This is a genomic window from Modicisalibacter xianhensis (genome assembly GCF_900113605.1).
Classification (GTDB): domain Bacteria; phylum Pseudomonadota; class Gammaproteobacteria; order Pseudomonadales; family Halomonadaceae; genus Modicisalibacter; species Modicisalibacter xianhensis.
The window spans coordinates 114,942-172,612 of record NZ_FOPY01000005.1 but is presented as its reverse complement, the minus strand read 5'-3'; the positions used below and the strand labels follow the sequence as shown (position 1 = coordinate 172,612).

47 protein-coding genes and 3 tRNA genes (2 of these 50 cut by a window edge) are annotated in these 57,671 nt (G+C 63.7%); 39 read left to right on the top strand and 11 right to left on the bottom strand.

Features of this window, described 5'->3' with window-relative positions; translation table 11 throughout:
• Positions 1-927, bottom strand: the 5' portion of a protein-coding gene (locus tag BM194_RS07325) for an MATE family efflux transporter (protein ID WP_092845266.1). The gene continues 408 nt to the left of window position 1, outside the view; only the first 927 of its 1,335 coding nucleotides appear in the window; it begins with the start codon at positions 925-927; its stop codon lies beyond the left edge, outside the window.
• Positions 928-1,104: 177 nt separating this feature from the next.
• Between BM194_RS07325 and BM194_RS07320 the strand changes: the two genes are divergently transcribed.
• Positions 1,105-2,502, top strand: coding sequence for an alginate export family protein (locus BM194_RS07320; protein ID WP_092845264.1), 1,398 nt, complete (start codon positions 1,105-1,107; stop codon positions 2,500-2,502).
• A gap of 233 nt (positions 2,503-2,735) precedes the next feature.
• Here BM194_RS07320 and BM194_RS07315 read toward each other — a convergent pair whose 3' ends face one another.
• From BM194_RS07315 to BM194_RS07305, 3 genes are all read right to left on the bottom strand, one after another.
• Positions 2,736-2,984, bottom strand: a complete 249-nt coding sequence (locus tag BM194_RS07315) for a YfhL family 4Fe-4S dicluster ferredoxin (RefSeq protein ID WP_092845262.1) — start codon at positions 2,982-2,984, stop codon at positions 2,736-2,738.
• Positions 2,985-3,015: 31 nt separating this feature from the next.
• Positions 3,016-3,513 carry a pantetheine-phosphate adenylyltransferase gene (gene coaD, locus BM194_RS07310; protein WP_092845260.1) on the bottom strand — a complete coding sequence of 166 codons (498 nt, stop codon included), beginning with the start codon at positions 3,511-3,513 and terminating at the stop codon, positions 3,016-3,018.
• Positions 3,514-3,606: 93 nt separating this feature from the next.
• Complete coding sequence (locus tag BM194_RS07305) at positions 3,607-5,490, bottom strand: beta-ketoacyl synthase (RefSeq protein ID WP_092845258.1); 1,884 nt, start codon at positions 5,488-5,490, stop codon at positions 3,607-3,609.
• A 307-nt stretch (positions 5,491-5,797) separates the two neighbouring features.
• On the opposite strand from BM194_RS07305, the gene trmB reads away from it, so the two are divergent.
• From trmB to dacB, 3 genes are all read left to right on the top strand, one after another.
• Positions 5,798-6,496, top strand: coding sequence for a tRNA (guanine(46)-N(7))-methyltransferase TrmB (trmB, locus tag BM194_RS07300; protein ID WP_092845256.1), 699 nt, complete (start codon positions 5,798-5,800; stop codon positions 6,494-6,496).
• 87 nt (positions 6,497-6,583) lie between these two features.
• Complete coding sequence (locus tag BM194_RS07295) at positions 6,584-6,913, top strand: DMT family transporter (protein WP_092845254.1); 330 nt, start codon at positions 6,584-6,586, stop codon at positions 6,911-6,913.
• A gap of 48 nt (positions 6,914-6,961) precedes the next feature.
• Entirely contained in the window at positions 6,962-8,404 is a 1,443-nt protein-coding gene (gene dacB, locus BM194_RS07290; protein WP_092845252.1) for a D-alanyl-D-alanine carboxypeptidase/D-alanyl-D-alanine endopeptidase, read from the top strand.
• Positions 8,405-8,419: 15 nt separating this feature from the next.
• Here the strand turns inward: dacB and BM194_RS07285 are convergent, their stop codons facing one another.
• Both BM194_RS07285 and BM194_RS07280 read right to left on the bottom strand, forming a co-directional pair.
• A complete protein-coding gene (locus BM194_RS07285; protein ID WP_092845250.1) occupies positions 8,420-9,169 on the bottom strand; it encodes a DUF481 domain-containing protein in 750 nt (249 codons plus the stop codon).
• Positions 9,170-9,263: 94 nt separating this feature from the next.
• The gene (locus BM194_RS07280; RefSeq protein ID WP_092845248.1) at positions 9,264-11,789 is read right to left on the bottom strand and encodes a penicillin-binding protein 1A; all 2,526 of its coding nucleotides are present in this window, start codon (positions 11,787-11,789) and stop codon (positions 9,264-9,266) included.
• 242 nt (positions 11,790-12,031) lie between these two features.
• Between BM194_RS07280 and pilM the strand changes: the two genes are divergently transcribed.
• The 13 genes from pilM (at position 12,032) to eno (ending at position 29,581) form a co-directional block, all read left to right on the top strand.
• Positions 12,032-13,093 (top strand): type IV pilus assembly protein PilM, encoded by a 1,062-nt coding sequence (gene pilM, locus BM194_RS07275; protein WP_092845246.1) that lies wholly within the window; start codon positions 12,032-12,034, stop codon positions 13,091-13,093.
• The gene (locus BM194_RS07270) at positions 13,090-13,659 is read left to right on the top strand and encodes a PilN domain-containing protein (protein WP_092845244.1); all 570 of its coding nucleotides are present in this window, start codon (positions 13,090-13,092) and stop codon (positions 13,657-13,659) included. Before pilM ends, BM194_RS07270 begins: the two co-directional genes overlap by 4 nt.
• Entirely contained in the window at positions 13,656-14,270 is a 615-nt protein-coding gene (locus BM194_RS07265) for a type IV pilus inner membrane component PilO (RefSeq protein ID WP_092845242.1), read from the top strand. Before BM194_RS07270 ends, BM194_RS07265 begins: the two co-directional genes overlap by 4 nt.
• Positions 14,267-14,806 (top strand): pilus assembly protein PilP, encoded by a 540-nt coding sequence (locus BM194_RS07260; RefSeq protein WP_092845240.1) that lies wholly within the window; start codon positions 14,267-14,269, stop codon positions 14,804-14,806. The genes BM194_RS07265 and BM194_RS07260 overlap by 4 nt, the downstream gene beginning before the upstream one ends.
• A gap of 64 nt (positions 14,807-14,870) precedes the next feature.
• Positions 14,871-16,946, top strand: coding sequence for a type IV pilus secretin PilQ (locus tag BM194_RS07255; RefSeq protein WP_092845238.1), 2,076 nt, complete (start codon positions 14,871-14,873; stop codon positions 16,944-16,946).
• Entirely contained in the window at positions 16,946-17,488 is a 543-nt protein-coding gene (gene aroK, locus BM194_RS20885; protein WP_092845236.1) for a shikimate kinase AroK, read from the top strand. The genes BM194_RS07255 and aroK overlap by 1 nt, the downstream gene beginning before the upstream one ends.
• Before the next feature lie 3 nt (positions 17,489-17,491).
• The gene (gene aroB / locus BM194_RS07245; RefSeq protein WP_092845234.1) at positions 17,492-18,598 is read left to right on the top strand and encodes a 3-dehydroquinate synthase; all 1,107 of its coding nucleotides are present in this window, start codon (positions 17,492-17,494) and stop codon (positions 18,596-18,598) included.
• Between the two features lie 420 nt (positions 18,599-19,018).
• A complete protein-coding gene (gene gltB, locus BM194_RS07240; protein WP_092845232.1) occupies positions 19,019-23,476 on the top strand; it encodes a glutamate synthase large subunit in 4,458 nt (1,485 codons plus the stop codon).
• Positions 23,477-23,491: 15 nt separating this feature from the next.
• A complete protein-coding gene (locus BM194_RS07235) occupies positions 23,492-24,925 on the top strand; it encodes an FAD-dependent oxidoreductase (RefSeq protein WP_092845230.1) in 1,434 nt (477 codons plus the stop codon).
• A 106-nt stretch (positions 24,926-25,031) separates the two neighbouring features.
• A complete protein-coding gene (locus BM194_RS07230; protein WP_092845228.1) occupies positions 25,032-25,586 on the top strand; it encodes a cupin domain-containing protein in 555 nt (184 codons plus the stop codon).
• Between the two features lie 124 nt (positions 25,587-25,710).
• On the top strand, positions 25,711-27,360 hold the full coding sequence (locus tag BM194_RS07225) for a CTP synthase (RefSeq protein WP_092845226.1): 1,650 nt from the start codon (positions 25,711-25,713) through the stop codon (positions 27,358-27,360).
• 31 nt (positions 27,361-27,391) lie between these two features.
• On the top strand, positions 27,392-28,243 hold the full coding sequence (kdsA, locus tag BM194_RS07220) for a 3-deoxy-8-phosphooctulonate synthase (protein ID WP_092845224.1): 852 nt from the start codon (positions 27,392-27,394) through the stop codon (positions 28,241-28,243).
• 42 nt (positions 28,244-28,285) lie between these two features.
• Positions 28,286-29,581, top strand: a complete 1,296-nt coding sequence (gene eno, locus BM194_RS07215; protein WP_092845222.1) for a phosphopyruvate hydratase — start codon at positions 28,286-28,288, stop codon at positions 29,579-29,581.
• Between the two features lie 562 nt (positions 29,582-30,143).
• Here the strand turns inward: eno and fdxA are convergent.
• Both fdxA and mutS read right to left on the bottom strand, forming a co-directional pair.
• Entirely contained in the window at positions 30,144-30,467 is a 324-nt protein-coding gene (fdxA, locus tag BM194_RS07210) for a ferredoxin FdxA (protein ID WP_092845220.1), read from the bottom strand.
• Positions 30,468-30,665: 198 nt separating this feature from the next.
• Entirely contained in the window at positions 30,666-33,260 is a 2,595-nt protein-coding gene (mutS, locus tag BM194_RS07205) for a DNA mismatch repair protein MutS (protein ID WP_092845218.1), read from the bottom strand.
• Between the two features lie 209 nt (positions 33,261-33,469).
• On the opposite strand from mutS, the gene BM194_RS07200 reads away from it, so the two are divergent.
• The 10 genes from BM194_RS07200 to BM194_RS07155 all read left to right on the top strand — a co-directional run bounded on the left by BM194_RS07200 (position 33,470) and on the right by BM194_RS07155 (position 44,771).
• Complete coding sequence (locus BM194_RS07200) at positions 33,470-37,366, top strand: AsmA family protein (RefSeq protein ID WP_143097578.1); 3,897 nt, start codon at positions 33,470-33,472, stop codon at positions 37,364-37,366.
• Positions 37,367-37,421: 55 nt separating this feature from the next.
• Positions 37,422-37,928, top strand: coding sequence for a CinA family protein (locus BM194_RS07195; RefSeq protein ID WP_177223364.1), 507 nt, complete (start codon positions 37,422-37,424; stop codon positions 37,926-37,928).
• Positions 37,929-38,094: 166 nt separating this feature from the next.
• Positions 38,095-39,171 (top strand): recombinase RecA, encoded by a 1,077-nt coding sequence (recA, locus tag BM194_RS07190; protein WP_092845214.1) that lies wholly within the window; start codon positions 38,095-38,097, stop codon positions 39,169-39,171.
• Between the two features lie 8 nt (positions 39,172-39,179).
• Positions 39,180-39,659 (top strand): regulatory protein RecX, encoded by a 480-nt coding sequence (locus tag BM194_RS07185; protein ID WP_092845212.1) that lies wholly within the window; start codon positions 39,180-39,182, stop codon positions 39,657-39,659.
• A gap of 174 nt (positions 39,660-39,833) precedes the next feature.
• Positions 39,834-42,437, top strand: a complete 2,604-nt coding sequence (alaS, locus tag BM194_RS07180) for an alanine--tRNA ligase (protein ID WP_092845210.1) — start codon at positions 39,834-39,836, stop codon at positions 42,435-42,437.
• A gap of 119 nt (positions 42,438-42,556) precedes the next feature.
• Positions 42,557-43,807, top strand: coding sequence for an aspartate kinase (locus BM194_RS07175; RefSeq protein ID WP_092845208.1), 1,251 nt, complete (start codon positions 42,557-42,559; stop codon positions 43,805-43,807).
• A gap of 203 nt (positions 43,808-44,010) precedes the next feature.
• Positions 44,011-44,208 (top strand): carbon storage regulator CsrA, encoded by a 198-nt coding sequence (gene csrA, locus BM194_RS07170; protein ID WP_092845206.1) that lies wholly within the window; start codon positions 44,011-44,013, stop codon positions 44,206-44,208.
• Positions 44,209-44,387: 179 nt separating this feature from the next.
• A tRNA-Ser gene (locus BM194_RS07165) sits at positions 44,388-44,480 on the top strand.
• 61 nt (positions 44,481-44,541) lie between these two features.
• Positions 44,542-44,618 (top strand) — tRNA-Arg (locus BM194_RS07160).
• A gap of 76 nt (positions 44,619-44,694) precedes the next feature.
• Positions 44,695-44,771: transfer RNA gene (locus BM194_RS07155), tRNA-Arg, on the top strand.
• A 148-nt stretch (positions 44,772-44,919) separates the two neighbouring features.
• Here BM194_RS07155 and BM194_RS07150 read toward each other — a convergent pair.
• Positions 44,920-45,912, bottom strand: a complete 993-nt coding sequence (locus tag BM194_RS07150) for a tRNA-dihydrouridine synthase (RefSeq protein ID WP_244890912.1) — start codon at positions 45,910-45,912, stop codon at positions 44,920-44,922.
• 161 nt (positions 45,913-46,073) lie between these two features.
• Here BM194_RS07150 and BM194_RS07145 point away from each other — a divergent pair, with 161 nt between their 5' ends.
• The 3 genes from BM194_RS07145 to BM194_RS07135 all read left to right on the top strand — a co-directional run bounded on the left by BM194_RS07145 (position 46,074) and on the right by BM194_RS07135 (position 49,564).
• Positions 46,074-46,322, top strand: coding sequence for an OadG family protein (locus BM194_RS07145; RefSeq protein WP_092845204.1), 249 nt, complete (start codon positions 46,074-46,076; stop codon positions 46,320-46,322).
• An 80-nt stretch (positions 46,323-46,402) separates the two neighbouring features.
• On the top strand, positions 46,403-48,229 hold the full coding sequence (oadA, locus tag BM194_RS07140; RefSeq protein ID WP_092845202.1) for a sodium-extruding oxaloacetate decarboxylase subunit alpha: 1,827 nt from the start codon (positions 46,403-46,405) through the stop codon (positions 48,227-48,229).
• 12 nt (positions 48,230-48,241) lie between these two features.
• Positions 48,242-49,564 (top strand): sodium ion-translocating decarboxylase subunit beta, encoded by a 1,323-nt coding sequence (locus BM194_RS07135; RefSeq protein WP_092845200.1) that lies wholly within the window; start codon positions 48,242-48,244, stop codon positions 49,562-49,564.
• 37 nt (positions 49,565-49,601) lie between these two features.
• On the opposite strand, the gene BM194_RS07130 is transcribed toward BM194_RS07135, so the two are convergent.
• Positions 49,602-50,216 (bottom strand): IMPACT family protein, encoded by a 615-nt coding sequence (locus BM194_RS07130; protein ID WP_092845198.1) that lies wholly within the window; start codon positions 50,214-50,216, stop codon positions 49,602-49,604.
• Positions 50,216-50,689 (bottom strand): LexA family protein, encoded by a 474-nt coding sequence (locus BM194_RS07125; protein WP_092845196.1) that lies wholly within the window; start codon positions 50,687-50,689, stop codon positions 50,216-50,218. The genes BM194_RS07130 and BM194_RS07125 overlap by 1 nt, the downstream gene beginning before the upstream one ends.
• Before the next feature lie 270 nt (positions 50,690-50,959).
• On the opposite strand from BM194_RS07125, the gene ccmA reads away from it, so the two are divergent.
• The 9 genes in view from ccmA to ccmI are tightly spaced (at most 24 nt apart) and all read left to right on the top strand, a layout consistent with a single transcriptional unit that may run on beyond the window.
• Complete coding sequence (gene ccmA / locus BM194_RS07120; RefSeq protein WP_092845194.1) at positions 50,960-51,586, top strand: cytochrome c biogenesis heme-transporting ATPase CcmA; 627 nt, start codon at positions 50,960-50,962, stop codon at positions 51,584-51,586.
• Positions 51,587-51,610: 24 nt separating this feature from the next.
• Positions 51,611-52,309 carry a heme exporter protein CcmB gene (gene ccmB, locus BM194_RS07115; RefSeq protein WP_243836133.1) on the top strand — a complete coding sequence of 233 codons (699 nt, stop codon included), beginning with the start codon at positions 51,611-51,613 and terminating at the stop codon, positions 52,307-52,309.
• Positions 52,310-52,318: 9 nt separating this feature from the next.
• A complete protein-coding gene (locus BM194_RS07110) occupies positions 52,319-53,071 on the top strand; it encodes a heme ABC transporter permease (protein WP_092845190.1) in 753 nt (250 codons plus the stop codon).
• On the top strand, positions 53,071-53,271 hold the full coding sequence (gene ccmD / locus BM194_RS07105) for a heme exporter protein CcmD (protein ID WP_092845188.1): 201 nt from the start codon (positions 53,071-53,073) through the stop codon (positions 53,269-53,271). The genes BM194_RS07110 and ccmD overlap by 1 nt, the downstream gene beginning before the upstream one ends.
• Positions 53,261-53,707, top strand: a complete 447-nt coding sequence (ccmE, locus tag BM194_RS07100; RefSeq protein ID WP_092845186.1) for a cytochrome c maturation protein CcmE — start codon at positions 53,261-53,263, stop codon at positions 53,705-53,707. Before ccmD ends, ccmE begins: the two co-directional genes overlap by 11 nt.
• Positions 53,708-53,721: 14 nt before the next feature.
• Entirely contained in the window at positions 53,722-55,707 is a 1,986-nt protein-coding gene (locus tag BM194_RS07095) for a heme lyase CcmF/NrfE family subunit (protein ID WP_092845184.1), read from the top strand.
• Positions 55,704-56,237, top strand: coding sequence for a DsbE family thiol:disulfide interchange protein (locus BM194_RS07090; RefSeq protein ID WP_092845182.1), 534 nt, complete (start codon positions 55,704-55,706; stop codon positions 56,235-56,237). The genes BM194_RS07095 and BM194_RS07090 overlap by 4 nt, the downstream gene beginning before the upstream one ends.
• Positions 56,222-56,710: a cytochrome c-type biogenesis protein gene (locus BM194_RS07085; protein ID WP_244890900.1), complete on the top strand. Its 489-nt coding sequence runs from the start codon at positions 56,222-56,224 to the stop codon at positions 56,708-56,710. The genes BM194_RS07090 and BM194_RS07085 overlap by 16 nt, the downstream gene beginning before the upstream one ends.
• Positions 56,707-57,671: the 5' portion of a c-type cytochrome biogenesis protein CcmI gene (gene ccmI, locus BM194_RS07080; protein WP_092845180.1), read on the top strand. It continues 274 nt past the right edge of the window; 965 of the gene's 1,239 nt are visible here — the first part of the coding sequence; it begins with the start codon at positions 56,707-56,709; the stop codon falls past the right edge of the window. Before BM194_RS07085 ends, ccmI begins: the two co-directional genes overlap by 4 nt.

Below are 57,671 nucleotides of genomic sequence, written 5' to 3'. Positions count from 1 at the left end.
CACGAAGGCGGTGAAGGCAGGCCAATCGCGACCGCCAATGGCGCGTCCACTCAGCGCCTCGGCGGCATGGGCGAAGCCGTCCAGACCATAGGACGTCAGCATCACGAACTGCAGCAGCACCGCATTGGCGGCCAGGATGACGTCGCCCTGGCTGGCGCCCTGCGACGTGAAGAACGCCATGGCGAACAACAACCCTAGTGTGCGTACGAACAGGTGTCCGTTGACCTGCAACAGTTCGCGATAGGCGGCCAGTCTCAGCAGTCGCGCTCGCAGGAAATGGCCCTGCAGCGAGGCGATCTGGCGCCTGACCAGCCACAGGCCGAGTGCCAGCGCCGTATAGTCGGCGATCGCCGTGGCCCAGGCCACGCCATCGCTGGTCATGCCCAGACCGATCACGAACCACAGATCCAGTACAATGTTGACGCTGTTGGTGGTGATCATGAGGATCAGCGTCACGCGACTGTTCTGCTGGCCCAGGAACCAGCCGAGGATGGCGTAGTTGGCGAGTACCGCCGGGGCCGACAGGATGCGGATATGGGCATACTCTTCTGCCAGACGCGTCGCCTCGGGACTTCCGTCGAGCAGCCACAGGCCGAAGGCGACCAGTGGCTCGGCGAGGACAATCAGCAGGGTACCGATGACCCCGGCCATCAGCAGCGACTGTCCGAGCAGGTTGCGGACTGCCGTATCGTCCTCGCGGCCGGCCGCCTGCGCGGTCAGGCCGGTGGTACCCATGCGCAGGAAGCCGAACCCCCAGTAAAGAAAGCTGAACAGCATGGCGCCCAGCGTGACGCCGGCCAGGTAGCGGGACTCGGGCAGGTGGCCGACCACGGCGGTATCCACCAAGCCCAGCAACGGTACGGTGATGTTGGAAAGGATGATGGGCCATGCCAGCATCCATACGCGCCGGCCGGCCGACGTGGACATGCTCACTCCGCGTCCTTGTTGGCTTGTTTCGCACGCAGCATACCATTGTCGGGGCTCGCGAGGCGGCATGGCATTGGCTCGATCCGCGGGTCGTCTTCTAAGGTTAAGGGTACGTGGCGTCCGGCTCGGCTTTCGTTCAGGGCGCGATCCAGCCCGGCGACCAGAGGAGTTCCCGCCATGAATCGCCATGTGCCGATTCGCCAGCGCATGCCGTCCTGCCTGCTGCTTGGCGCTGCCATGCTGCCACTGCCGGCATTGGCTGCCGTCACCGATATCGGCTATGTCGATGCGGGAATCAAGCCTCCCTCGGCACCGCATACCCTGTACGAAAGCATCGACGGGCATCGCTTCGTCAAGGCAGGGCTGACGCTCTATGGGTTCGGCGCCGTGACCGACGATGTCAACTTCGGCTCGTCATACGGCATCGACGGGGCGGTGCCGACCCAGCAAGACCCGGCATGGTGGGAGGCCGTGGTCCAGCCTGCCCTGACGGCGGGCTGGCATACTCGGGCAGGGACGTTCTTCACCGGTGTGCAGGGCAGCTATAACCTCACTCGTGGCAGCCGTTACGGCGATGCCGCCGGCGCGACGCCGGGCCATCCCGAACAGGCCCGCCTCGATCGTGCCTACGTGGGATGGCGCAGCGGCGACCTGTGGGCTGATACCCTGGGCAAGGATGCCGTGACGCTTTCCTTCGGCGACCAGAAGTTCATCTTCGGCGACGGTTTCCTGGTCGGCGACGGTTATACCGACACGGGACGCTACGCGGCGTATTACATCGGGCCGAGCGAAGGCTTTGCGGATACCGCGATCGTGTCGCTGGACAGCCACGGCTGGCACGGCGACCTGTTTCATCTCGAAACGCATCAGGACATCGGCGAGGACGAGATCAGCAAGACCCGCGCCAATGGTGCCAACGTGGATTACACCTGGAGCGACCGGGCCAAGTTCGGCGCCGCCTACCTGCATACCTACAACAGTGATATCGCGACCCGCGAGGGCATGGACATCTACAACCTGCGCGCCAAGGGACAGCCGTTGGCCAGCGTGCCCGGCCTGGCGCTCGGCGGCCAGTGGGTCCATGAGACCAACCAGGAGCAGGACATCGACGAGACTGGCTGGTATCTCCAGGCCACCTACACCTTTCACGACACGCCCTGGCGGCCCCAGGTGCTATATCGGCGTGCGGAGTTCAGCGAGCGCTATGACACGCTGTTCTACGACTTTGCGGGTGGCTGGGGTAACTGGTTCATGGGCGAGATTGTCGGCGAGTACATGCTGTTCAACAGCAACCTCGACATCGATATGCTCAAGGCCTCGATCAAGCCGCGCGAGGACCTGGAAACCGGCCTGATCGGCTACCGGTTTCGCTATCACGACCGCGATGCCGCGGGCGCCGACGACAAGGACTTCGCGCAGGAGTTGAATCTCTATGCCGACTGGATGGTGACCGAGCGCTTCTTCGTTTCGGCCATCTACGCCGTTGCCTTTCCCGGCGAAGGGGCCGACGAGCGTTTCATGGGCAATGACCACACGGCCCAGCTTTTCGAGGTGTTTGCATCCTATAGCTTCTGACCGCTCGAGTCCCGAGCGGAGCCATCCTTGGCCATGCTTCGCTGCATCCTGCCCGAGGTAAATTAGTGTTAATTTGCGTAAAGTAAAAGATGGAATCCGTCATCGGCGGGCATGAATGTGCCTCATCGAGTCCGAGCCGGGACGATCCAGTGGGAAAATTCAGTGGCCGCCGCCAAGAGCCGTGAGTTGCAGGGGAGGCGACCGGCAGGCGGAAAACAGCGACGAGACGGCGCTCAGGCGGCGGTAATGATGTGATACTTTTCCATGAGTTGATCGCGGCTTTCCCGGCGCTCGGGGTCGAGCGGGATGCAATCGACCGGGCAGACCTGCTGGCATTGCGGCTCGTCGTAATGCCCTACGCATTCCGTGCACCGATTGGGATCGATCACGTAGATCTCCTCCCCGGGCGAAATGGCGTCGTTGGGGCATTCCGGTTCACAAACGTCGCAGTTGATGCATTCGTCAGTGATCATCAGGGCCATGGTTCATTCCTCGCTGCGTGGTGAGCGACCATCACTGGCCAGGACGCTGATCGGAAGCATAGTGCGCGCGCAGCGCGTCAGCGACCCTGGGATGGACCAGCCGGCTGACGTCGCCGCCCAGGCGCGCAATCTCACGCACGATGGTGGCAGAAATATAGGAGTTCTCGACGGCGGGCGTCAGGAACAGGCTTTCGACATGCGGTGCCTGGGCCCGGTTCATGTTGGCCAACTGCAATTCGTACTCGAAGTCGGACACCGCGCGCAGGCCGCGCAGGATGATACGGGCCCCCTGCTGGTCGAGCAACTCGGTGAGCAGCGAGGAGAAGCCGATGACCTCGACATTGCCGAGCTCGCCGGTGACGTCGCGTGCCAGTTCCACGCGCGTGTCCAGGTCCAGCGTCGGTTTCTTGCCGGGGCTAGCCGCCACGGCGACCACCACCTTGTCGAAGATGCGCGCGGCACGCTCGATCAGGTCGAAATGGCCATTGGTGATGGGGTCGAAGGTGCCGGGATAGACCACGATGTTCATGGGCGCATCCTGTGCCGGGTCGAGACGTCCCGGCAATGAAGCCGGGGCCATAGGGTACTCGAAGCACCAGTGAGCGACAATTGCCGCCCCTGGTTAGTCGTCGTCGAGGCGGCCGTAGGGGTTGTCTACCGCCAGCGAGACCGGCTGGACATACCCGGGGATCTGGATAGCCTGGGCGTCGATCGTCAGTTCGGGACCTTCCAGCACGCCTTCGCCGAAGCGATAAATGACACTGAACTCCGCTGCGTCGGCGTGCTGCAGGTAGGTATCGCTGGCGGCCTGCGTCGCTTCACGGCGATGCCTCCAGGCTGTCACGGTCTCTTGGCCGTGACGCTGGACCAGCAGGCGCTCGGTGACGTCGGGAGACAGCACCACGCCGGTGGCATTGTTGCCGCCGAAACCCTTGGCATTGATGAAGGCCACATCGGCCTTGAAGGCCAGCGGCTGCCGGAACAGTGCCAGACGCTCGGCATGGACATCGTCGGCCACTGCGTCGAGGTAAGGCAGACCCGGTATCAATCCATGGGCGAAGGTGCCCAGCGCACTGGCCAACTGGTCGCCGGCGGCGCTGCCCTGGGAGTGGCCGACGAAAGTCTTGATGCCGGCGACAGGCCACGAAGAAATCTGGTTGGCGCGAGCGATCTCGTCGAGTACGTGCGACTCGGTAACCCGGTTCTTGGGCGTGCTGGTGGCGTGGGCGTGCACATAGCTGCGCTCGCGCACGGCGCGTTCGCCGAGCATCTCCGTGGCCAGGCGAACCGCCTTGCCGAGGGTGATGTAGTTGCCGATGCCGGGGGCCGAAATCGAGCGCTTCCAGCCATCGGCATTGACGAACACGCCGGGGACCGCGCCGAGGATATTCGCGCCGGTCTCCAGGGCCAGCGTGTCGTCCATCAGCAGCAGGAACTGGCTGGCCTCGGCGATGGTGAAACCGCAGTTGCGCGCGAACGGACGACAGGCCCGCTGGTAATCGGCATCGGTCAGCAGGGTCAGGGCGTCCAGCGCCTTGAGGCTGTCGTCGTCGGCCAGGGCGCCCATGGCGCGAAAGCCCTCGATGATCTCGGGAGTGATCGGCGCATCGCTGGTGCCGACCATCACCACGCGGCGCCGGCCGCTGCGGATGTCCTCGACGCCCAGACGCAGGTTATAGAGAAAGCTGGCACAGGCCCCCTGGATGGCGCCGGTGGCTCCCACGCTACCCAGCACATAGGCGTTGAGAAAATCGGCCGGCATCTGACCGTAGCCCAGTGGCATCTGCTTGGAGGTGGCGCGGTTGCCTGAGACGAAGCTCTTGAGCAGTCCGCCCCAGCCCTGATCGTCGAGCTGGCCGATGGAGTTGCCGGCGTAGACGGCGATTTGGTCGGGATCCAGGGAGTCGCGCAGGCGATCCCAGTCCAGCCCGCTCTGGCCCAGGCAGTCGCTGGCGCCGAACACCGCCATCGACAGGCCGCGTGGATGATGCACGCTGCGGTACAGCTCGCTGGGCTGGAAGCCGCTGGGCAACTGGCCGGCAGTGCGCACCTGGGCCGAGCGACGCTCGGGCATGAGCACATCGAGCGTGCCGGGCGGAACACTGACTTCCACTTCCCGATTGTCCAGTTCGCGAACGTCCCAGTCTATCGGCAGCGGCTCCGGCAGTTGGCGGCGGCGTACGCGAAAGACCAGCGGCATGTCGTGGCGGAGCTGGGCCTGACGGTTGGCAACGATGCCGTCGGTATCGAAATGCGTGGCTTCGATACGCCGAATCAGCGTCTTTTCCAGAATGCGTTGGCGATAGCGCGATACCACCTCGGCGGCATCGAGAGCTTCGCCTTCGCCATTCAGCCAATGGCCGTCCGGCTGGCGCTCGACGAGATGCATCATCGCCGCCAGGGCAAGCAGGGTGCGTGTCTGTTCCTGGGCAGGCAGGGCATCGAGCACGGTACGTCGAAATGCCTGATGGCCTGATGTCCTACCTGCGGCATTGACACCGCCCATGCCGACAATCACCGGTAACTGTGACAAGCCGCATCCCTCGTATGCTGTGAGTCTCTACGCGTTTCTGTCCTACGTGGCACGAGTCAGTGCCGATCGATTCTGGGGCGCGATGATAGCACCCGGGCTACAGTCCCGTCATGCCGGGCGGGAGAACCTGAACCTCGCCGAGCCAGCGTTGCCACGACCGCGCGCACCTGGGCGAAACACCTGGACCGCCACGGGACTGGACAGCTCGCTGGCGTTCCCGCAGTGGCGGAGCTTTGCTGATAGACTGGCCGGCACTTGTCGACCGGTACCTCGTTTGAGTATGCAAGCCAATTCGCGTTCCATCACCACCAACCAGCATGGCCCGCATGATGAACTGCCGCGCCGGGTGGCACGCAGCCTGAGTCATCCGCTGCGCAAGCCGATCGCCGAGCACACGCGACGGGCCTTCGACCATGCCGATGCCTGGCTGCAGCGACAGCGCGGGCCGTTGATTCTCGATGCCGGCTGCGGGGTAGGGCTGTCGACGCGGCGCCTGGCGCTCGACCATCCCGAACATGCCGTGATCGGGATCGATCGCAGTGCGGATCGCCTTTCCCGAGACCATGGCGAGCCACCGCCCAACGCCTTGTTAATCCGGGCCGACCTGGTCGATTTCTGGCGCTTGGCGCTGATGGCGGGCTGGCAGCCACGCAGGCACTATCTGCTGTATCCCAACCCCTATCCCAAGGCCGCTCATCTCAAGATGCGCTGGCACGGCCACCCGGTCTTTCCGGCTATCGTGGCGCTGGGCGGGCGACTCGAGGTGCGATCCAACTGGCGCCTCTACCTTGAGGAATTCGCCCAGGCCGTCACCCAGGCCACAGGGCAGCGCGCCGAGCTCAGCGAGCATCACCCGGGGCAGGTGTGCCTGACGCCGTTCGAGGCCAAGTATCTTGCCAGTGGCCAGTCGCTGTGGAGGCTGGTCGTGGACCTCCGCTTTCAGCCGTCGCTGATGCCGAGGGGAGATGACCCGCGCTGAAGGAATATCGGCTGCGGTTTCCGTCCTGTCACGCGGCGGCTAGACTGTCGCCCTCGTTGCGATGATCGATCCTTGAGGAGCGCTTCCATGGGCTATGTGTATCTTTTCGTGGCCATCGTGGCCGAGGTGATAGGGACCAGCGCGCTTAAGGCCTCTCAGGAGTTCACGCGCTTCTGGCCAAGTGTCGTGGTGGTGGTGGGCTATGGGCTTGCCTTCTACATGCTGACGCTCGTGTTGCGCACCGTGCCGGTCGGCATTGCCTATGCCCTCTGGGCCGGGCTGGGGATCGTGCTGGTCACGCTGATCGGTGTGCTGGCCTTCGGCGAGAAGCTCGACTTGCCTGCCGTGCTCGGCCTGGTCCTGATCATCGCCGGTGTCGTGGTCATCCAAGGGTTTTCGAAGGTCTCGGCACATTGACCTGACGCCATCGCTGCACTCTTCACCGCTATCAGTAAGGTCTTTTTCATGTCGCGCCCGTTCGTCGTTTTGTTCAGTATCCTTGCGCTCGTGGTTTTGCCGCATTCCGCCATCGCGGGCGGCTTCGAGCATATCGCCCGGCTGACAAGCCAGGGCTACACGGTAGGCGCCCAGGCACAGCTGCTGGACAATGGCGAGGTGTTGGGCGAGATCGCTGCCGAGCGCCAGCTATCGCCCGCGTCCGTATCCAAGCTTTACGCTTCGGCGGCAGCTCTGGAGCGCTGGGGGCCTCAGCATCGCTTCACGACGCGCCTGGTCACCACGGGGAATATCGATGCACAGGGGATCCTGCAGGGTGATTTGGTGCTGGAGGGCGGGGGCGACCCGGCGCTGGCTACCGAAGACCTGTGGCACCTGGTTCAGGGGTTGCGCCAGCAGGGTGTGACAGCGGTGAGCGGCACGCTGGTCATCAGCCAGTGGCGCTATGGGCCGGTCGAGTGCATCACCACCGACCGCTGCGAGTCGCAGGTGCGCTCGGCTCATGCCTACGATGCCAGGTTATCGTCGGCTGCCGTCAACTATGGCAACTGGTGCGTCAGTGTGATGCCCGGAGCGCGGGCGGGACTGGCGGCACGCATCGTGAGCTGCGATACGCTCGAGCCGGCCCTGGTGGTGGACAACCAGGTCACGACCGTGGCCGCCGGAGGAAAGGTGCGCCTGAATGCCGAGCGGGTCACTCACGAAGGCGTCGATACGTTGCGTGTGTCGGGGCAGGTGCCGGTCGGTAGCGTACCCTACCCGGTATACCGTTCCAGCTCCGACCCCGCGCGCCAGACCGGACATACCCTGCTGGCTCTGCTCGAGCAGGGCGGGCTGATGGTAAGTGGTGGCTTCTCGACCAGCGACACGCCGCCGCCAGCTACGGCACGGCCCCTGGCCTCGGTGGAAGGCAAGCCGCTTCAGGAATTGCTGTTGCGCACGCTGAACTATTCCAACAACTTCATGGCCGATGTGCTCAGCCTCAACCTGGTGGATGAGTCCCGGGTGTCACTGGCCGAGGCGGGGCAGGCGTTGGAGGCGTTTGCCGAAGGCCTACCGGGTCATGGCCCGGCGACGCTGCTCAGTGGCAGTGGCCTGACCACCGAGAACCGTACCTCGGCCCAGGGAGTGAATGCCCTGCTCAAGGCCATGTACCAGCGCCCGGCCCTGTTCCCGACATTCGTGGCTGGCCTGCAACTGCCCGCCAATGGGCCGATGCGCTTCATCCGGCGTGGTGGCGAGACCTTCCAAAGCCACGTCATGCTCAAGACCGGCACGCTCAATCAGCCGTTTGCCGTGCGTTCCGTCGGTGGTTACTTCCGCACCCGGAGCGGGCGCTGGGGCAGCTTCAGTGTCCTGGTCAATGGCAATGCCAAGACGCCCTATCTGTCATGGTCCGAGGTGCTAGACCCCCTGGCCGAGGACCTGACGGCAATGATCGACGCCCATTGATGCCAGCGGCGGGCATTACCAGCTATAGAGCAGCGAGGCGGCGGTGGTGCGATCGGTATGCTCGTCGCCGGCCTCGGGCGGGTCGGAGTTGTTCTTGAGCTCGTAGGAAATACGCAGCGCCAGGCTGGCATTGAGCTGCGTGGTCAAGGCGGAGAAGGCGCGTGTCGTGACGTTCTCGTGGGTACCTTCGACGGAAAACTCCTGCTGGAAATCCGAGCTGTCGGAAAACGCCCAGAGATAGTCCAGAGCGCCATAGCCGACGGCGAGATCCTTGTTTTCCCCTGACTCAAGGGCGTCGCGACGATAGCCTGGCCCGGCTTCGATGGACAGGGTGTGGATCGGGCCGTCAAACACCTGTCGCCCGTAACCGGCGATCGTCGTGAACTGGTAGTCGTAACCGCTGAAGCGGTCCTTTTCCCAGCGCGCAAAGCCGAACAGGTAATGTGGACCATCGAGCTGATAACGCTCGCGTCCCGCGACCAGATACTGCTCGGCGCTGGTGTCGTCGTTCTCCTCTACCTTGCGTGTCTCGCCGCGCAGGCTATGCGTCCAGCGATCCTTCAGCCAGGTGAAGCGTCCCTTGGCGATCAAGGTCTCGTTGTTGGTGTTGCCTGACAGGTGGGTGTAGCCCAGTTCGGCCTGGCCGGTAAACTCGGGTGAATCCTCACTGGGTGCCGGCGGCGCATAGAACGCTGCGGCCAGTGATGGCACGAGGCATGCCGCTGAGCTGGTGGCGATAATGGCCGCAAGCCATGGACGAGGCATGTCGAAAACTCCCGGTTCTCTTCGTCATGCGGATAGGCGTCATGCGATCGGTGAAGCGTTGCCGCCCGCCGGTGAGCCTGGCGGGCGGCGGCTATCAAAAGATCGCTTCGTAGGTGCCGGTGCCCTGCGAGCCGCTGCTGGTTTCCAGTTCGCGCTGGATACGCCGCGGTTCGTAGTCCGGCAGATTGCCTTCGCGGAACAGTTCCTCGACGCCGCCCGACTGGTCATTATGCAGGCGCCGACCCGTGTCCGGGTCGATACGCGCCGTGACGATGCCCTCGGGGCGTTCGGGAGCAGTCTCCGGTGTGCCTTCGAGGGCCTGGCGCATGAAGGTCTTCCAGATCGGCAGGGCGGCCTGGGCGCCGTATTCGCCGGTGCTCTCGTTGCTGTCCTTGCCGACCCAGACCGTGGTCACCAGCTCGTTGTTGAAACCGGAGAACCAGGCATCGCGCTGCTCGTTGGTGGTACCGGTCTTGCCGACGATGTCGCTACGGTTGAGATCGAGTGCCGCGCGTCCCGTGCCGTGCTCGATGACGTCGCGCATCATGTCGCGCAGGATGTAGAGCGCCTGCGGGTCGACGACGCGCTCGGCGATCGGATAAGCCTTGCCGTCGATCAGCGTCTGGGTGGCACCCTCGGCACAGGCTGGGCAGGCGACCTTGGGGGTTGCCTCTGCCAGCGGTTCGTCCTGTCCGGCTTTCATGACGCGCTGGATGTACCACGGCGAGACCTTGAACCCGCCGTTGGCGAGCACGGCATAGGCATTGGCCATTTCCAGCGGTGTCAGTGAGGCGCTGCCCAGGGCCAGCGACAGGCCGTGCGGCAGCCGGCCATCGGCGAAGCCGAAGCGCTCGAGGAATGTCAGGGCATTGTCCAGGCCCAGCGATTGCAACACGCGAATGGTGACCAGGTTGCGTGACTGGTAGAGCCCCACGCGCAAGCGGGTCGGGCCGCGGAACTCGCCTTCGGAGTTACCCGGGCGCCAGTCACCACCCACGTCGCTCATGACCACCGGCGCATCGTTGACCACGGTGGCGGCGGTCATGTCGCCCTGCTGCAGGGCGGCAAGATAGATGAACGGCTTGAAGATCGAGCCGGCCTGGCGGTTGGCCTGGATGGCTCGGTTGAACTTGCTGTTCTCGAAGTTGAAACCGCCCTGCAATGCCCGAATGGCACCGGTCTTGGGATCGAGAACCACGATGGAGCCTTCGATGCCCGGACGCTGGGAGAGCCGCCAGTCATCCTCGCCGTCGCGCATGATGCGAACCAGGGCACCGCGTTCGGCGATCTGCTCGGCGCTCGTCGGTACCTCGCCGCGCCACTTCGGGCTACGGTAGGGGCGTGCCCAGCTCAGCGCGTCCCAATCCAGGGTGACCAGCTCGGCATCCCGAGTCAGCACCTGCATCTGCTTGCCCTCGGTGGACACCACGATGGCCGGCTGCAGCGGGCCGAGTACCGGCGTGCGATCGAGTACCTTGAGCCAGTTGCTGACGTCGCCCTCGATGCCGCTGACCTGGGCCTTGCTGCTTTCCGCTGCCTGGCGGGCGGTTTCCATGACTTCCGGCGATTCGGACAGCTCTTCTTCCAGGCCCTCGCGCTGGGTGCGGTCCTGGGCCTCGACCAGGCTCTGCGGAATGTCGGTTTCCTCCGGCCCGCGCCAGCCATGGCGGCGGTCGTACTCGATCAGCCCCTCGACCAGGGCCTGCCGCGCCTGGGGTTGGAGCTCGCTGTCGAGCGTGGTGTAGATGCTGTAGCCGCCGGTATAGGCGTCGTCGCCGTACTGCTCGACGGCGTACTGGCGCGCCATCTCGGCGACGTAATCGGCCTCGACCTCGACCTGTACCGTATGGCGGCGCGCCGTGAGCGGTGACTGCACGGCCTGCTCATAGGCGGCCTCGTCGATATAGCCTAGTTCGCGCATGCGATAGAGGATCCAGTTGCGCCGTATCAGCGAGCGCTCGGGATTGGCCAGCGGGTTGAAGGCCGACGGTGCCTTGGGCAGCCCGGCGATCATGGCCTTCTCGGCCAGCGTCAGCTCGGCCAGGGGCTTGTCGTAGTAGGTTTCGGCGGCAGCGGCAATCCCGTAGGCGCGGTTGCCCAGGAAGATCTTGTTGACGTAGAGCTCGAAGATCTCTTCCTTGTCGAGGATCTGTTCCATCTGCAGGGACAGCAGGATCTCGCGAATCTTGCGGGTGAAGGTGCGGTCCAGGGTCAGCAGGTAGTTGCGCGCCACCTGCATGGTAATGGTGCTGCCTCCGGACTGGATGTCGCCGCCGCTGGCGACCAGTTCGAAGGCGGCACGCGCCAGTCCCTTGGGATCGACGCCGGGATGGTCGAAGAAGCTGGCATCCTCGGCAGCCAGAAAGGCCTGCACCATGTCCTCGGGGATGGTGTCGTAGGACACCGGCATGCGCCGCTCCTCGCCGAACTCTCCGATCAGCTTCTCGTCACGGGTGAAGATGCGCAGCGGGGTCTGCAGTTCGTAGTTCTGCAGTTGGCGTACGTCGGGCAGGCCGGGCGCAAAGTACAAGGCGGCACCGATGACGGCCAGGAGGGCGGCTGCGCTCAGCGAGACGATGAGCCACAAGGCCGAGGTCAGCAGACGTCTGAAAAGCTTCATTGAATGGCGGTATCCGTGGTGTTCGGGTGGTGGTCCGGCCGCGAGGAGCAGGTCAATCCATTGAACTGCGCATTATAGGAATCTGGCGAGGCAGCGACCAGCGTTGATGGTCAGCTTCGCTTGCGTGTATGTAAACGATGGAAACATTAAGGGACTCGTGATTTAGTAGCAGCCAAGATTCAAGGGCGCCAGCCGATAATACCAAGGCGTCAGGCCGCGCATGGGAACCAGGAGTAAACTGATTGTTTGGGCTCAGTAAGTCTGCCAAAGGCCTGATCGGCGTGGATATCACTTCTGCCACGATCAAGCTGATCGAGCTCAGGCGCAGCGGGCAGCAGTATCGCGTCGAAAGCTACGCTGTTGGTCCGTTGCGTGAAGGCGCCGTGGTCGAACGGCGGATTCGCAACATGGACGAGGTCGTCGATGTCCTGCGCCGGGTCGTCGACCGGGCACGCCCCCATAGCCGGCGCGTCGCGATCGCTGTGCCTGCCAGTGCTGCCATCACCAAGACCCTGACGCTGCCCGCGTCGCTGAGCGACGAGGAGATCGAGGCTCGCATTCAACTCGAATCTGACAAGCATATTCCGTTTCCGTTCAACGAGGTCGCCTTCGACTTCCAGCGCCTGGGGTTGAATGCGCGCTTCGGCGACCAGCAGGATGTCCTGCTTGTTGCCTGTCGTCAGCAGGACGTTGGCCAGATCACCGATGCCGTGGTCCAGGCGGGGCTGGAACCTGCCGCCGTGGATGTCGAGACCTTCGCCATGGAGCGAGCCTGCAGCGAGCTTCGCCGGACAGCCGGCCAGTCCGGCGCTAGCGAGTGTGTAGCACTGGTCGATATCGGCGCCACCATGAACTCGTTCCACGTGCTGCGTGGAGGCCGCATCATTTACAGTCGCGATACGGTGTTCGGTGGGCGCCAGCTGACCGAGGAAATCCGCACCCGTTATGGCCTGAGCCTGGACGAGGCGGGGCTGGCCAAGAAGCGTGGCGGGTTGCCCGACGATTATCTGACCAATGTCTTGACGCCGTTTCTGGATACCTTGATCCAGCAGATCGGACGCTCTCTGCAACTCTATTACACGGCCGGGCGCAATCCTGAAGTCAAGAAGATCATCCTGGCCGGAGGCTCCAGTATCATTCCCGGGCTCAGCGAGCGCCTGGCCGCCGATAGCGGCATGCCGGTGGAAATCGCCAATCCGTTCCTGCGCATGAAGGTCAGTCCGCGCATCGATGTACACACCCTGGCCGGTGACGCGCCTGCCATGCTCACCGCCTGCGGGCTGGCGATGAGGGCCCGGGCATGACCATCGATATCAACCTCTTGCCGTGGCGCGAGGTGCAGCGTGAGCGTCGCAGCCGTCGTTTCCTGATGATCCTGTCGCTGGCAGCGCTGCTCGGTGCCGTGGGTGCCTGGGGCTTGTCACTGTGGTATGAGCAGGCGCTCGACGCGCAGCAGCGGCGCAACGACCACGTCCTGGCGCAGATCCAGCACCTGGACAAGGATATCAAGGCCATTCGCGACTATCAGGCATTGCGTGAGCGCATGCTGGCGCAGATCGAACTGATCGGCGAGCTGCAGGCCAGCCGCCCGCAGACAGTGCGGGTATTCAACCAGTTGGCCGCCAGCCTCGAGGATGGGGTGTACTACACGCAGTTATCGCGACAAGGGCAGCGGCTGGATATCGTCGGGCTGGCCGAGACCAACCGCCAGGTCTCGGATCAGATGCGCGCGCTTGCCGCCACCGAGGTGTTCGCCACGCCGACGCTTTCCGAAGTGCAGGCCGATGAAGCCAGCGGGCATCGCCGCTTCGACATGAGTGTCGGCGAAGCCACCTGGCAAGAGAAAGCGCATGACGAGGTGACGCCATGAGTCTAAGTGCCGAACTTCGCCGCCTGCGCGACCTCGACTGGCGCGAGCTGGACCTGCGCGAGGCCGGCTCCTGGCCGGTATCGCTGCAGGTGATCAGTTGCCTGCTGGTGTTCGCGGCAGTGTTCTGGCTGGTGCAATGGTTCCTGGTGGCCCCGCAGGCCGAGTCGCTCGAACGCGCTCGCGCCCAGGAGCGCGAGCTGCTCGGGCAGTACGAAGCCAAGGCCTACCAGGCCGCCAATCTGCCGATGATGCGCGAGCAGATGGATGAACTCGAGTCGCGCATGGCCGAACTGCTGCAGATGCTGCCAACCGGGGCCGAGGTTCCCACCCTGATCGACAACATCAGCGACACCGCCCTGGACAATCAGCTAGCTATCGATTTCATTCGCCTGCGTTCGCCGGTGCCCCAGGAGTTCTATACCGAGCAACCGTTCGATATCCGCGTGCGTGGCGACTATCACCGCATTGCGGCTTTTCTCTCCGGCGTGGCTGGCTTGCCGCGAATCGTCACGCTGCATGACTTCACGCTGGTTCCTGTAGACGAGGCAGGCACATTGCAGCTGTCGATGCTGGCCAAGACCTACAGTCATCGTGAGGAGGAGGCGCCATGAATCGCTTTGTCGGTGCGCTGACGGCGAGTGGTGCGCTGTGGCTGGCGGCCTGCAGCGACGCCGAGCTGACCTCGCTGGATCAGCGTCTGAACGCGCTGCGTGACAGCCCGACCGGAAAGGTGGCGCCATTACCCGAGCCTCCCGAGTACCATGCGGTGACCTATGACCAGGCGGGGCTACGCAGCCCCTTCCTGCCCGAGCGGCCCGAACAGGAAAGCGCCGCACAGGGCGCGGACCTGGCGCCGGACCTCACCCGCCCGCGTGAGCCCCTGGAGGCCTACTCGCTCGACACGCTGGCGCTGGTCGGGACGCTGTTCATCGACGGCACCTATTCCGCGCTGGTCCGCGACCCGGAGGGCGAGGTGCACCGCGTGCATGTCGGCGATCATCTGGGCACCGATTTCGGGCGCATCGTGGCAATCGGTGCCACGGCGCTGCAGCTTATCGAGATCGTCACCAATGGGCAGCGGGGCTGGGTCGAGCGCAGTCAGACGCTCTATCTCAATAACGACGAAGCCGACCAGCGCCAGGGGTAGATCGGCTGTTTCGCAAGGGAAGAAAGGTTTGAAGACACGACACGTTTGTAGGCTGCTGGTAACGATGCTGGGCTTGGTCGCTTGCGGCACCGCCTGGGCGCAGTCTGCCCTGAGCGCGCTGGACTTCGGCCAGCGTGCCGACGGCCAGCTAGAGGTAACGCTGAATTTTACGGGGGGCGTGCCTGAGGTGCGCGGCTATCGCATCGACTCGCCGCCGCGGCTGGCCATCGACCTGATGGATACCGTGAGCCAGCTGGACCAGCGCCGCTACGAGTTGGGGCTGGTCGGCGTCAATGATGTCGTGGCGCTGGAAGCCGGTGGCCGGACGCGCCTGGTGTTCAATCTCGATGCACCGATTCCCTATGCGATCCGTGAGCGGGGCGACAACCTGGTGCTCAGCCTGGGCGAGAGCGCCGCCGACCTGCAGTCGGCACCGTCCGTGGAGAGTGCGGCGCCGGCATCCGGTCAGTCGCTGAGCCGTGCACCTGGCATCGAGAACATCGACTTCCGGCGCGGAGAGGTCGGGGCCAGCCGCCTGATCGTCACCTTCGACCGCGATAGCGTGGACGCTCAGGTCAGGGAGCAAGGCCGTGGCCGCATCGTTGCCGAACTGGAAAATGTCGACCTGCCGGCCGCGCTGGCCCAGACCCTCGACGTCAGCGACTTCGGCACGCCGATGCAGCGCATTACACCCGTCGAGAATACCGACGGGACCACACTGTCGATTCAGGTCAGCGGCGATTACGCCATGCTCTCGACGCAGAGCGGTCGGCAACTGATCATCGAGGCGCGGCCGGTGACCGATGCCGAGCGGCAGGTGCGCCAGCGGGAAATGTTCCCTTATACCGGCAAGCGGATCTCGCTCAACTTCCAGGATATCGAGGTGCGCGAGGTACTGGCGATCATCGCCGAGTTCACCGGTCTCAACCTGGTGGCCAGCGACAGCGTGCAGGGTAACGTGACGCTCAATCTCAGTGACGTGCCCTGGGATCAGGCGCTCGACCTGGTGTTGCGCAGCCATGGCCTGGCCAGTCGCAAGAACGGCAATGTGCTGATCGTGGCGCCCGCCAGCGAGTTGGCGTCCATGGAACGCCAGGAACTGGAAGCCGAGGCGCAGATGCAGGAACTGGCACCGCTGGCGACCGAGTACCTGCAGGTGCGTTACGCCAAGGCGGCAAGCCTCGCCCAGATGCTGCGCGGCGAGGAGGGGCTGGGGCTGCTCTCCGAGCGCGGCCGGGTGAGCATCGACGAGCGCACCAACACGTTGATCATCCAGGATACCCGCGAGCGTATCGACGAGGTGATCGCGGTTGTCGACCAGCTTGATATTCCAGTGCGCCAGGTACAGATCGAGGCGCGCATCGTGATTGCCCGTGACAGCGTGGCGCGCGAGTTGGGTGTGAACTGGGGGCTGTCTTCGAATGGAAACGGCAAACTGAATCTCGGCGGGGCGTCATCAGGACAGCCGCTGAGCAGTGATGGGCAGCGCTTTTCTCAAGGCACCTATGCCGGACGATGGCAGGAACCCGATGCGACCCTGTTCCAGCGTGGAGGCTTGGCGGTGGATCTAGGCGATGGAGCCAACCCGTCGTCGGCTTTCAGCTTCGGCTATATCTCAGGCGATATCCTGCTTGACATGGAGCTGCGCGCGCTAGAGAGCGAGGGCAAGAGCCAGACCATCTCCCAGCCCAAGGTGATCACCGCCAACCAGCAGCCGGCGGTGATCAAGCAGGGCCAGGAGATACCCTATCAGGAAGCGACCTCCAGCGGGGCGACCAACGTCGAGTTCAAGGAAGCTGTGCTGTCGCTGCAGGTGGTGCCGCAGATCACCCCCGACAACCGCATCATCATGGAACTGGACATCAACAACGATGATATTTCCGACACCACCTTCGGTGGTGCGCCGGCGATCGATACCAACGAGATCCAGACTCAGGTGCTGGTCAACGACGGCGAAACCGTGGTACTGGGCGGCATTTTGCGTACCGAACAGCTGCGCCAGCTATTCAAGACGCCGTTGCTTGGCGACCTACCACTATTGGGGCATCTGTTTCGCTATACCGAGGAGAGCAATGAGAAGGTAGAATTGTTAGTCTTCATCACCCCGAAAATCATCGAGGATGGGCTGGCAATTCGCTGATGCAGGATTTTCCCAATCTTTTCCTGGTCGGCCCCATGGGGGCGGGCAAGAGCACGATCGGCCGCCTGTTGGCGGCCGAGTTGCAGCGCGATTTCGTCGATAGCGATCATGAAATCCAGGCGCGCTGCGGTGCCGACATTCCCTGGATCTTCGATGTCGAAGGCGAGGCCGGCTTTCGCGAACGCGAAGTGCAGATGATCGATGAGTTGACACAGCGCACCGATATCGTGCTGGCAACCGGGGGCGGTGCCGTGATGAACGAGGCCAACCGTCGGGCGCTGCGTGAGCGCGGCACGGTGGTCTACCTCTACACGACAGTCGAGCAGCAGCTGCGTCGCACCGCCAAGGACCGCAACCGCCCGCTGTTGCGTAGCAAGGATCCCGAGGCGGTGCTGCGTGGTCTGTTCGAGTTGCGCGACCCGCTCTATCGGGCCACGGCCGATTTGATCGTGCGCACCGACCGGCGCGGCCCCCGTTCGGTGGTCAACGATATCCTGCGGCGAGTGACCCGTCTCGTCGATCCCCTGCAAACCAAGGCCTGACCCATGACAGCGACCCCGTCCTCGATTCGATCACTCACCGTCGACCTCGGCGAGCGCAGCTATCCCATCCATGTCGCCCCGGGGTTGCTTGACGACCCGCAGTGCCTACGTCCCTATCTGGCTGGCCGCCAGGTCATGGTCGTGACTAACGAGACGGTGGCACCGCTGTACCTCGAGCGGCTCAAGGGCAGCCTGGGCAGCGAGCTCGACGTGCGCGAGGTCATCCTGCCCGACGGCGAGCACACCAAGACCCTGGCCTCGGTGGAACGTATCTGGGATGCACTGCTGGCGGCCGGCTTCAATCGCCGTTGTACGCTGGTGGCACTGGGAGGCGGGGTCATTGGCGACATGGCCGGTTATGCTGCGGCCTGCTATCAGCGAGGCGTGGCCTTCATCCAGGTGCCGACGACGCTGTTGTCGCAGGTCGACTCCTCGGTCGGCGGCAAGACCGGCGTCAACCATCCGCGTGGCAAGAACATGATCGGTGCGTTCTGGCAGCCGCGGGCCGTGCTCATCGACACACAGACGCTGGACACCCTGCCGGCGCGTGAGTTGAGTGCCGGGCTTGCCGAGGTGATCAAGTATGGTCTGATCCGTGATCCTGTCTTTCTCGGTTGGTTGGAAGCGAACATGGCTGGGCTGCTTGCACGCGACGGCGAACTGCTCAGCGAAGCGATCCTGCGCAGCTGTGCGATTAAGGCGGAGGTGGTGGCGGCCGACGAAACCGAGCAGGGCGCCCGCGCCATGCTTAACCTGGGCCATACCTTCGGCCATGCCATCGAGGCACATCAGGGCTATGGCCAATGGCTGCACGGCGAGGCCGTCGGTGCCGGCATGCTCATGGCAGCGACGCTATCACAGCAATTGGGGTGGTTGAGCGGGGATGACGTGGCACGCGTCGCCCGGGTCATCGAGTCGGCGGGTTTGCCGCTGACCGCCCCGGCGGCCATGGATGCCGAGGCCTTCCTCGAGCGCATGCGCCTGGACAAGAAGAACCTCGACGACCGCATTCGCTTGGTGTTGCTGCGCCGCCTGGGAGAGGCCTGTATCCACGACGAGACACCGCCGGCCCGATTGCACGACTTCCTGAGCGAATACCCGCGCGCCTGATACTTTTTGCCTGGCCTTTCCAAGCCTGCGTCGTCGGCGCAGGCTTTTTCGTGTGTGCTGGATTGTGATTTACAAGGCGCGTGCTGCACGATTCGCATGTCTTATGCACAATCGGCATGGTTTGCAGGGCAGGGTTTCGACTAAAGTTGTAGACAATGGGCTGTTCGAGTTATCTTGAGCTAACTCATTGACCGTCTTGCGGTTTTAGCTTGGGGTGGCGCTAACGGCGCGATTTTTCAGTGTTTTTTAGACGGGAAGCGGGGCAGGGGAATTGCGCTGGGCGCTTGGCGTGGCTATGCTGTACGGCCTTTTGACATCAGAAAGACGGCCAATAAACGCCGCGCACAACATAAATATAACCGTCTAGTATACCCCGCCTTCTTTCTGGACACAAGTTTCTGCATTCTGTGAGGCACGCCCATGATGAGAGGTCTACACCAGCCTGGTGAGTTTCGCGATAACTGTGGCTTTGGCCTGATAGCCCATATGGAAGGGCAGGCCAGTCATGACCTGCTGAAGACCGCCATCGAGTCGCTGACCTGCATGACTCACCGTGGCGGTATCAACTCCGATGGCAAGACCGGCGATGGCTGTGGCCTGCTGATTTCCATGCCCGATGCCTTCATGCGCACCGTGGCGCGTGATGAACTGGGTTTCGAACTCGGTGAACAGTACGCGGTGGGCAGTGTCTTCCTGCCCGATGACGATACCCGTGAAGCCAGTGCACGCGATGTGCTGGAAACGGCACTGGCGGAGCGCGGCCTCAGTGTGCGCGGCTGGCGTGCCGTACCGCACGACTCCAGCGTGTGTGGCCCGATCGCCCAGGAATGCCAGCCGCGCATTCGTCAGATCTTCGTCGAGCCGGGCGATGCCCAGCGCAGCGAGAGCCGGCTGTTCAACGTCGATCTGTTCATGGCCCGGCGTATCGCCGAGCAGCGCCTCAAGCACGAAGACGACTTCTATGTCAGCTCGCTGTCTTCCAAGGTCATCTCCTACAAGGGGTTGATGATGCCGGAGGACCTGCCGACGTTCTATCTGGACTTCGCCGATGAACGCATGGAAAGCTCCATCTGCGTCTACCACCAGCGCTTCTCTACCAATACCGCGCCGCGCTGGCCGCTGGCCCAGCCGTTTCGCTACCTCGCCCACAACGGCGAGATCAACACCATCGAAGCCAACCGCAACTGGGCCAATGCGCGCAAGGAGAACTTCGTCTCCGAGCTGCTGCCTGACATCACCGAGCTTGATGAGGTCGTCAATACCGACGGGTCCGACTCCTCGAGCATGGACAACATGCTCGAGATCCTGTTGACCGGGGGCATGGAACTCTACCGTGCCGTGCGCATGATGGTGCCGCCGGCCTGGCAGAATGTAGAGACCATGGATGCCGACCTGCGCGCCTTCTACGAGTACAACTCCATGCACATGGAGGCCTGGGATGGTCCGGCGGGCATCGTGGTTACCGACGGCCGCCATGCCGTGTGCATGCTCGATCGCAACGGCCTGCGTCCGGCGCGCTGGGTGATCACCGACAATGGCTACATCACCATCGCCTCGGAGATCGGCGTATGGGGCTATTCGCCTGAAAGCGTGGTCGCCAAGGGGCGCATCGGCCCGGGGCAGATCCTGTCCGTGGATACCCACACCGGCGAAGTGCTGCACACCGACGATATCGATGAGCGCCTTCGTTCTTCCTATCCCTACAAGCGCTGGCTCAACGAGAATGCCAACTACCTCGAGTCGTCGCTGACCGAGCTGGCCCGCTTCCAGCCCATGGAGCCCGACGAGCTCGCGGTCTACCAGAAGATGTTCCTGGTCTCCAACGAAGAGCGTGACCAGATCCTGCACGTGCTGGCCGAGACCGGCCAGGAGGCCGTCGGCTCGATGGGCGACGATACGCCCATGGCCGTACTGTCGCGCCAGCCGCGCATGCTCACCGACTACTTCCGCCAGAAGTTCGCACAGGTCACCAATCCGCCGATCGACCCGCTGCGCGAAGCGATCGTGATGTCACTGGAGACCTGCCTGGGCGCCGAACGCAATGTCTTCGAGGCCACGCCCGAGCATGCGCATCGTCTGATCCTGACCACGCCGGTCCTGTCGCCGCGCAAGTTCACTGCGTTGACCACGCACGACGACCCGGCCTTCGCCAGCGAGACGCTGAGCCTGGCCTACGACCCCGAGTCGACCGGGCTCAAGCAGGCCATCGAGGCGCTCTGCCAGCAGGCCGAGCAGGCGGCGAATAACGGTAAGGTCGTGCTGGTGCTGTCCGACTGCGGGCTGGTCAAGGGGCAGTTGTCGATCCATCCGGCACTGGCCGTAGGAGCGGTGCACCATGATCTGGGTCGCAAGGGGCTGCGCACCCACGTCAACCTGATCGTGGAAACTGGTTATGCCCGTGACTCGCACCAACTGGCCGTACTGTTCGGTGTCGGTGCGACGGCCATTTACCCGTACCTTGCCTATCAGGTCATGGCCGACATGCACCGCACCGGCGACTTGCTCGGCGACCCGGCGGATTCCCGCGAGAACTACCGCAAGGGCATGCAGAAGGGGCTCTACAAGATCCTCTCCAAGATGGGTATCTCGCACATTGCCTCCTATCGTGGTGCCCAGTTGTTCGAGGCGGTGGGGCTGTCGTCCGAGGTGATGGAGTTGTGCTTCCCGGGCATGGCCTCGCGCATCGAGGGGACCGGCTTTGCCGAATTGCAGTTGCAACAGGAACTGCTGGCCCGCGACGCCTGGATCCCGCGTAAGGGGCTTCGCCAGGGCGGGCTCTACAAGTACGTCCACGGCTACGAGTACCATGCCTTCAACCCCGACGTGATCCGCGCCCTGCAGGCTGCGGTCCAGCAGGGCGACTACGGCAAGTGGAAGGAGTTCGCCCGCCTGGTCAACGAGCGTCCGGTAGCGACCATTCGCGACCTGCTCAAGCTCAAGCCGGCCGACGAGCCGTTGCCGCTGGACGAGATCGAGCCGGTCGAAGACCTGATTCCGCGCTTCGACAGTGCCGGCATGTCGCTGGGAGCGCTCTCGCCCGAGGCGCACGAGGCACTGGCCCAGGCCATGAACGAGACCGGGGGGCGCTCCAACTCCGGCGAGGGCGGTGAGGACCCGGCGCGTTACGGCACCATTCGCAGTTCCAAGATCAAGCAGATTGCTTCCGGGCGCTTCGGCGTGACGCCAGCCTACCTGGCCAATGCCGAGGTGCTGCAGATCAAGGTTGCCCAGGGCGCCAAGCCCGGTGAGGGCGGTCAGTTGCCTGGCGGCAAGGTCAACGGCCTGATCGCCCGGTTGCGCTATGCGGTGCCTGGTGTGACGCTGATCTCGCCGCCGCCGCACCACGATATCTATTCCATCGAGGACCTGGCGCAGCTGATCTTCGATCTCAAGCAGGTCAACCAGGATGCACTGGTCTCGGTGAAGCTGGTCTCCGAGCCGGGTATCGGCACCATCGCCACCGGTGTGGCCAAGGCCTATGCCGACCTGATCACCGTTGCCGGCTACGATGGCGGCACCGCAGCCAGCCCGCTGACCTCGATCAAGCATGCCGGCAGCCCGTGGGAGCTTGGCCTGCCCGAGGTGCACCAGGCGCTGCGCATCAATGGCCTGCGCGACAAGATTCGCCTGCAGACCGACGGCGGCTTGAAGACCGGGCTCGACGTGGTCAAGGCGGCCATCCTGGGCGCCGAGAGCTTCGGCTTCGGTACCGCGCCGATGGTCTCGCTGGGCTGCATCTACCTGCGCATCTGCCACCTGAACAACTGTGCGACCGGTGTCGCCACCCAGCACGATTACCTGCGTGACGAGCACTTCCGCGGCACTGTCGACATGGTCAAGAACTACTTCCGCTTCGTTGCCGAGGAAGTGCGCGAGATCATGGCGATGCTCGGCGTGCGCAAGCTCACCGACCTGATCGGGCGCACCGACCTGCTCGAGAAGATCGAGGGAGAGACCAGTTCGCAGCGCAAGCTTGTGCTCGATTCGCTGCTCGATAATGACTGGGTGCCGGCAGACGCACCGCGCTTCTGCGAGGTCCAGCGCAACATGCCGCACGACCTGGCGACCAAGAACGAGGAAATCCTCGATGTGCTGCGCGAGGCCGTCGAGAACAAGAGCGGCGGTGAGTTCACGTTCCGTATCAGCAACTGCGACCGCTCCGTGCCGGCGCGCGTCTCCGGTGAGGTTGCCAAGCGCTATGGCGAAGCTGGCCTGGAAGATGCGCCAGTCACGCTGCGTCTGACCGGTGTGGCCGGGCAGAGCTTTGGCGTGTGGAACGCACGCGGTATCAACCTTTACCTCGAAGGCGACGCCAACGACTACGTCGGCAAGGGCATGAACGGTGGCAAGATCGTCATCACGCCGCCCCAGGGCAGCCGCTTCGAGAGCCACAAGACGGCGATCATCGGCAATACCTGCCTCTACGGGGCGACCGGCGGCCGCCTGTTTGCCGCGGGGACGGCCGGCGAGCGCTTCGCGGTGCGCAACTCCGGCGCGCATGCCGTCATCGAGGGTGCGGGCGATCACTGCTGCGAATACATGACCGGTGGCCTGGTCTGTGTGCTCGGCGATACCGGGCTTAATTTCGGGGCGGGCATGACCGGTGGCTTCGCCTACGTGCTCGACCAGGATCGGACCTTCGTCGACCGCTACAACCACGAGCTGGTCGAAATCCACCGTATCAATACCGAGGCCATGGAAGCCTATCGGCGCCACCTGCGTGAAGTCATCCAGGAATATGTCGCCGAGACCCAGTCGGCACGGGGCCAGGAGATTCTGAGCAACTTCTCCGACTACATCCGCCATTTCTGGCTGGTCAAGCCCAAGGCGGCAAGCCTGAACAGCCTGCTCGCCGAGTCCCGTCGTCGGCCCGAGTAAGAGGAGTCACCGAACATGGCTAACCGTCTGAATAACGATTTTCAGTTCATCGATGTTGCGCGCAAGGATCGCCAGAAGAAGGATGCGCGCCTTCGCGTCAAGGAATTTTCCGAGATCTACGAGCCGTTCCGCCCGCAGGAAGCCACCGTCCAGGCACACCGCTGCCTGGATTGCGGCAACCCTTACTGCGAGTGGAAGTGCCCGGTGCACAACTACATTCCCAACTGGCTGAAGCTGGTCAGTCAGGGCAACATCCTCGCCGCCGCGGAAATGTCCCACCGCACCAACACCTTGCCCGAGGTGTGTGGCCGCGTTTGCCCGCAGGAGCGCCTGTGCGAAGGCGCCTGTACGCTGAACGACGGTTTCGGTGCCGTGACCATCGGCTCGATCGAGAAGTACATCTCCGAGACCGCCTTCGCCATGGGCTGGCGGCCGGACATGTCCAAGGTCACCTGGACCGACAAGCGTGTGGCGGTGATCGGCGCCGGCCCGGCCGGCCTCGGGTGTGCCGATATTCTGGTGCGCAACGGTGTCAAGCCGGTGGTCTTTGACCGTTACCCCGAGATTGGCGGTCTTATCACCTTCGGCATTCCCGAGTTCAAGCTCGAGAAGCACGTCATGCAGCGCCGCCGCGCGATCTTCGAGGAGATGGGCATCGAGTTCCGGCTCAATGTCGAGATCGGTCGCGACATTCAGTTCCAGGACCTGCTCGACGAATATGACGCCGTGTTCATGGGCATGGGCACCTACAAGTACATGGAAGGCGGCTTCCCCGGCGAAGGCCTGCCCCAGGTACACAAGGCGCTCGACTTCCTGATCGACAACATCAATCACAATCTCGGCTTCAACGTGGCGACCGACGAGCACGTGTCGATGAAGGGCCGTCGCGTGGTGGTGCTGGGCGGCGGCGATACCGCCATGGACTGCAACCGCACCTCGATCCGCCAGGGCGCGACCAGCGTGACCTGCGCCTATCGTCGCGACGAGGCCAACATGCCGGGCTCCAAGCGCGAAGTGGCCAGTGCCCGCGAGGAAGGCGTCGAGTTCCTGTTCAATCGCCAGCCGGTGGCTATCGTCGGTGAAGGCAAGGTGGAAGGCGTCAAGCTGGTGCGTACCCGCATGGGCGAGCCCGACGAGAAGGGTCGCCAGCGTGCCGAGGTGGTGCCGGGCTCCGAGGAAATCGTGCCGGCCGACGAGGTCATCATCGCTTTCGGCTTCCAGCCCAGCGAGATCGCCTGGTTCGAGACCCACGACATTCAGGTCGACGAGCGCGGCCGGGTGATCGCAAAGGAGCAGGCCAAGGTGGACGAAGGCAAGTTCGCCTACCAGACCTCCAACCAGAAGGTCTTTGCCGGCGGCGACATGGTGCGCGGCTCCGACCTGGTAGTCACGGCGGTCTTCGAGGGACGCCAGGCGGCCGAGGGTATCCTCGATTACCTGGAAGTCTGACACGCCCGACCTGCCTCCTGCGCCCCGGCCGATGCCGGGGCGTTTGCGTTAAGGGGCCGTCTCTCGGCTAGACTGGGGCAGGCCACTTACCGCCAGGGAGGCGATCATGGATGAGCAATTGACAGCGCTGGGGCTGAAGGGCATGCACGACGGCTCGGTGGTGCCCGAGCGCCTGACCTTCGACGATGACGGGGGCATACCCAATACGCGTCTGGCGACCCTGTTGTTCCGTTCCAGCGGACTGGACGATTCGCTGGATCGCGAGGCAGTAGCCGAACGCTTCTCGGCGCTATTCACTGCCAACGGCTGGACACCAAGCTGGCGTGGTGGCGTCTACGATTATCATCATTACCATTCGATTGCCCATGAGGCCTTCGGTGCGCTCTCCGGTTGGGGACGGCTGCGCCTGGGTGGTGAGTCGGGGCAGGATGTGGAAATCCATGCTGGCGATTCGCTGGTACTGCCGGCGGGGACGGGGCACTGCTCACTGGAAGCCAGCGACGATTTCCTGCTTCTGGCGGCCTATCCCGTCGATCAGACCGATCTCGACCTGCTGCGCGCCGATCCGGCCGAACACGATGCTGCCGTGGCGCGCATTCGTCGGGTCTCTCGTCCCGCATGCGACCCGCTGGGCAATCCCATCGAGCGTTGGTGGGAGTAGGGCAGCGACATGAAGCGCCAGGGCCGGGCGCAAAATTGAGCGCTCCGGCCGAATCTGCTATTCTGGCGTCCCATCCAGGCCCGGCTCCCTCCAGGGCCTTCCGTTCAGATTCGACAGGTTTTCCATGACACGATATATCTTCGTGACCGGCGGCGTTGTGTCCTCTCTCGGCAAGGGCATCGCGTCGGCCTCGCTGGCGGCGATTCTCGAGGCGCGCGGCCTCAAGGTCACCATCCTCAAGCTGGATCCGTACATCAACGTCGATCCGGGCACCATGAGCCCGTTCCAGCACGGCGAGGTCTTCGTCACCGAAGATGGCGCGGAAACCGACCTCGACCTGGGCCATTACGAGCGCTTCATCCGCACCAAGATGACCCAGGGCAACAATTTCACCACCGGGCGCGTCTACGAGCACGTGCTGCGCAAGGAGCGTCGCGGCGATTACCTGGGCGGCACGGTCCAGGTCATTCCCCACATTACCGACGAGATCAAGCGCCGGGTGATCGAGGGCGGCAAGGATTACGACGTGGCGCTGGTGGAAATCGGCGGCACCGTGGGCGACATCGAGTCGCTGCCGTTTCTCGAGTCGATTCGTCAGTTGCGCAGCGAGGTGGGGGCCAATCGGGCAATCTTCATGCACCTGACCCTGGTGCCCTACATCAAGACGGCCGGAGAGACCAAGACCAAGCCGACCCAGCACAGCGTCAAGGAACTGCGCTCGATCGGTATCCAGCCCGATATCCTGATCTGTCGCAGCGAAGTCGAACTCGAGGAGAGCGAGCGGCGCAAGATCGCATTGTTTACCAACGTCGAGGAACGTGCCGTCGTGCCGTTGCAGGACGCCGATACTATCTATCGCATCCCGCTGATGCTGCACGAGTTCGGCCTCGACGAGATCGTCTGCGACAAGCTGCGCCTCGATGCGCCGCAGGCCGATCTGTCCGAGTGGATCCGCGTCCTCGACGCCAAGCTCAATCCGCTCAAGTCGATCAACATCGCCATGGTCGGCAAGTACATGGATCTGCTCGATGCCTACAAGTCACTCAACGAGGCGCTGATTCACGCCGGCATCCAGTCGCGGGTCAAGATCAACATCGACTACATCGATGCCGAGATCATCGAGCGCCACGGTACCGAGCGCCTGGCCGGCAAGGATGCGATCCTGGTGCCCGGCGGCTTCGGCGAGCGTGGTGTGGAAGGCAAGATCATGACCGCCCGCTACGCTCGCGAGCAGGGCGTTCCCTATCTCGGTATCTGCCTGGGCATGCAGGTGGCGGTCATCGAATATGCGCGTAACGTGGTCGGCTGGGACGATGCCAATTCCACCGAGTTCACCCACGATACCCGCCACCCGGTGGTCGGCCTGATCACCGAGTGGGTCAACGCCGAAGGCAAGATCGAACTGCGCGACGCGGCCGCCGATCTGGGCGGTACCATGCGCCTGGGCGGTCAGGTCTGTCATCTCAAGTCGGGTTCCAGGGCGCACCAGGCCTATGGCCTCGAGGACGTCACCGAGCGCCATCGTCACCGTTACGAGGTCAATAACCAGTTCGTCGACGACCTGGAGAAGGCCGGCCTGGTGATCTCGGGCAAGAGCGTCGACAATTCCCTGGTGGAGATGATCGAACTGCCGGATCACCCGTGGTTCGTGGCCTGTCAGTTCCACCCGGAGTTCACCTCCACCCCGCGTGACGGGCATCCGTTGTTCTCAGGCTTCGTCAATGCAGCGCTGGAGCACAAGGCCGCCCGCGCACGCGCCCAGGCCCAAGGCTAGGATCGGTCGATTGCCACGCAGGAGCGACGACATGGCAGATACCCAACGCAACATCGAATTTGCCGGCCTCAGTGCCGGCAATTCATTGCCGCTGATGCTGTTCGGCGGCATGAATGTACTGGAGTCCCGCGAGATGGCGCTCGAGGTCGCCGAGACCTATGTCGATGTCTGCGCGCGGCTGGGCATTCCCTATGTCTTCAAGGCCAGCTTCGACAAGGCCAACCGCAGTTCCATCCACTCCTATCGTGGCCCTGGACTGGACAAGGGGCTGGCGATCCTCGATGAGGTCAAGTCACGCTTTGGCGTGCCGGTGATCACCGACGTCCACGAGCCCTGGCAGGCCGCGCCGGCGGCCGAGGTCGCCGATGTCATTCAGTTGCCTGCCTTCCTGGCCCGCCAGACCGACCTGGTGGTCGCCATGGCCGCTACCGGCGCAGTAATCAACGTCAAGAAGCCGCAGTTCGTCGCGCCGCATGAAATGCGTCATATCATTGCCAAGTGCCGCGAGGCCGGCAACGACCGGATCATTCTCTGCGAGCGCGGATCGAGCTTCGGTTACAACAACCTCGTCGTCGACATGCTCGGCGTCGGCGAGATGAAGCAGACTGGCTACCCGGTCATCTTCGACGTCACCCATTCGCTGCAGCGCCCGGGCGGGCGTGCCGACAGTGCCGACGGTCGCCGCGCCCAGGTTTTCGACCTGGCCCGGGCTGGCGTTGCCGTGGGCCTGGCCGGACTGTTCCTGGAGGCGCATCCCGCCCCGGACAAGGCGCTCTGCGATGGCCCCTGTGCCTTGCCGCTGGACAAGCTGGAGCCGTTTTTGAGCCAGATGCAGCAGATCGATGCACTGGTCAAGGGCTTCCCTGAGGTTCAGGTCAGCTAGCTTCGCTACCGATAAAACACAACCGATTAAGGAAGATACGACATGGCAGAAATCGTCGACATTCGCGCTCTCGAAGTCCTCGACTCGCGCGGCAATCCGACCGTTCAGGCCGACGTGACCCTGGCCAGCGGTGCGCATGGCAGCGCCTGTGCCCCGTCCGGTGCCTCCACCGGTTCCCGCGAGGCGCTGGAACTGCGTGACGGCGACAAGTCGCGCTATCTGGGCAAGGGCGTGCTCAAGGCGGTCGAGGCCGTCAACGGCAAGATTCGTGACCGCCTGAAAGGCATGGATGCCAACGACCAGCGAGCCCTGGACCAGGCCATGCTCGAACTCGACGGTACCGACAACAAGGCCAATCTTGGCGCCAACGCTATCCTCGCCGTGTCGCTGGCCGCCGCCAAGGCCGCCGCTGCCGAGAAGGGCGTGCCGCTCTATGCGCATATTGCCGAGCTTTACGGCCAGCCGGGCAAGTACACCATGCCGGTGCCGATGATGAACATCATCAACGGCGGCGAGCATGCCGACAACAACGTCGACATGCAGGAATTCATGATCCAGCCGGTCGGCGCGCCGAGCTTCCGCGAAGCGCTGCGCATGGGTGCCGAGGTGTTCCATGCCCTGAAGAAGGTGCTGGCATCTCGCGGTCTGGCCACCTCGGTGGGCGACGAAGGTGGCTTCGCGCCGAACCTGGATTCCAATGCCGAAGCGTTGGCGGTCATCAAGCAGGCGATCGCCGATGCCGGCTATACGCTGGGCAAGGACATCACCCTGGCGCTCGACTGCGCCTCCTCCGAATTCTACGAGAACGGCGAGTACAACCTGGCCGGCGAAGGCAAGCGTTATGACGCCGCGGGTTTTGCCGATTATCTGGCCGAGCTGGTGTCACAGTATCCCATCGTGTCCATCGAGGACGGCATGGACGAGTCCGACTGGGACGGCTGGAAGCTGCTCACCGAGAAACTCGGCGATCGCGTGCAGCTGGTCGGCGACGACCTGTTCGTGACCAATACCCGTATCCTCAAGCGTGGCATCGACGAGTCCATCGGCAACTCGATTTTGATCAAGTTCAACCAGATCGGTTCGTTGTCCGAAACGCTGGACGCCATCAAGATGGCTCAGGACGCCGGCTTCACCGCGGTGATTTCGCACCGCAGTGGCGAGACCGAGGACACCACCATCGCCGATCTGGCCGTGGCGACGTCCGCCGGGCAGATCAAGACCGGCTCGCTGAGCCGCTCGGACCGCATCGCCAAGTACAACCGCCTGCTGGTCATCGAGCAGGAACTCGGCGACAAGGCCGTCTATCCCGGCCTCAAGGCCATCAAGGGTCAGGGCTGATCCTGCCTCGCGTTACGGTGCCGGCGATCCCGGCACCGTTTTCCTGCTCTCTCGTCGCCAATCCTTTCCCGCCGCTGGTTGCCTGAGCATGGCAGCTATCCTTGTCCGCAAATTCTCCAAGTCTTGTAGGAAATTGCCTACAGAATGGGGTCGCTTTTGCAGACGGGAAATGCCCGTACAAAGAGAATTAGCGAATCTTTATATTCTATCTATCTGTTTTCCAAGTGGAAAAAAACAATGCTCAAGTTGTGCCGCTTGGCTGCCGATAAAGGGGCCCCTTTGCGGCACTGCGAAAGACTGAGACAATGATCTCGGGATTTGGGAGTGGGGTAGCCCACGACCGGCAGGATGCTAGGGATACAGATCAAGGCTCGTCCGGTGCTGCGGGGAAGTGGCTTCTGGACAAGGATCAGGGTCAAAGGATATCGGACACAGGGAGGTGTCCAAGGACGAGCTGGGAGCGGGCGGCCTACGGGCCGCCTTTTTCGTGTCTGAATGCTCGCCAAAAGGTTTCCCGGCACACTTGGTCAGCGTGCCGGGTGGCATGGGAGGGAATGGCGTTTCAGCGCTCCAGATACTGTAGCTTGTCGGACTTGCCGTCCCATTCCTCGGCTTCCGGCAGCGGATCCTTCTTCTCGGTAATATTGGGCCAGACTTCCGCAAGCTCGGTATTGATCTCGAGAAACTCTTTCTGATCGTCCGGTAGCTCATCTTCCGAATAGATGGCTTCGGCGGGGCACTCGGGCTCGCACAGGGCACAATCAATGCACTCGTCGGGGTGAATGACCAGGAAGTTCGGCCCTTCGTAGAAACAGTCGACCGGACAGACCTCGACGCAATCGGTGTACTTGCAACGAATGCAGTTTTCGGTAACGACGAACGTCATGGGGTGTCTCCCTCAATCTTGGTGTTCCGGTGCGGCGGGCGCCGGGATCTCATCAGCCAGTTATAAGTGATCGAAGCCTATATAAGGCTTGATTCTAAAATGGGGCCATTCTAGAGTCCCCCGCCATTCATCGGCAAGCGAGCATTATGATCGTTTGGGCATGAGGAAATAGCCTGCCTCATGCAGCCCCGATGCAGGCTAGACGCTCTCGCGCCAACGGTAGAGCAATTCCAGTGCCTGGCGCGGCGACAGCTCATCCAGCGCCAGGCCAGCGAGTTCCTCGACGACCGGGTGAGGCGACGTGGCGAACAGGTCGGGTTGCTGGGGAGTCGGGGATGCCAGCGTCGTGCCGTGGGCCGGCTTACGCTGGCCCTGGTCGACTTCCTGCTGTTCGAGGCCCGCCAGCTTCTCGCGGGCCCTGGCAATCACCGCCTGCGGCACCCCGGCCAGTTGCGCCACCTGCAGGCCGTAGCTCTGGCTGGCAGGCCCTTCCTCGACACGGTGCATGAAGACGATGCCGTCGCGATGCTCGGCCGCCGTCAGGTGGACGTTGGCCACACCCTCCATCTGCTCGGCCAGCGCCGTCATCTCGAAGTAGTGTGTGGCGAACAGCGTGAACGCCTTCACGCGGGCCAGATGCTCGGCGCTGGCCCAGGCCAGCGACAGGCCGTCGAAGGTACTGGTACCACGCCCGATCTCATCCATAAGCACCAGGCTCTGATCGGTGGCGTTGTGCAGGATGCTGGCGGTTTCGGTCATCTCGACCATGAACGTCGAGCGGCCGCCGGCCAGGTCGTCGCTGGAGCCGATGCGCGTGAAGATACGATCCAGCGGGCCGATCTCTGCACGGTCGGCGGGCACGAAGCTGCCGCAATGAGCGAGCAGGGCGATCAGTGCAGCCTGGCGCATGTAGGTGGACTTGCCGCCCATGTTGGGCCCGGTGATCACCAGCATGTGGCGGCGCGGGTCGAGCTTGAGATCATTGGGCACGAACGGCCGGTCGCTGACATGCTCGACGACCGGGTGGCGCCCGCCCTCGATGCATAGCCCCGGTGTGTCGAGCAGTTGCGGACGCACGAAATCCAGCGCCTGGGCGCGTTCGGCGAAGGCCGCCAGCACGTCGAGGGCGGCCAGCGAGCGTCCGGTGGCCTGCAGGGCGTCGAGGTCGGCATTGAGCGTGTCGAGCAGGCTCTCATAGAGCAGCTTTTCGCGGGCCAAGGCGCGCGACTTGGCCGACAGCGCCTTGTCCTCGAACTCCTTGAGCTCGGGAATGATGAAGCGCTCGGCGTTCTTGAGCGTCTGGCGACGAATGTAGTCGGCCGGTGCCTCGCGGGCCTGGGCGCGGGGGATCTCGATGTAGTAACCGTGTACGCGGTTGTAGCCGACCTTGAGCCCGGCCAGCCCGGTGCGCTCGCGCTCGCGGGTTTCCAGCTTGATCAGGTAGTCGCCGGCGTGCTCGGCCAGGCCGCGATACTCGTCGAGTTCCTCGTCGAAACCTTCGGCGAGTACGCCACCGTCACGAATCACCACGGGCGGGTTGTCGACCAGGGCGCGGGTCAGCGTGCCGGCGAGTTCGGGGTAGGGGCGGATGTGGCGGCGCAGCTCGTCGAGGGCTGTACCTTCGTCGAGTTCGCTCAGTTCGTGTTGCAGCTCCGGCAGGGCGTTGAGCGCATCGCGCAGGCGTGCCAGGTCGCGCGGGCGGGCGCTGCGCAACGCGACCCTGGCCAGGATGCGCTCCACGTCGCCAATCTGCTTGAGCCTGTCGCGCAGGCTCACGAAGCCCTCCTGGGCCAGCAGCAGTTGCACGGCGGCCTGGCGGGCGGCGACGTGCTCGCGGTTGCGCAGCGGGCGGTTGAGCCAGCGCTTGAGCAGACGCGAGCCCATTGCCGTGGCGGTGGTGTCGAGGACACTGGCCAGGGTGTTGTCGCCGGTGCCGCCAAGGTTGGTGTCGATTTCCAGGTTGCGGCGGCTGGCAGCATCGATCACGACCGCATCGTCACGACTTTCCACGCCCAGGGCAGTGACGTGCGGCAGGCGCGAACGCTGGGTATCACGGGCATAGTCGACCAGCACCCCGGCAGCGGTGATGGCGCATTCCAGGTGGGCACAGCCGAAACCGCGCAGGTCGGCGACGCCGAACTGGTCGCACAGCAGACGGTTCGAGGACTCCAGGTCGAACAACCATTCGCTCTGGCGCTTGAGTCCGGCACGGTCGGCCAGTGCCGGGGCCAGCTCGAGCCCGTCGGCGATCAGCAGTTCCGCCGGCGCCAGGCGGTGCACCTCGGCGAGCATGTCCGCCTCGCCATCGACCTCGAGCACGCTGAAGCGGCCACTGGACAGTTCCAGCCAGGCCAGGCCCCAGCGTTCGCCCTGACAGTGAAGCGCCAGCAGCAGATTGTCGCGCTTGGCGTCGAGCAGCGCCTCATCGTGCAGCGTGCCGGGAGTGACAATGCGCACCACCTTACGCTCCACCGGGCCCTTGCTGGTCGCGGGATCGCCCATCTGCTCGCAGATCGCCACCGATTCGCCGGCACGTACCAGGCGCGCCAGGTAACCCTCGGCGCTGTGATAGGGCACCCCGGCCATGGGAATCGGCTTGCCCCCCGACTGGCCGCGCTGGGTCAGGGTAATGTCGAGCAACTGGGCAGCACGACGGGCGTCGTCGTAGAACAGCTCGTAGAAGTCACCCATGCGATAGAAGAGCAGTACGTCGGGATGCTCGCGCTTGATCTTCAGGTATTGCGCCATCATCGGCGTGTGCTGGGCACGTTTCGTCTCGACCGCGTCTTGCATGAGGCTGGCATTTCCCGTGTGGCTATGGGCGTATCACGCTGGGGCATTTGCTGGTCGGCCATTCTATCGTAGTCCGATGGGGCGTCGACAGGTCGACATACGCCTGTGGTTCCCGGTCAAGTCGTCTACGCTCCAAGTGGTGCGCTCCATAAACAGGGAAAAGGAACGCGGAGCGCTCGACGCGCAGGTAACTGAACCAGGGAGTGGACGTGGTCAAGGCAGCTCGACGGATCCTCGTGACGCTGGCCTGTATCGTGGTATTGCTGGTGGCCGGCATGCTTCTTCTCGAGTCGCAGTGGGCTCGTGGCTGGCTGGAAGGCCAGATCAGTCAGCGCCTGAACGGGCGCAATGTCGAGATCGGCAGCCTGGATATCGGCTGGGGATGGCCGCTGACCGTGCATCTCGAGGACATCACTGTAGCCAATCCCGACTGGGCAGCCCACGACCAGATGCTCGATATCGAGGCGCTGGATATCGCCGTGAATCCCGGTGCACTGATGACGGGCCAGCTCGAACTGGAGCGTCTCGGGCTCAGCCATCCTGAAATCCATCTTGCCAGGCGCGAGGATGGCACGTCGAATTGGGGAGCGCTGACCGGTCAACAGGATCAGCAGGGTGGCGGCGGTCTTGGCATCAGTCCCGATGTCCTCAAAATCGACGATGGTCACCTGACCTACCGGGATCCCACCCTCGATGCGGACCTGAGCGTGGACTTCCGAACCCGCAGCAACGATGACGGTACTCGCGAACTGATGGTCGAGGCGCAGGGAACCTTCCAGGGTCTGCCGCTCGAGCTCAGTGGTCACGGTGGCTCCCCATCCCGGGCCCTGGCAGGCAATAACGGCAATGCGTATCCCCTCATGATGCAAGGCCAACTCGGCCAACTACAGGCAAGTTTCGATGGGCGGCTTCGTGATATCTCGCAACCCGCCAGCCTGGAAGGACAGCTGGACGTGTCCGCTCCCCAGGCGGCGAACCTGGCGAAAATGCTCGGGCGCCCTTCGCTTGAGCTACCCGCGCTGGAACTGCACGGCAAGATTGGCCATCAGGACGATCAATGGTCGCTACAGAATGCCACCGCCCAGCTAGGCGAAACCCAGGTAGAGGGCTCGGTGAGTATCGCCACGGGAGGAGAGCGGCCCACGATCGACGCCCAGCTTCATGCCGATCGTCTCGATCTGTCGAGCTGGGGCCTGTTCGAGGGCAACGATCAGGCTCGGCAGTCTGCCCAGGAGCGCTCGGGCCAGTCCAGACCGTGGGACCAGCGCCTGGCCCAACAGCTTGCGCCGTTGCAGAAGTACGATGCCCAGTTCGACTTGACGGTCGACCGACTCGCTTATGCCGATACAACGCTTCAGGATGTGGCTCTGAAAGGGGCTCTGGATCAGGGAACGCTGGATATCCAGCGCCTGCATGCCGCCCAGGATCGTCCTCAGGGTCAGGGGGAGCTGACAGCGCAGGGCCAGCTCGAGGTACGCGACGAAACGCTGACCGCCGACCTCGAGGCGCAGCTTTCCAAGCTCGACATGGACAAGGCCCTGGCCCCACTGGGCTATGATGGGCTGGGAACCTGGAGTGGGAAGGTCGGTGTAACACTGCCAGCCAACGCTGCGTCGCAGGGCAACCGCCCGCAGCTCGATGCTCAGCTCGACATTGGGCATCTCGATCTCACGCAGTTGGGTCTCATGCCCCAGGACGGCGAGTCGCAGGCGTCGCATGGCACCGGTGAGAAACCTGCCTGGGATCGTCAACTGGCGCAGCAGTTGGCACCGCTGCAACGCGTCGATGCCCGGATCGATCTGACGGTTGACCGGCTGAGCTATGGCAACAGCCAGCTCAGCGACGTGGCGCTGCAGGGCAGCCTGGAGGCAGGCACGCTGGACATTGAGCGCCTGCATGCCACTCAATCTCAGGATCAAGCAAGAGGGCCGGGTGAATTGAGCGCCCAGGGCCAGGTCGAGATTCGCGACAGTACGCTCACCGCCGACCTCGAGGCTCAGTTGGACCAGGTCGACATGAATGATGCGTTGGCACCGTTCGGCTACGCTGGCCTGGGCACCTGGGATGGCCAGGTCGGCCTGCAATTGCCGCCCGATGCTGCGGCACAGGGCAACCGTCCGACCATCGAGGCTCAACTCGACATCGATCACTTGGACCTGGCGCAACTGGGCGTGACGCAGGGATCCGATGAAGAGGCAGCCCAGGATGGTGAGGCGCCGTCAGACAGTGCCGCCTGGGACCGCGACCTGGCGGAAGGGCTCGAGCCGCTGCGGCGTTTCAATGCCCAGGCCGACCTGTCGATAGACCGGTTGAGCTACGGCGACACCCAACTGCGCAATGTTGCGCTGCAGGGAAGTCTCGAAGCGGGGCGCCTGGACGTGCAGAACCTGCACCTGGAACAGGATCAGGGGACGCTGACGGCTCAGGGGGTGCTGAGCATCCAGCCTCAGACACTGGGCGGTGATATCGATGCGCAACTGTCCCGGTTCGACTTGGGTGAGGCGCTGGCGCCGCTGGGCAATCGTGACCTGGGCACATTGGACGGCCGGCTGAATGTGCGCCTCGAGGAGGGCGAGTTGATAGCCGACAATACGTCGGTGGATTACCGGCTGCCCTCGCAGGACCTGTTCCTGCACATCAATGCCGATGCCATCGACCTGGCCGGCTCTTCGGCGCCGGGTGTTCGTCTGCAAGGCCGTGGCCGGCACAACGGCAAGCCGTTCGAATACGACCTGAAGGTCGGGCCACTGTTCAACCTGCGCAACCCCGGCAAGCCGTATCCCGTCCAGGGGCAGGTCACGTCCGAGCAATCCCGGCTTTACGTGGACGGCACGATCGAGAAGCCGCTTGAGCTTGGACGCATTCGAACGTCATTCGAGCTGTCCGGGCCCAATCCGGCCCGTCTCAACACCCTGACGGGGCTCAACTTTCCTGCCTTGCCGCCATACGAGCTGCGTGGCGAACTGCGGGTCAGGGACGATCTGGTCCGTATGCTGAATTTCGATGGCACCTTCGGCAACAGCGATATCAATGGCGACATGCGACTGCGACTGGGGGAGCGCGACATGCTCTGGGCAACGTTGCATTCGCAACGCCTGGACCTGGATGACCTGGCGCCGCTGACCGGCAGCCCGCCCGAGACAGGAAGCGGGGAATCCGCATCGCCCGCCCAGCAGGCTCGGGCTCGCCAGGAAGGAGGCCGGCAAGATCTGTTCTCCGATCGCCAGTGGGATTTGCAGGGATTGCGCCGGATGGACGCGCATGTCGTCTATAGCGCTGACAACGTGGACTCCGAATACGTCCCCCTGTCCGACGTGTCACTGGATCTGACGCTGGAAAATGGCGTATTGACTCTCGATCCATTGCGCATGGGACTCGGGGGCGGAACGGTTGTCGCCCAGTTGCGGCTGGATGCCCATGGTCAGGTACTGGACGGTAATCTCGACCTGTCGGTACGCCAGGTCAATCTCAAGCCGGTCCTGCGGCGTGCCGGGGCGTCGGAAGTCGCCGAGGACTCGGCGGGTACCTTGGGTGGTCAGGGGCAGGTGCGCTTCGCTGGCGGCTCGATGGACGAGGTCATGGCGAGCCTGAACGGCCGGCTGGAATTGGCCATGTCCGGCGGGCGGCTGGACATGCTGTTGCTGGAGGGTGTCGGCCTAGACGCGGGCGAAGCGCTGATGGCCGCGTTGGCCGATGCCGACAAGGTGCCCTTGCGCTGCGCCTACACCCGTCTCGATGCCGAAAGCGGTATTGCCAGGGTCGATCAGTTTTTCATCAGTACCGTGGATTCGAACATTACCGGTGGTGGCGAGATCGACCTGGATCACGAGCGGCTGGACCTGGCTTTCGAGGCACACCCCAAGGACCCCAGCCTGCTGGCCTCCGACTCACCGGTCCAGGTTCAGGGTCCGCTCACTGAACCCCAGGTGGACGTGGTGTCCGGGGAACTGATCGCGCGGGGCGTGCTTTCCCTGCTGGGGGCTGTGGTCGCGCCGCCGCTGGCGATCCTACCCTGGGTGGAGCCGGGCCTGGGCGAGGGCGCGGGTCCCGGCTGCCAGCAGGTGCTCGACGAGTCACGCATGGCACAGCCAGCGTCAGGAACCTGAGGGCGGGCCAGGCTTCTGTTAAGCTCCCTGCATGGCTTTCTGACGAGGACTCCGCGTGAGCGACAACGTGGCTAATGATGCTGAATTGCATGCACTCAGCGAGCGCCTGCAGCGGGCCTGCCTGGCACAACGCCTGTCGGTGACCACCGCCGAGTCGTGTACCGGCGGCGGCGTGGCCAGTGCCATTACCGATATTGCCGGCAGTTCCGCATATTTCGAGACCGGGTATGTCACCTATTCCAACTCCGCCAAGACGCGTTTGCTGAATGTGCCGCCGGCAACCCTCGAAACCTGCGGTGCGGTCAGCCGCGAGACGGTGATCGCCATGGTTGTCGGCGCCTGTCGCGAAAGCGGTGCCGACCTCGGCGTGGCCATCAGCGGCGTTGCCGGGCCAGGCGGCGGTAGTCCGGAAAAGCCGGTGGGTACGGTGTGGTTCGCCTGGGGCGATGTTCACGACCAGCAGGCGACTTGTCTGCATCTCGCCGGGGACCGCCGGGCAGTGCGCGAGCAGGCGGTGCGCGTGGCCTTGGAAGGGCTGATCCGCTGGATCGAAGCCGCATGAGTCGCTCCGGGAGGAGAAGAATTTATGCGTGCCGGGAGTAGGCGAGTGACGAATTTTTCGTCATAATACTGTCTAGCCATACAGTGATTGGAGTGCCAGTCGACGCTGGCATGCGAGCCCAGAGCCGGGTATCGCGCCAACCTACACGTGCTATCAGGAGACATTCATGGCACAGGACGATAACCGTTCCAAAGCGCTCAACGCGGCGCTCTCGCAGATCGAGCGTCAGTTTGGCAAAGGCACCGTGATGCGCTTGGGCGACACGCCCCGTGTGACGATGCCGTCGATTTCCACCGGCTCGCTGGGGCTAGACATTGCTCTGGGCATCGGCGGCCTGCCATTGGGCCGCGTCGTCGAGATTTTCGGGCCGGAGTCCTCGGGCAAGACCACGCTGACGCTGTCGGTGATCGCCCAGGCCCAGAGGCAGGGCAAGACCTGCGCCTTCATCGATGCCGAGCACGCACTCGATCCGAGCTATGCCGAAAAACTGGGCGTCAACCTCGACGACCTGCTGGTCTCGCAGCCGGATACCGGCGAGCAGGCACTGGAGATCTGCGACATGCTGGTGCGCTCCGGCGGGGTCGACGTGATCATCATCGACTCGGTGGCGGCACTGACGCCACGTGCCGAGATCGAAGGCGAGATGGGCGACTCCCACGTTGGTCTGCAGGCCCGCCTGATGTCCCAAGCCTTGCGCAAGATCACTGGCAACATCAAGAACGCCAACTGCATGGTGGTGTTCATCAACCAGATCCGCATGAAGATCGGCGTGATGTTCGGTAGCCCCGAAACCACCACCGGCGGTAACGCGCTCAAGTTCTACTCCAGTGTGCGCCTCGATATTCGCCGCACCGGCTCGGTCAAGCAGGGTGACGAGGTGACCGGCAACGAGACCCGCGTCAAGGTGGTCAAGAACAAGGTGTCGCCGCCGTTCCGCCAGGCCGAGTTCCAGATCCTCTACGGCAAGGGCATCTATCATGCCGGCGAGGTGATTGACCTGGGCGTGCAGTGCAAGCTGGTCGACAAGGCGGGTGCCTGGTACAGCTACCAGGGCAACAAGATCGGTCAGGGCAAGGCCAACGCGGCCCAGTTCCTCGAGGACAATCCGGCGATCATGGAAGAGATCGAGAGCCAGATCCGGGCCCAACTGCTGGCTAGCGTCGAGCCCAAGGCCAAGGATGCCGAGCCGGCAGCCCAGGAAGCGGCGGCCCTCGACGACGATAGCGACGACACGCTGCTCTAAGGTTCGTCATGACCGACGCGGCCACGCCCCAGGCAAACTCGCCTCGCGACGATGCCATCCGTCTGCTGGCCCGACGTGAGTATGCTCGCGCCGAGCTGGAGCGACGCTTGGCCGCCAAGGGACATGCACCGCAAGCCATCGGGCAAGCCCTTGATTCGCTGGCCGAGGAGGGGCTGCAGTGCGATGCGCGTTTCGCCGAAATCTTCGTGCGTTCGCGTGTAGCCCGCGGGCAGGGGCCGATCAAGATTCGTGCCGAACTCGGCGAGCGAGGCATCGCCGCCGAGCAGGCCCGCCAGGCCTTCGCCGAGGCCGAGTGCCGTGAGGCGGTGGATTGGTTCGCGCTGGCCTGCGAGACCTTGGCCAAGCGTTTTTCCGGCCCCGGCGAGGGGTCACGTGAACGCGCCCGGCGGGAACGCTTCCTTGCCGGGCGCGGCTTCGACTTCGACCAGGTTCGCCACGCGCTGGCGCATGCCTGGGATCGCGACTGATTCCCTCCTTCCCCTTTATTGCCCCTTTAGTCGCTTGACAAGTGCGTTATACTAATGCGCCTTGTTACGGCCCCGGGTGGCGCCTTTTCGTTAACGCCAGGCCATCGGCTGCCCAGGTTCTGGGTAGTGGCCGCTCGCCCGCAGCGCCCAAACGCTCATTTTCACGGGTTTTCTATGAAAAGCGCAGACATCAGACAGGCCTTCTTGAGCTTCTTCGAAGAGCAGGGGCATACCATCGTACCGTCGAGCTCGCTGGTGCCCGACAACGATCCAACCCTGCTGTTCACCAATGCCGGCATGGTGCCGTTCAAGGACGTCTTCCTGGGGCGCGATCCGCGTCCCTACGTGCGTGCGACCTCGGCGCAGCGCTGCGTGCGCGCGGGCGGCAAGCACAACGACCTCGACAACGTCGGTTATACCGCACGTCACCACACGTTCTTCGAAATGCTGGGCAACTTCAGCTTCGGCGACTACTTCAAGCGCGATGCGATCCGCTTTGCCTGGACGTTTCTTACCGAGCGCCTGGGCCTGCCCGCCGAGAAGCTGTGGGTCACGGTGCATGTCAGTGACGACGAGGCCGAGACGATCTGGAAGGAAGAGATCGGTATCGACCCCGAACGCTTCTCGCGACTCGACGAGGACAACTTCTGGCAGATGGGCGACACCGGTCCCTGCGGTCCGTCGTCGGAGATCTTCTTCGATCACGGCCCCGACGTCTTTGGTGGTCCTCCCGGTAGTCCGGACGAGGATGGCGATCGCTACATCGAGATCTGGAACCTGGTGTTCATGCAGTTCGACCGCGATGCCGCGGGCAACCTGAATCCGCTGCCCAAGCCGTCCATCGATACCGGCATGGGGCTGGAGCGTGTCGCTGCAGTGCTGCAGGGCGTGCACTCCAACTACGAGATCGACCTGTTCCAGAGCCTGCTCGAGGCCGCTGCCGAGATCATCGGGCATGCGGACACCACGACGCCGTCGCTGCGTGTTATCGCCGACCATATCCGTTCCTGCGCGTTCCTGATCACCGATGGCGTACTGCCATCCAACGAAGGGCGCGGCTACGTACTGCGCCGGATCATTCGCCGCGCCATCCGTCACGGACACAAGCTTGGTGCTCGCGAGCCGTTCTTCCACAAGCTGGTCGCGGCGCTGGATGCCGAGATGGGCGAGGCCTACCCGGAGCTGCGCAAGGCGCGTGCGCAGATCGAGAAGGTCCTGCTCAAGGAAGAAGAGCAATTTGCACGCACGCTCGATCATGGCATGGGCCTGCTCGAAGCGGCGCTTGGCGAACTGGACGGTGACACATTGCCCGGCGAGACCGTCTTCAAGCTCTACGATACCTACGGCTTTCCCTACGACCTGACGGCCGATATCTGCCGCGAGCGCGGCGTGACGCTGGATGAGACGGGCTTCCAGCGCGAACTCGAAGCCCAGCGCGAACGCGCACGTGCCGCGAGCCAGTTCGGTGCCGACTACTCGGCCAGCGTCGATGTCGAAGGCAAGACTGAATTTACCGGTTACGAGCGGCTCGAGGACGAGTCCCGTGTCACCGCGCTAATCGATGAGAGCGGCAACGCCCTGGCCGAACTCGACGAGGGGGCCAAGGGCGTGGTGGTGCTCGATCGTACCCCGTTCTACGGTGAGTCGGGCGGTCAGGCCGGCGATACCGGCTATCTCGAGGCTGACGGGGTGCGCTTCCAGGTCACCGATACGCAGAAGCAATCCGGCCACCATCTGCACCATGGGGTCGTCGTCCAGGGGCGCCTGAGTGTGGGCGCCACGTTGCGCCCGCGCGTCGACGCCAGCCTGCGTGCCGCGACCATGCGCAACCACTCGGCGACCCACCTGCTTCACGAGGCGCTCAAGCGCGTGCTTGGCGAGCATGTCCAGCAGAAAGGCTCATTGGTCACCGCCGATCGCCTGCGCTTCGACTTCAGTCACTTCGAGGCCATGACCCGCGAACAACTGGCCGAAGTCGAGGCCATCGTCAACCAGCAGGTCCTGGCCAACGCCGATACGTGCATCGAGCACATGACGCTCGACGAGGCCAAGGCCAAGGGCGCGGCAGCCCTGTTCGAGGCCAAGTACGGCGACGACGTACGCGTACTGACGATCGGGGCCGATGGTTTCTCCATCGAATTGTGCGGCGGCACCCACGTCATGCGCAGCGGCGACATCGGTGCCTTCCACATCCTCGCTGAGACCGGCATCGCTGCCGGCGTGCGGCGCATCGAGGCGGTGACCGGCGAAGGGGCGCTCGATTATTTCCGCGATCAGGAAGCCAGCCTGGTGCGCATCGGCGAGCGCCTCAAGGCCAAGCCCGAACAGGTCGAGGAGCGTGTCGAGTCGCTGATCGAGCGCAACCGTACGCTGGAGAAGGAGCTGGAACGACTCAAGGGCAAGCTGGCCAGTGCGGCGGGCAATGACATGCTGGCCGACGTCCGCGACATCGCCGGGGTCAAGGTGCTGGCCAAGCAGGTCGAGGGCGTGTCCGGCAAGGAACTGCGTGGCCTGATGGACCAGCTCAAGAACAAGCTGGGCTCCGGCATCCTGGTGCTGGGTGCGACGGAGGGCAGCAAGGTCAGCCTGATCGCCGGGGTGACCGACGATTTGACCTCACGCATCCGCGCCGGTGATCTGGTCAATCACGTTGCGGCGCAGGTCGGCGGCAAGGGGGGCGGTCGTGCTGACATGGCCCAGGCGGGCGGCAGCGACAGCGGCGCCTTGCCCGGTGCGCTGGACAGCGTTCCTGGTTGGGTCTCGTCGCAACTGGGCTAGAATCGAGTCAAGGGCCGGCTGGCAATCGCCTCGGCCCTTTCTTTGTGTTTGACGTTCGGGCTTTGTAATAGACGTTCGGGTTTCGACGTTTTCATTCACGAACCACGGATAGGCATGTTATGGCGCTATACGTACAGAAATTCGGCGGCACCTCGGTGGGCTCGGTAGAGCGCATCAAGGCCGTGGCCGACAAGGTCAAGCGATTTCGTGACGAGGGTCACCAGGTCGTGGTCGTCGTTTCGGCAATGAGCGGCGAGACCAACCGTCTCATCGAACTCGCTGGACAGATCAATGACGAGCCGACGCCGCGCGAGATGGACATGCTGGTGTCCACCGGTGAGCAGGTGACGATTTCGCTATTGGCCATGGCTCTGCAGAAGCTGGGCGTGCCGGCGACTTCCTACACCGGGGCGCAGGTTGGCATCCAGACCGACAGTGCGCACACCAAGGCGCGCATCCAGCGCATCGAGACCGATGAGCTGCGCGAGGATCTCGACGAAGGCAAGGTCGTCGTCGTGGCCGGTTTCCAGGGGGTCGACGAGGAAGGCAACATCACCACGTTGGGTCGTGGCGGTTCGGACACTACCGGCGTGGCGCTGGCCGCGGCGCTCAAGGCCGATGAATGCCAGATCTATACCGATGTCGACGGTGTCTATACCACCGACCCGCGCGTCTGTTCCAAGGCCCAGCGTCTCGAGACCATCACTGTCGAGGAGATGCTCGAGCTGGCCAGCCTGGGCTCCAAGGTCCTGCAGATCCGTGCCGTCGAGTTCGCCGGCAAGTACAACGTACCCCTGCGCGTGCTATCCAGCTTCGAGGATGGCCCGGGGACCCTGATCGTCGCTGAATCAGATGAAGAAGAGGATTCCATGGAAGAGCCGCTCATTTCCGGCATCGCCTTTACTGCCAACGAAGCCAAGCTGACCCTGCTTAACACCCCGGACGTGCCGGGCGTGGCTTCGCGTATCCTGGGCCCGATCGCCGACGCCAACATCGAAGTCGACATGATCGTCCAGAACGTGGCGCCGGCAGGTGACTACACCGACTTTACCTTTACTGTCGCCAAGGGCGACTACAAGCAGACCATGAAGATCCTCAAGGATCAGGTCATTCCCGATCTCGGGGGTGGTGAGCTGCGTGGCGATGACAATATCGCCAAGGTGTCTCTCGTCGGTGTCGGCATGCGCTCCCATGCTGGGGTGGCATCCAAGATGTTCCGTGTTCTGGCTGAAGAAAACATCAACATCCGCATGGTGTCGACCTCGGAAATCAAGATTTCCGTGGTGATCGACGAGAAGCAGATGGAACTGGCCGTGCGTGCCCTGCACAAGGCCTTCGGCCTGGACAAAGACAGCGTAGAAAGCGAGTAACGGGGTGCAGAGTTGTACATGCGTTCTACGCTGGGGGTGTAAGGATACCGAAAGGGTTTAATTGCTCTTTCATTCAACGAAACGATCAGGTGTCATACGCCCGCAAATTGGTCTCCGGGCCGCACATGTCGCATAATCGTGCCGGCTCGGGGACAAATAGGCGCAGTGCACCCCGTTGGAAAGACGTCTGAAAGGAGATCAGCATGCTCATCCTGACTCGCCGTGTTGGCGAAACGTTAATGATAGGTGACGAAATTACCGTCACCGTGCTAGGTGTGAAAGGCAACCAGGTGCGTATCGGCGTCAATGCGCCGAAGGACGTTGCGGTACATCGTGAAGAAATCTATCAGCGCATACAGCGCGAGCGATTCGATGACGATGACAATAGCGGTAATCGTTGAAGTGTAGCGGGGAGTTGTGACAGCAAGAAAACAAGAGGTACCAGGGCCCCGCTAGACGACCGAACGGGAACGGGGGAGCTCGAATATTCAGGCTGATGTCATTACCGCTTTCAGAAAAATCCTGCTTGAGGGTGGACAACGGCCAGCAGAATCGGTAACCTACGCGCCGTGTTGATGAGGGAGAGATGGCCGAGTGGCTGAAGGCGCTCCCCTGCTAAGGGAGTATAGGGTTTATAGCCCTATCGAGGGTTCGAATCCCTCTCTCTCCGCCATTCAGTAACTGGAATTGGCATCAACATAGCAATGATGTTCATGGGATGACCATGAAGTCACGCGCCCGTAGCTCAGCTGGATAGAGTACCTGACTACGAATCAGGTGGTCGGAGGTTCGAATCCTCCCGGGCGCGCCATCTTGCTAATGACAGAGGGTTACGACGCACTCTGTCATGCTTCGAAAGACGAAGCACGCCACAGACACATCGTTATGCGCCCGTAGCTCAGCTGGATAGAGTACCTGACTACGAATCAGGTGGTCGGAGGTTCGAATCCTCCCGGGCGCGCCAGATTCCAACACGCCCTCCCTTGTGGAGGGCGTGTTCTGTTTAATACGACAGCTTTTGTTTTCCTTGACAGCAACGAACGCACCGCCAGTCGGCGATGGGTTCGGCGGTCGTTTCGGGCGCGCCCTTGGGCGCGCCTTTTTTCTTTCTTTCAGGCCAGGGCCGCCCGGTCAGGCACGGCCTCTATGGTCTCGTCGTGGGATGCCCGTCCGGGAGCGTAGGGCTGCAGGCCAGCCAGAAACGGTGCCAGGCGGGTCTCGCGGCGCAGGGCGGCGAAGCGCTGTGCCGCTTCGGTATCCCTGGCTCGCATCTGGTTCAGCCATTGCTTGAGCAGCGAGACGATGACCTTGTCGGGCAGGTGCGCCTGCTGGCGGCGCGCATAGGTCGTCAACACGCTGGCGCGACGTGACCAGGGCGTCTCGGGCAGGCGCTCTCCGGTACGTTGCCAGTGGCGGATACGGCGGGCCAGGTCGGGGTCGGCCAGCATGCCGCGCCCCAGCATCACATCCTCGCAGCCGGACAGGCTGCGTGCCTTCCAATATTCTTCCAGGGTCCAGATATCGCCATTGGCAATGACCGGTATCGAGAGCCGGTGTCGGATGCGAGCGATCCATTCCCAGTGGGCCGGCGGTCGGTAGCCCTCGTTGCGTGTACGGGCATGCACGACCAGGTGATGGGCACCCCCGGCCTCGGCGGCCTGGGCGCAGGCCAGCGCCAGGCGGCGGTCGGCAAAACCCAGGCGAACCTTGGCGGTGACCGGTACGGTGCCGGCAGCCGCATCGGCAACCGCGGCCACGGCGCGATAGACGCGCTCAGGATCGCGCAACAACGAGGCGCCGCCGTCATGGCGATTGACCGTCTTGGCCGGGCAGCCAAAGTTGAGATCGAGCCCAATGGCACCGAGGCGGATGGCCTGGCTGGCATTGGCGGCGAGCGCCTGCGGATCGGAGCCGAGCAACTGCAGGTGTACCGGAATGCCGCTGGGCGTGGCAACGACCGGCTCACGCAATTCTGGGCAGTGCTTGTAGAACACGCGCGGAGGTAGCCGGGCATCGACCACGCGCACGAATTCGGTCACGGTCCAGTCGAGGCCTTCGTGACAGGTCAGCAGGTCGCGAGTGATCGCGTCAATGGCCCCTTCCATGGGGGCCAGGCCGATTCGGCCAGGATGTAGTAAATTAACCACGTGACAACCCAACCATGGTGTGATTGCAAACGCCGTGAATTCAGGCAGGTTATTGTAGCAATCGCAAGACGTTCGGTGAGACAGGGTGACCGATTGCTGACAGACAGGAGGGGCGGGGCATGAGTGACGCGCAACTGATACAGGAAGGGCTGAGCCTGATGGCCTTCGGCATGGGCTTCGTGTTCGTATTCCTGACGTTGCTGGTGTTTGCCACCAGCGGCATGTCCCGCCTGGTGATGCGTTTCGCGCCAGCACCGGTGAAGGAGGCGCCGTCTCGCCAGGCACCGCCTCCTGCACGGGCGGACGACGACGTGTTGGCAGCGATCAGTGTGGCGGTGCATCGCTACCGCAAGCGCCACCGGCGCTGAGTCAGGTCAAGGATTCACGCTCGGACGAGGCGGTGCATCCTCGCCGAGCCACTTCTCAAGGGATACAAGGACTAAAAGCCATGACCGAGAACCGACGTGCGCTGGGCATTACCGACGTGGTGCTGCGCGATGCCCACCAATCGCTGTTCGCCACGCGCCTGCGCCTGGACGACATGCTGCCTATCGCCGAGAAGCTCGACCGGGTCGGCTTCTGGTCGGTGGAGTCCTGGGGAGGCGCGACCTTCGATGCCTGCATCCGTTACCTGGGCGAGGACCCCTGGGCCCGCATCCGGGCGCTCAAGGAGGCGATGCCCAACACACGCCAGCAGATGCTGCTGCGAGGCCAGAACCTGCTCGGCTATCGTCATTACGCCGATGACGTGGTGGACAAGTTCGTCGAGCGTGCGCGCGCCAATGGCGTCGATGTGTTCCGCGTCTTCGATGCCATGAACGACCCGCGCAACCTCGAGCGGGCGCTGCAGGCGGTGATCAAGCAGGAAGGTCATGCCCAGGGCACCATTTCCTACACCGTCAGCCCGGTGCACACGCTCGAAGGCTGGGTCGAGCTGGCCCGGCGCATCGAGGCGATGGGCGCGCACTCCATCGCCATCAAGGACATGGCCGGCCTGCTCACACCGTACACCGCTTACGAGTTGGTGTCGCGCCTCAAGCAGCAGTTGTCGATTCCCGTGCACATGCAGTGCCATGCCACCACCGGCCTGTCCACGGCGACCATCCTCAAGGCCGTGGAGGCGGGCATCGATAACGTCGACACTGCCATCTCCTCGATGTCGATGACCTACGGTCACAGCCCCACCGAGTCGGTGGTGGCGATCATGAAGGAGACCGAGCGCGATACCGGGCTCGACCTGGCGCTGCTCGAGGACATCGCTGCTTACTTCCGCGAGGTGCGCAAGAAGTACGCGGCCTTCGAAGGCTCGCTCAAGGGCATCGACTCGCGCATCCTGCTCGCCCAGGTGCCGGGCGGCATGCTCACCAACATGGAAAACCAGCTCAAGGAGCAGGGGGCCGGCGACAAGCTCGACGACGTGCTCAACGAGATTCCCAAGGTGCGCGAGGATCTGGGGTACATCCCGCTGGTCACCCCGACATCGCAGATCGTGGGCACCCAGGCGGTCATGAACGTGATGATGGGCGAGCGCTACAAGTCGATCTCCAAGGAGGTCCAGGCACTGCTCAAGGGCGAATACGGTGCCGCCCCGGCGCCCTTCAACAAGGACCTCCAGCAGCGTGTGCTGGAGGGGGGCGAGCCGATTACCGTGCGCCCGGCGGACAACCTGTCTCCTGAACTGGAGCGCCTGCAGGACGAGTTGCGCGGCAAGGCGCGCGACGAAGGCATCCGCCTGGAAGCGGGCGAACGCGAGATCGATGACGTGCTCACCTATGCCCTGTTTCCGCAGATCGGGCTCAAGTTCCTCAAGAACCGTGACAATCCCGAGGCCTTCGAGCCGGCGCCCCAGGCGCCCGACACGCAGGCCGCCGCGCAGCCATCGGCTCGCTCGACCGCCCCGGCCGAGCCGGCGCATGGGCTGGAAACCTACACCGTCACCGTCAACGGCAAGGCGTACGTGGTCGAAGTGGTGGAAGGCGGCGACATCAGCCAGGTCCAGGCCAGCGGCGAGTCCGCCAGCCAGACCTCGGCGGTCTCCCGCGACGAGGGCTCGGCACCGTCGTCTGGCGAGACGGTGACCGCGCCGCTGGCCGGCAACATCTTCAAGGTCAACGTCACGCCGGGTGACAGCGTCGCCGAAGGCGATGTGGTGATCATCCTCGAGGCCATGAAGATGGAAACCGAAGTGCGTGCCAGTGCCGCCGGCACGGTGTCCGAGGTCAAGGTCAAGGAAGGCGACAGTGTATCCGTGGGCGATACGCTGATCGTGCTTTGAGGACGCCGCTACATGGATAAACTGCTGACACTCTGGTACGGCTCGGGGCTCTACAACCTCAGTATCGGCCAGGCGGTGATGATCGTCGTCGGTCTGTTGCTGCTGTTCCTGGCCATCAACAAGAAGTTCGAACCGCTGCTGCTGGTGCCGATCGGCTTCGGTGGCATTCTCGCCAACATTCCCGAAGCCGGGCTGGCGCTCTCGGCCGCCGAACAGGCCGCCCACCTGGGGCGCCCCGCCGTGCTCGAACAGCTCGCGGCCGCGCTCGAGATGGGGCTTGATGCCACGGCGGGCCTCGAGGCCTGGCGTCACCAGATCGGTGAAGTACTGCATGGCGACACCTCGCCGGCACTGATCCGCGCCGCCAACGACGTGGCCATGGATGCCGGGTTTACCCATGGCATGCTGTACAACTTCTACAGTGTGGCCATCGCCTCGGGCATCGCGCCGCTGGTGATCTTCATGGGCGTCGGGGCGATGACCGATTTCGGTCCGCTGCTGGCCAATCCGCGTACCCTGTTCCTGGGTGCCGCCGCGCAGTTCGGCATCTTTGCCACCCTGCTCGGGGCGGTGGGCTTCACGGCCCTGGGCTGGATGGACTTCACGCTGTCCCAGGCGGCGGCCATCGGCATCATCGGCGGTGCCGACGGGCCGACCTCGATCTATGTCTCCAGCCTGCTGGCACCGGAGCTGCTCGGGGCGATCGCGGTGGCGTCGTACTCCTACATGGCGCTGGTGCCGTTGATCCAGCCACCGATCATGCGTGCCCTGACCAACGACGATGAGCGGCGTATCGTCATGAAGCAGCTGCGCCCGGTCTCCAAGGTCGAGAAGATCTGCTTTCCGCTGGTGCTGCTGATCCTGGTCGTGCTGTTCCTGCCCGATGCCGCGCCGCTGCTGGGGATGTTCTGCTTCGGCAACCTGATGCGCGAATGCGGCGTGGTCGAGCGGCTGTCCGACACCGCCCAGAATGCGCTGATCAACATCGTGACCATCTTCCTCGGCCTGTCGGTGGGCTCCAAGCTGATGGCGGATCGTTTCCTGGCCATCGAGACGCTGGGCATCCTCGGCCTGGGTATCGTCGCCTTCGGCATCGGGACGGCCTGTGGCGTGCTGATGGCCAAGCTGATGAACCGCGTGAGCAAGATGCCGATCAATCCGCTGATCGGCTCGGCCGGGGTCTCGGCCGTGCCCATGGCGGCACGTGTCTCCAACAAGATCGGCCTGGAATACCACCCGCACAACTTCCTGCTGATGCATGCCATGGGGCCGAACGTGGCGGGGGTCATCGGCTCGGCCGTGGCGGCCGGCGTCATGATCAAGTACCTGGGATGACGAGTGATGGCCGTGGCAGGGCGTGCCTTGCAGGGTATCAGCCGAGGCGGGCGATATTGCCCTTGAGCCGGGCTTCGAGCGGGGTGAGGTCGACCGGCTCGTCGCTTGGCCAGCCGACGGTGAGGGTGACGCCGCTGCCGTCGTAATCGGCGGCGTCGACGGGGATGGCCTGGCCGGCGAGCCAGTGGCGGGCTTCTGCCTCGCCGGCGAAGTCGAGGTGCAGCCTGACCGGGCGACGCTCGGTGTATTCGGTCAGCGGCAAGGTCTCGAGGGCTTTCTGCACGGCCTGGGAATAGGCGCGTACCAATCCGCCGGTACCCAGCTTGGTGCCGCCGAAATAGCGCGTCACCACACAGCCGATCTGGCCGATGGCCGCGCCGTCGAGCACCTGAAACATTGGCCGGCCGGCAGTGCCGCCGGGCTCGCCGTCATCGGAGAAGCCGATGGCGGTCTGCTCGCCGGGCGGGCCGGCCACGAAGGCGCTGCAATGGTGACTGGCATCCGGATAGGTCGACCTGGCTCGTTCCAGCAGAGTCTCGAAATGCGCCGTCTCCGGCGCATGGCACACCCAGGCGATGAAACGGCTGCGCTCGATCTCGATGTCGGCGACGTGAAGCTCGCCTTCCTCAAGGCGCGGGATGGGATAGGACATCAGGCGGCAACGCTGGGTTGGCGCATGACGCCCATCACCAGCCCCAGCACCTGAACGTCGTCGTTCTTCAGGTAGATCGGCTCCATGGTGTCGTTGGCCGGTTGCAGGCGCACGCCCGACTTGTCGATGTAGAGCTTCTTCAGCGTGACTTCCTGATTGTTGATCATTACCACGGCTGTCTCGCCGTTCTCGGCCGACTCGTAGCGTTCGATGATGATCACGTCGCCATCATGGATATTGCAGTCGATCATCGAGTTGCCACGCACCCGCAGGGCGTAGGTGTTGCGCCGCACCATGCGCGAGGGAATCCTGACGCTGCTTTCGTCTGGACAGGCCTCGATCGGCAGGCCGGCGGTGACCAGGCCCAGCAAGGGAATCTCGACGAGATCCGTGGCGTCGATCTCTTCCCAGGCGCCATCGATCAGCGGCAGGTTGGGCAGACGATGCAGGTAGTGCGGAGTCGTTTGCGGCATGACCTTCTCCCCTTGGGAACCGCGCCGGGTGGGTCGGAAGTAGCGGTGTCCTGTGCGGGCCTGCTGCCACCACGAGCATCGATCCTTGAAGCGATTCCTGACGATGAAGCCAGCATCATAGCAAGCGTGACGGGTCGGGCAAATGTGACTCAGGTCGAGGGTGGGGCATGCGTTCAACGTCTGCGACCGGCTGACGCAGTAACGTGGCTGGTCGCTCATGGGCTTTGCGTGTAAAGTGCCGAGCGAATCGTGAAATGGTGGGAGTAGCGTGTGACATTCCGCCTCGAAGGGCGCGGCCTGGGCTGCGAGCGCGACGACCGCTGGCTGTTCGCGAATCTCGACCTGACAGTGGGGCCGGGTGAAATGCTGCGTGTCGAGGGGCCCAATGGCAGTGGCAAGACGACCCTGCTCAAGATCTTGTCCGGGCAGCTCACCGAACACGACGGTGAACTGCGCTGGGGCGGGCAACCGATGCGGCGCAGCCGGACGACCTTTCTCGCCAATCTGCTTTATCTGGGCCATGCGCCCGGCGTCAAGGCGGCCTTGAGTCCGTTGGAGAACCTTGCCTGGTATCAGGCCCTGAACGGCGAGCGGGGCAGTGAGTCGGCACGCATGACGGCACTGGACGAGATTGGGCTGTGCGGCTTCGAGGACGTGCCCGTGGGCCAGTTGTCCGCTGGGCAACAACGCCGGGTGGCGCTGGCGCGCATGCTGCTTTCGCCGCGCCCGCTGTGGGTGCTCGACGAACCCTTTACCGCCATCGACCGGCAGGGCGTGGCCGCACTCGAGACGCGACTGCAGGCCCATGTCGTTCGGGGTGGCAGCGTGATCCTCACCACGCATCACGAGTTGGCGCCCATGGCGGCATTGCGTCGTGTGGCGCTGGGCGTATCCTGAATGGCCGAGTCGGCGGAAGAGAGCATGCAAGTCGTTGAACCCAGGACCGGTCTGGCAGTCGCAGTAAGAGCGACGATCAAGCGCGACCTGACGCTGATGCTGCGTCGACGCGGCGAGGTGATCAATCCCCTGGTGTTCTTTGCCCTGGTCATCACGCTGTTTCCTCTGGGCATCTCGCCCGATACGGCACTTCTGGCCGAGATCGCGCCGGGGCTATTGTGGGTGGCCGCGCTGTTGGCTACGCAGTTGTCACTCGACGTCCTGTTCCGCAGCGATTTCGACGACGGTAGTCTGGAGCAGTTGCTGCTCGCTCCCCAGCCGCTGCCGGCGCTGGTACTGTCCAAGGTGCTGGTGCACTGGCTGTTGACCGGTTTGCCGCTTGCGGTGATGGCGCCGTTGCTGGGCATCATGCTGGCGTTGCCGGTCGAGAGCTATGCCGTGCTGGCCCTGTCGCTGGCGCTGGGCAGCGCATCGCTGAGCCTGATCGGGGCCATCGGTGCAGCATTGACGGTGGGGCTGGCGCGGGGCGGCGTATTGCTGTCGCTGCTGGTCCTGCCGCTGTACATCCCGATTCTCATCTTCGGGGCCGGCGCAGTGCAGGCGGCGGTGCTGGGGGCCAGCGCCGCACCGCATCTGGCGCTGCTCGGGGCCTTGCTGGCAATGGCCCTGATGCTGGCGCCCTGGGCCATTGCCGCTGCGTTGCGGATCAGTATCAACGGTTGAGGTAACGGCATGTGGGCCTTCATACACAAGCTGGGGTCACCCAAGTGGTTCTATGCCATCAGTGCACGTCTGACGCCCTGGTTCTGGGCCGCCGCGGCAGTGCTGCTGGTGGTGGGCTCGGTCTGGGGGCTGGCATTCGCGCCGTCCGACTACCAGCAGGGCAATAGTTTCCGGATCATCTACGTCCATGTACCGGCGGCGATCCTCGCCCAGTCATGCTTCGCTGCGCTGGCTGTTGCTGGCGGCATCTATCTGATCTGGAAGATCAAGCTCGCCGACATGGCGGCCGCAGTGATTGCCCCGTTCGGTGCGGCCATGACCTTCGTGGCGCTGTTTTCAGGCGCGGTGTGGGGCGTGCCGACCTGGGGAACATGGTGGGTGTGGGACGCCCGACTGACTTCGATGCTGATCCAGCTGTTTCTCTACTTCGGCGTCATCGCCCTGCGCGGCGCCTTTGCCAGCCGCGACAGCGGTGCCAAGGCGGCCTCGGTGCTGGCCTTGGTCGGGGTCGTCAACATCCCGATCATCAAGTATTCGGTGGAATGGTGGAATACGCTGCACCAACCGGCGACCTTCACCCTGACCGAACGCCCGGCAATGCCGGCCGACATGTGGCTGCCGCTGCTGGTCATGGTGCTGGGTTTCTATTGCTTCTTCATCGCCCTGACACTGACTCGCACGCGTAGCGAGATACTGCGTCGGGAATCGGCCAAGCGCTGGGTGCGCGACCTGGCCGATGGCCATGCCGGAGGACGCCGTTGATGGCTTTCGAGTCGCTGACTGCCTTGCTTGCCATGGGCGGGCATGCCCCGTACGTGTGGTCCGCCTGGGGGGTGGCCGCGGCCCTGCTGATCGTCAGCGTGGCACATGCCCGTGCCGAACGACGCCAGCTGATCCGTGAACTGCAGCGGCGCAATCGCAGGGAGCGCAACCTGAGCGAAAGAGAGACCGATGAACGCTAAACGCAAGCAAAGACTCTACCTGATCCTCGGCCTGGTGGTCCTGGCGGCGATCGCCGTGGGGCTGACCTTGTATTCGTTGAGCAGCAACATCAACCTCTTCTTCAGCCCGGCGCAGATCGCCAGCGGTGAGGCCCCGCAGGATCGCCAGATCCGTGCTGGCGGCATGGTCAAGGCCGGCAGCGTGCATCGCGACAGTGAAAGCCTCGACGTGTCTTTCGTGGTGACCGATTACGAGAGTGATCTGGAAGTGCGCTACAGCGGGATCCTGCCCGACCTGTTCCGCGAGGGGCAGGGGGTGGTGGTGGTCGGCGAACTGAATGGCAGCGGGCTGTTGCGGGCCGATCAGGTGCTTGCCAAGCACGACGAGAATTACATGCCACCCGAGGTGGCCGAGGCCCTGAAGGGCAAGATGCCCACCGGGACCATCGACGAGTAGGCAGAGGCGACTCCATGCTGGACAAGATCATTCCTGAAATCGGCCACTTTGCGTTGATTCTGGCACTGCTCATGGCGACGCTGCAGGCCACGGTGCCGCTGGCCGGCGCAGCGACACGGCGTCCGCTGTGGATGGCCTTCGCGCGTCCCATGGCCAGCGGCCAGTTCCTGTTCCTGCTGTTGGCCTACCTGTGCCTGACCGCCAGCTTCATGATCGACGATTTCAGCGTGGCCTACGTTGCCAATAATTCCAACTCGATGTTGCCGTGGTACTACAAATTCAGTGCCGTGTGGGGCAGCCACGAAGGCTCGGTGCTGTTGTGGAGCCTGCTGATGGGCGGCTGGGGCTTTGCCGTCAGTCGCTTCTCGGCGCAGTTGCCCCGGGACATGCTGGCTCGGGTGCTGGGCGTGATGGGCTGGGTCAGTGTCGGCTTCATCCTGTTCATTCTGATCACTTCGAATCCCTTCGAGCGCCTGCTGCCCGATGTTCCCCAGGACGGCGCCGATCTCAACCCGCTGTTGCAGGACTTCGGTCTGATCATTCACCCGCCGATGCTCTACATGGGCTACGTCGGCTTCTCGGTAGTGTTCGCCTTCGCCATTGCCGCGCTGCTCGGTGGGCGCCTGGATGCCGCCTGGACACGCTGGGCGCGTCCCTGGACCAATATCGCCTGGGCCTTCCTGACCGTAGGCATTGCGCTAGGTAGCTGGTGGGCCTATTACGAGTTGGGTTGGGGCGGTTGGTGGTTCTGGGATCCCGTCGAGAATGCCTCGCTGTTGCCCTGGCTGGCCGGTACCGCGCTGATGCATTCCTTGGCGGTGACCGAAAAGCGCGGCAGCTTCAAGAGCTGGACGGTGCTGCTGGCCATCATCACCTTCTCGCTGTCCCTGCTTGGCACCTTCCTGGTGCGCTCCGGCGTATTGACCTCGGTGCATGCCTTTGCCAACGACCCGGCACGCGGCACCTTCATCCTGGTGCTGCTGGGCCTGACCGTGGGGCTGTCGCTGCTGATATTCGCCCTGCGGGCGCCACGGGTCAGTCACATTGTCGGTTTCAGTTGGCTGTCTCGCGATGCACTGCTGCTGGCCAACAATATTCTGCTGGTCATCATGACCGTGACCGTGCTGCTGGGCACCGTCTATCCGCTGCTGCTCGATGCGCTGGGCATGGGCAAGATCAGTGTCGGACCGCCGTATTTCAACACGCTGTTCGTACCGCTTACCGTACTGCTGTGCATCGTCATGGGGCTCGGACCGGTAGCGCGCTGGAAGCGCATGCCCGGGCGCGAGCTGTTCCGACGCCTGGTCTGGGCCGGCCTGGGCGCACTGGTGCTGGCCGCCGTGCTGCCGCTGCTCTACACCGGCGAGTGGAACCTGTGGGTATCGTTGGGCCTGGCCACGGCATTGTGGCTGGTGCTCTCACTGATGCGCGATTTGACCGACAAACTGCGCAACGCCTCGTCCCCGGGCGCAGGTCTGCGACGTCTGACCCCGGCCTACTGGGGCATGTGGCTCGGCCACCTGGGGCTGGCGGTGACCATCGTCGGTGTCACCGTCGTGTCGCATTACAACGTGGAGCGCAACGTGCGCATGGCCCCGGGCGACAGCGTCGAGGTCGCAGGTTACACCTTTACCATGCAGGAACTGCGCGAGCGACGCGGGCCCAACTTCATCGCCGATACTGCCACTATCGCGGTCAGCCAGGCGGGGGAGCATGCTTTCACCATGCACCCAGAGAAACGCCTGTACCTTGCCCGGGGCATGCCGATGACCGACGTCGCGCTGCGCCCTGGCCTGCTGCGTGACCTGTACGTGGCCATGGGTGAAGACCTCGGCGATGGCGCCTGGGCACTGCGTATCCAGTACAAGCCGTTCGTGCGCTGGTTGTGGCTCGGTGGGCTGCTGATGGCCCTGGGCGGGATCGTGGCCGTCGTCGATCGCCGTTACCGCCGGGTGCGCGAAACTGCCGCGCAGGCGCGGTTCGAGGAGGCGCAAGCATGAAGCGTCGGCTGTTGCTGCTGATTCCCCTGGCGATCTTCGCCATCCTGGCCGTGTTTCTCTACCAAGGGCTATCGCTGAATCCCAGCGCCCGCGACTCGGCATTGCTGGCCCGGGAGTTTCCCGCCTTCCAGCTGAGCACGCTGGAAGACCCCGACGCCACGGTGGATGAGTCGCTGTTGACCGGCCAGGTCACGCTGGTCAACGTCTGGGGCGAATGGTGCCCGACCTGCAAGCAGGAGATGCCTCAGTTGCTGGAACTGGCCGAGCGTGGCGTACGTCTGGTGGGCGTCGACTACAAGGATACGCGGGCCAAGGGCCAGGCCTTCCTCGAGGAATTCGGCAACCCCTTCGAGGTCAATGTCTTCGATCCCGAAGGCAGCCTGGGCTTTGATCTCGGCGTCTACGGCGCACCGGAAACCTTCCTCGTCGATGCCGAGGGCATCATTCGTTACCACCACACCGGGTACATCACGCCCGAGGATGTCGAACGCACCATTTTGCCGGAGGTGAAGAAATGGCGCAGCGAATGATATGGGCGCGATTGGCCAAGGTTGCCCTGCTGGCGCTATCCCTGCTCGTCGCTGGAGCGGTGACGGCGGCCATCGAGGTTCGCCAGTTCGATGATCCGGTCCTTCAGCAGCGCTACGATTCCTTGGCCGCCTCGCTGCGCTGTCCCAAGTGTGCCAACCAGGCCATTGGCGACTCCGACTCGCCGATTGCCGGTGACATGCGCGAGCGTGTCGCCCTGCTGCTCGAGGAAGGCCGTTCCGATCGCGAGATCCAGGATTACATGATCGACCGCTTCGGCGAGTATGTACTCTACAATCCGCGCCTGACCGATCGTACCTGGCTGCTGTGGGGGCTGCCGGCCGCGCTGGTGGTGCTCGGGGCAGTCGTCATTGCCCTGATCGTACGAGCGCGGCGCAACGCCTCGAACCGCGCGCTGAGTGCCGAGGAGCGCCAGCGGCTGGAGGCACTGATCAATCGAGAGAGGACACGATGAACCTGCTGTGGATCGCGCTGGGGCTGCTGCTGCTGCCAGCCCTGTGGCTGGTCGTGCTGCCGCTGCGGCGTGCTGCCGAAGTACATGATGCCCAGCAGGCCTATGAGACCGAACAGCGTGACGAGGCGCAGAACGTGGCGGTCTATCGGCGTCGCCTGGCGTCGCTGGAAGCCGCACGCGAGCGCGGCGAGATCGATGCAACGCGCTTCGAGGAGAGCCGCCTGGAACTTGATCGTAGCCTGCTCGAGGATACCGAAGCCCGCCGTCACTCGCCCCTCAAGTCGCCGCGGGCGGGACGCATTCTGGTGCCGATGCTGTTGGTGGCCCTGGTGGTGACCAGTCTCGTCTGGTATCAGCGGGAGGGCGCCGAAGGCGATCTGGCGCTGTTCGCCGCGCGCCAGGAGGTCGCCAATTCGCCCGATGGTTCGCTGCCGATGCTGATCGAGCGCTTCGAAGAGCAGGCCGAACGCCAGCCCGGCAATCCCAAGGTCTGGCTGTCATTGTTTCCGCTCTATCGCGACAGTGGTCAGTTCGAGAAAGCCATTGCCGCCCTCGAGCAACTGATCGAGCTGGAAGGTCGCCAGGTCAACCTGCTGGCACAACTGGCGCAGATGGAGTTCTTCGTTGCCAATCGCACCTTGACCGACGACGTCCAGATGCTGGTCGATGAGGTGCTGGAACAGGACCCGCGTCAGCCCACGGTACTCAGTATGCTGGGGCTCGAGGCCTTCGATCATGGCCGCTACGAGGAGGCCATCGACTACTGGCGCAGAGCCATCGCCGGCATGAACAATCCCGACTCTGCCGAGGCCCTGCGCAATGGCATTGCCGCCGCCCAGCAGCGCCTGGGAATCGAGCCCGAAGAGGCAGGATCTGGCAACGAAGGACCATCGCTGAATGTCAGTGTCAGCCTGGCCGAGCGTCTGCGCTCCCAGGTCAGTGAGGGCGACACGGTATTCGT

Coding starts and splice junctions, on each gene's coding strand:
- BM194_RS07270 (WP_092845244.1), top strand. CDS start 13,090: ATGACCATCGATATCAACCTCTTGCCGTGGCGCGAGGTGCAGCGTGAG.
- BM194_RS07295 (WP_092845254.1), top strand. CDS start 6,584: ATGGGCTATGTGTATCTTTTCGTGGCCATCGTGGCCGAGGTGATAGGG.
- trmB (WP_092845256.1), top strand. CDS start 5,798: ATGCAAGCCAATTCGCGTTCCATCACCACCAACCAGCATGGCCCGCAT.
- recA (WP_092845214.1), top strand. CDS start 38,095: ATGGCACAGGACGATAACCGTTCCAAAGCGCTCAACGCGGCGCTCTCG.
- BM194_RS07305 (WP_092845258.1), bottom strand. CDS start 5,490: ATGGGCGGTGTCAATGCCGCAGGTAGGACATCAGGCCATCAGGCATTT.
- BM194_RS07185 (WP_092845212.1), top strand. CDS start 39,180: ATGACCGACGCGGCCACGCCCCAGGCAAACTCGCCTCGCGACGATGCC.
- BM194_RS07095 (WP_092845184.1), top strand. CDS start 53,722: ATGCTGGACAAGATCATTCCTGAAATCGGCCACTTTGCGTTGATTCTG.
- BM194_RS07265 (WP_092845242.1), top strand. CDS start 13,656: ATGAGTCTAAGTGCCGAACTTCGCCGCCTGCGCGACCTCGACTGGCGC.
- BM194_RS07175 (WP_092845208.1), top strand. CDS start 42,557: ATGGCGCTATACGTACAGAAATTCGGCGGCACCTCGGTGGGCTCGGTA.
- aroK (WP_092845236.1), top strand. CDS start 16,946: ATGCAGGATTTTCCCAATCTTTTCCTGGTCGGCCCCATGGGGGCGGGC.
- BM194_RS07085 (WP_244890900.1), top strand. CDS start 56,222: ATGGCGCAGCGAATGATATGGGCGCGATTGGCCAAGGTTGCCCTGCTG.
- mutS (WP_092845218.1), bottom strand. CDS start 33,260: ATGCAAGACGCGGTCGAGACGAAACGTGCCCAGCACACGCCGATGATG.
- alaS (WP_092845210.1), top strand. CDS start 39,834: ATGAAAAGCGCAGACATCAGACAGGCCTTCTTGAGCTTCTTCGAAGAG.
- fdxA (WP_092845220.1), bottom strand. CDS start 30,467: ATGACGTTCGTCGTTACCGAAAACTGCATTCGTTGCAAGTACACCGAT.
- BM194_RS07130 (WP_092845198.1), bottom strand. CDS start 50,216: ATGTCCTATCCCATCCCGCGCCTTGAGGAAGGCGAGCTTCACGTCGCC.
- BM194_RS07150 (WP_244890912.1), bottom strand. CDS start 45,912: ATGGAAGGGGCCATTGACGCGATCACTCGCGACCTGCTGACCTGTCAC.
- csrA (WP_092845206.1), top strand. CDS start 44,011: ATGCTCATCCTGACTCGCCGTGTTGGCGAAACGTTAATGATAGGTGAC.
- BM194_RS07225 (WP_092845226.1), top strand. CDS start 25,711: ATGACACGATATATCTTCGTGACCGGCGGCGTTGTGTCCTCTCTCGGC.
- BM194_RS07260 (WP_092845240.1), top strand. CDS start 14,267: ATGAATCGCTTTGTCGGTGCGCTGACGGCGAGTGGTGCGCTGTGGCTG.
- ccmE (WP_092845186.1), top strand. CDS start 53,261: ATGAACGCTAAACGCAAGCAAAGACTCTACCTGATCCTCGGCCTGGTG.
- BM194_RS07090 (WP_092845182.1), top strand. CDS start 55,704: ATGAAGCGTCGGCTGTTGCTGCTGATTCCCCTGGCGATCTTCGCCATC.
- BM194_RS07110 (WP_092845190.1), top strand. CDS start 52,319: ATGTGGGCCTTCATACACAAGCTGGGGTCACCCAAGTGGTTCTATGCC.
- oadA (WP_092845202.1), top strand. CDS start 46,403: ATGACCGAGAACCGACGTGCGCTGGGCATTACCGACGTGGTGCTGCGC.
- kdsA (WP_092845224.1), top strand. CDS start 27,392: ATGGCAGATACCCAACGCAACATCGAATTTGCCGGCCTCAGTGCCGGC.
- BM194_RS07125 (WP_092845196.1), bottom strand. CDS start 50,689: ATGCCGCAAACGACTCCGCACTACCTGCATCGTCTGCCCAACCTGCCG.
- BM194_RS07285 (WP_092845250.1), bottom strand. CDS start 9,169: ATGCCTCGTCCATGGCTTGCGGCCATTATCGCCACCAGCTCAGCGGCA.
- BM194_RS07235 (WP_092845230.1), top strand. CDS start 23,492: ATGGCTAACCGTCTGAATAACGATTTTCAGTTCATCGATGTTGCGCGC.
- dacB (WP_092845252.1), top strand. CDS start 6,962: ATGTCGCGCCCGTTCGTCGTTTTGTTCAGTATCCTTGCGCTCGTGGTT.
- gltB (WP_092845232.1), top strand. CDS start 19,019: ATGATGAGAGGTCTACACCAGCCTGGTGAGTTTCGCGATAACTGTGGC.
- BM194_RS07135 (WP_092845200.1), top strand. CDS start 48,242: ATGGATAAACTGCTGACACTCTGGTACGGCTCGGGGCTCTACAACCTC.
- BM194_RS07145 (WP_092845204.1), top strand. CDS start 46,074: ATGAGTGACGCGCAACTGATACAGGAAGGGCTGAGCCTGATGGCCTTC.
- BM194_RS07320 (WP_092845264.1), top strand. CDS start 1,105: ATGAATCGCCATGTGCCGATTCGCCAGCGCATGCCGTCCTGCCTGCTG.
- ccmD (WP_092845188.1), top strand. CDS start 53,071: ATGGCTTTCGAGTCGCTGACTGCCTTGCTTGCCATGGGCGGGCATGCC.
- eno (WP_092845222.1), top strand. CDS start 28,286: ATGGCAGAAATCGTCGACATTCGCGCTCTCGAAGTCCTCGACTCGCGC.
- BM194_RS07315 (WP_092845262.1), bottom strand. CDS start 2,984: ATGGCCCTGATGATCACTGACGAATGCATCAACTGCGACGTTTGTGAA.
- coaD (WP_092845260.1), bottom strand. CDS start 3,513: ATGAACATCGTGGTCTATCCCGGCACCTTCGACCCCATCACCAATGGC.
- ccmB (WP_243836133.1), top strand. CDS start 51,611: ATGCAAGTCGTTGAACCCAGGACCGGTCTGGCAGTCGCAGTAAGAGCG.
- BM194_RS07280 (WP_092845248.1), bottom strand. CDS start 11,789: ATGAAGCTTTTCAGACGTCTGCTGACCTCGGCCTTGTGGCTCATCGTC.
- aroB (WP_092845234.1), top strand. CDS start 17,492: ATGACAGCGACCCCGTCCTCGATTCGATCACTCACCGTCGACCTCGGC.
- BM194_RS07230 (WP_092845228.1), top strand. CDS start 25,032: ATGGATGAGCAATTGACAGCGCTGGGGCTGAAGGGCATGCACGACGGC.
- BM194_RS07255 (WP_092845238.1), top strand. CDS start 14,871: ATGCTGGGCTTGGTCGCTTGCGGCACCGCCTGGGCGCAGTCTGCCCTG.